Genomic DNA, 54,382 nt, shown 5'->3' with positions numbered 1-54,382 from the left:
GATATCGCTTTCGTCCAGCCGGTTTGGATTGACCAGAGCCGCGGCGCGCGGCAGCTCGGCCGAACACTTGTGGTGGTCGACCACGATCACGTCGACCCCGGCAGCATGGGCCATGGCCAGTGCTTCATGCGCCATGGCACCGCAATCGACGGTGACGATCAGGCTGGAGCCCTGTTCGGCCAGGCGAACGAGCGCCTCGCCGGATGGCCCATATCCCTCAAGCAGCCGGTCCGGAATATAGTAGCCGGCTTCAAGGCCAAGCGCGCGCAGCAGGCGGATCAGCAAGGCCGCACTGGTTGCCCCGTCGACGTCGTAGTCGCCATAGATAGTCAGCCGTTCATCGGTCAGCACGGCCTGGGCAATGCGTTCGGCGGCGGCATCCATGTCACGGAACTGCGATGGGTCTGGCAGGAAGCTGCGCAGCGATGGGTTGCGATGCCGATCGATATCGTCGGGCGCGACCCCGCGTGACAGCAACAGCTGCGCGACGAGATCGTGGTCGAGCGAAACCGTGCCGCCGGTCACATCCATGTTGCCGCCGCGCCAATGCCAGACGCGCCCCGATAGCGAACGGTCGAGGCCAAGGACGGATGTGGTGGGAAGCGCCATGCTGCTTGCGCTAGACCAATGCGCAGGCCGCGCAAAGGGGCAGTGCGCGGTGCGGCGCGATTGACGCCGCGGCGGCAAGCGCCTTGAATGCCGCCATGCGACAAGGAGGCGTCATGCTGTCGATTATCTGGCACAGCCGCACTGGTGCCGCAAAGGCAATGGCCGAGGCGGCCTATGCAGGGGCGGCCGGGCGTGCCCGCCTGCTGGCTGCCGAATCTGTCGAGCCGGCCGATCTGCTTGCAGCGAGCGGCCTGATCTTTGTCTGCCCGGAGAACCTGGCGTCGATGAGCGGTGCGATGAAGGAGATGTTCGACCGCTGTTACTACGCCGTGCTCGGCCAGATCGAAGGCATGGCCTATGCCACGATGATCGCGGCCGGGTCGGACGGACACGGCGCGCAGGCGCAGATCGACCGCATTGTCACCGGCTGGCGGCTGCGCCGGGTCGCGCCGCCGATGATCGTTAATCTGGGCGCGCAGACGCCCGCACAGATTGTCGCACCGAAGCTGGTTCCTGCCGCGGCCCTGTCCGAATGCCGCGATTGCGGGGCAGCAATCGCTGAAGGACTAGCGCTTGGATTATTTTGACCGGGATCGCAAATGGCACCGAAATCGAGCAATTGGCCATGACGGGACTCGACTAAGCTCTTGCAATAGTGTCACACATTAGATTGTCGATTTAGCGGTTTGGGGGGTTAGTCATCGTAGATGCGCGCAACAAATGCGAGGTTGCCGACGGCGCTCTCCTTTCGTTCGTCTTTGCGCAGGGACGGCGTCCGGACGCGGAAGCCATAACCACCGCCGGCGCGGCTGATGCTTCGGTTGGCGGGTTCGGTGTCAGCCATCGTCCGGATCCGGCGGAAGGCTGGCTCGAATTGCTCTCGAGCGGTCTGACCTTCGACTGCGCCGGGCTGGTCCCGGCAGACGGCACCGCCCTGCCTGCCCGCGGGGCGCTGCTCGGTCTCGATGTCGCTCCAGAGGGAGAAGCCGTATCGCTGCGCCCGGGCAATCACATTGCCGAGGGCAAGGGGATGTTGCCGGTGGTGCGCATCATGGCAGCGATCGGCATGCGCTTCGCCGCGCTGCCCGATGTCCGTGCAGTCTGCTGGCAGCCGGCGGGCAGCTGGATGAAGCCTGCCTATTACCGCCAGGTCGTGGGCGACTGGCTGGGCGGCGGGGCGTTCCCGGCGCTGGGTCTCACCTCGCTGCGCCGCGAAAGCAACGGGGCGATGGTCTCACTCGGGCTTGGCCTGCTGATCGGGCAGGAGCTGCGCTTTGAGCCGGAACGCAACATCTCCGCCGGTGCCGTGGCACGCATCTCGGTGCGCCTGATCCATGAACTGATCAGCAACGGGCCACTGAGCGAACCCAAGGAATTCGCCGGAAGCGACGGGGAAACGCTGCTGGCCGTGCCGGTCCGCGGCGGCGAACAACTGCGGGTCATGGTCCGCAAATGACCGGCACGGTTTTCCGGGGGCACTGTTTTGTCTGACCTTACGCGCGGCGGATCCGGCCTGCGTCCGGCCTTGCGGCATGGTCTGCGCCGGCGGATCAGTTTCCGCGCTGTCAATCGCCGCGATGCGCCCGATTACGATCCCGGTCTGCAGCGCCATCACATCCTCCCCCGCCAGATTCTGAGCCAGGCCAGCCTGCGGCCGATGCTCAGCGCGATCGGGCGTGAGCGATTGTGCTTCGAGGACTTTCGCCACAACGGTCTGCTGCTCCCGGCCAATGACGATGCCGCCTTGCGGGTCGGCTTGCCGCTGCACCGCGGCCCGCACCGCAGCTATAACGAGCTGGTGATCGAGCGGGTGGGCCAGATCGAACAGGGCTGGTCCATCACGCGTTTACGCGCGCCCGAAGTGGCGCTTCAGGACACGCTCGACCGGCTCGAACTGCTTCAGCGCGCCTTGCGCCGCCGCCTGATGGATCAGCAGCGCCGGCTGAAGCTCAACCGCCACGATCCGCTGGGCAGCGGCATCGATTTCGCCCTGCTCGACGCGATGACCGACCAGCTGTGGCCGGCAACCGCGCTCGAACCCGCCTAAGCCAGCGTCATCCGCGCCTTGTCGGCCAGTTCGCGCCGGGCCGCATCGTATTCCGCTTCAAGCCGGTCGACCCGGTCAGCCACGCTTTCAACCGCGCTGACGGCGCCGATGCCCTGGCCAGAACCCCAGATGTCTTTCCACGCCTTGGCCTCGGTATTGCCGCCGGAGCCAAAATTCATCGCGCTGGGATCGCTGACCGGCAGATTGTCGGGATCGAGCCCGGCAGCGACGATCGAGGGCCGCAGGTAATTGCCGTGGACCCCGGTGAACAGGTTGGAATAGACGATGTCGTCGGCCCGGCCTTCGACAATCGCGGTCTTGTAGCCTTCGACCGCATTGGCTTCCTTGGTGGCGATCCAGGCGCTGCCGATATAGGCAAAGTCCGCCCCCATCGCCTGCGCGGCAAGCACCGAGCGGCCGCAGGCAATCGCGCCCGACAGCGCGATCAGCCCGTCGAACCACTGGCGGATTTCCTGCATCATCGCGAAGGGTGAGAGCACCCCGGCGTGGCCGCCAGCGCCGGCGGCGACCGGGATCAGCCCGTCGGCACCCTTTTCGATCGCCTTGCGGGCAAAGCGATCATTGATCACGTCATGCAGCACGATCCCGCCCCAGGCGTGGACCGCATTGTTGATGTCTTCACGTGCACCCAGCGAGGTGATGGTCATCGGTACCTGCCACTTGGCGCAGACCTCGATGTCTTCCTCCAGCCGGTTGTTCGACTTGTGGACGATCTGGTTGACCGCATAGGGCGCGGCGGGGCGATCGGGATTGTCGCGGTTGTGCGCCGCCAGTTCCTCGGTGATGCGGTGCAGCCATTCGTCGAGCACGCCCGAGGGCCGCGCGTTGAGCGCCGGAAAGCTGCCGATGATCCCCGCCTTGCACTGCGCGATGACCAGATCCGGGCCGGAAATGATGAACAGCGGAGAGCCGATGACGGGCAGGCGCAGGCGATCGAACGGGGCGGGAAGCGGCATGTGGGTGGTTCATCCTCTGACGGTTTCGGTTTTACTATGAGACTTGATTGCCGCTGTCGAGGGGCTGGAACTTGACAGAGTTCACAGGGTGCATGCCGGGGGAAACCCGGGCGTTACCTTGTGTCAATTTCCGCCGCGCTCGGCCTGAATTGAGTACGGTCAGAAGAGCCCCTCCCCGGCGGGGAGGGGTTGGGGTGGGGGAGCGTGGCCGCCAGGCCGCGCATGAATGCCTGCGTGGAACCCCCATCCCGACCCTTCCCCACCGGGGAAGGGAGTAGAGGCGTTAGGTCCGGCGAAATCACGATAAGTCATGCCGCGCAACGTAACGCGCAGGCGCGATGTAGGAAAATGGCCACCGCAAGAGTCTCACCGATCGGGGCAGAATTGACCTTTGGCAGGCAGGGCGATTGCCTTAGGCTGATCCCATGCACCCCACCGTGATCGCCTTGGCCCGCGACGCCGCGCACCGCTTTTCCAAGCAGCCGTGCCAGCGATTGACCTTGCTGGCCGGGCTGGGGGTGGAGGGCGATGCCCACGCCGGGCGCACCGTCCAGCACTTGTCGCGGATCGCCCGGGATCCCGGCCAGCCCAACCTGCGCCAGGTCCACCTGATCCACGCCGAACTGTTCGATGAACTGGCCACCAAGGGCTTTGCTGTTGCGCCCGGCCAACTGGGCGAGAACATCACCACCCGCGGGATCGACCTGCTCGGCCTCTCCGCCGGCACCCGCCTGCGGCTGGGAGCCGAGGCGGTGATCGAGATTACCGGCCTGCGCAACCCCTGCGTTCAGATCGACAGCCTCGCCAAAGGCCTGATGGCCGCCACGCTGGACAAGGCGGCGGACGGCAGCCTGATCCGCAAGGCCGGGGTGATGGCAGTGGTGGTGACTAGTGGAATGGTTGAAGTGGGCGACGGGATCATGCTGGAAAGCGTGCCGCTGGCGTTTGAGGCACTGGAGGTTGTTTGACTCGACCGCTGACCGCAAAACCGTTCGGCTATCGGCTGCGGTTTGAACTTTCCATTTGACATGCGGCCAATTCAGTAGCATCCTACCGGAATGTCGCATCCCACTCTCGAACTCAAAAAAGCCTATCTTGCGCTGCGGCATGCGCTGGATCGGACTGTGCGTGAATTCAATCTGACCAGTGCGCAATTCGATGTTCTGCAGATCCTGCTCCACAGCGATGGGTTGCCTCACCGTGCGTTGCAGGAGCGGCTGGCAATCGCCTCGCCGACGCTGACCAATATTCTGGACGTTCTCGAGCGGGAAGGGCTGGTTGAGCGCCGGACCGATGGGGCCGATGCAAGGACCAAGACGATCCATATGTCGGCCAAGGCCCGTGTGCTCTGCGCCTCGGATGAGTTTTGCCAGGCTGGTGACCGATTGGTGGGCCGGATGTTCAAAGGCTTCACCGACAGTCAACGGGCAGAGTTCATGCACGCATTGAAACGGGTCGAGCACAATCTCGATACCATAGGTTCATAGCGCCCCCCTTTTTGGTTTATAAGATAGCTTCCTACTGAACGTAGGGCGGCTCGGCTTGTCTCTCTAATTCGGTTTATCGGTAGCTTCCTATTGGAGTTCATGACATGATCTATTTGCTTACTGTTTTGGAATTGGGTGTCGCGGCGATTCTGCTGGCGGGAGCGTTTGCTGTTCTTGTCGCTCGGCGCTCGTTCTTGCTGCCGCCGCCGATTTCGCGGCTGATGAGGATTGTTGTGGCAGTCGCAACTGCGCTGCCGGGTATCGGGATGATCGTCGCGACACTGGTTCCGATTGTGGCCTTTTTCGCCGCGATGCTGGCGGTGGCGGTGGCCGGTACGCTGGCTGGAGCCACCCGGCTTCGGGGTGAGCGGCCGAACTGGATCGCGCTGAGCCTGGTGGTCGTGGGGTCACTCGGTGCAGCAATCCTGCAACCGCTGGGCCTAAGAGTGCTGGCGCTGCCGAAGGCCGACGCGCTGGTCTATCAGCCGATACCGGCGCAGGTTATCAAGACCTATGATGCCGGCGTAGGCTTCGAAAGCGTCAGGGCGGGGCCGATGGGTACGCTCTATCTGGCTGCCAATGCCGGTCTCGATTTCACCGACAGAGAATACTACCGCAAAGCCCAAGGCCAGATCATCGCGCGCCATTCAGATGGCACTGAGCGGATAGTATTCACGACTCCGGTCGGCTCGACCGCGGGGGTAATGGCCATTGCTTCCGATGCGACAATCTACATGACCAGCAACGGCCGCAGCCCCGGAATTTGGCGGATCAGCCCGCAAGGGGAAGCCGCCAAGATCGCAACCATGCCAAGCGGTGCCTGGCCCAATGGGCTCGATTTCGGACCTGATGGCATGCTCTATTCGGCCGATAGCAACCTTGGACTGATCTGGCGGATCGATCCGGTTTCGGGCAAGTTCGACGTCGCCATTCGCAACAAGCGCCTGTCGGCTCGCCCGTTTGTTGCACTCGCGCCGGGTGCAAACGGTCTGCATTTTCGCGGCAGAGACTTGATCGTGACCGTTTCGGATTCGACCGAGATCCTCAAATTCTCCGCAATGCCCAATGGCACCTTTGGCCCCGCCAGCCTTATCGCCCGCGGCATTCCGGGCGATGACTTCGCGGTGGCAAAGGACGGATCGCTGTTCGTTACGACCCATCCTTACAATACCGTAGTTCGGGTCGAACCCAATGGAAGGCGAACCACTGTTGCCGACGCGCGTCAGCAAATTGTCGGTGCTACGGATATCTGCTTCGGCAGTGGCGCTGCTGATCGCGATGTTCTGTATGTCGCGACCGATGGCGGGGCCTTCACGGCTGGCGCCAAGGCGCGGGGCCAGTTGATTGCCCTAACGCCGTATCGGTGAAGCGACTCAACATACGGTGCGGCTCATCGATTTTCGGCAATTGGGGGTCGCATCGTCAGTGCATGTCATAGTTGCATCAGAGCATTAACCCCACGCCGCCCGGTACAGCCCGACAATCTCCTTCGCCTCGGGCACCCTTGGATTGTTCCCCGGACTGCCGCTCGCCAGTGCCTGTTCGGCCATCAGCGGCAGCAGGTCGTCCCAGCGGGCCTTGTCGATGCCGTAGGCCTTGGGGCTGGGCACGGACAGGTCGGCGTTGATCTGGTGCAGCGCCTCGACCAGTCGGCCGACCGCGCTCTGGTCGCTTTCCGCATCGCCTGCCACGCCCATGGTGCGGGCGCAGGCGGCGTAGCGGGGCAGGGCGGCGCGGGCGCTCCAGGCGGTGACCACCGGCATCAGCATGGCGTTGCTGAGGCCGTGGCTGACGTGGAAGTGCGCGCCTATGGGCCGGCTCATCCCGTGGACCAGCGCGACCGAGCTGTTGGAAAAGGCGATCCCGCCGTGCAGCGCGCCGAGCATCAGCGCCTCGCGCGCCGCCCGATTGCCGGGGTCGGCGCAGGCGACGGCCAAGTTGGGCCAGATCAGCCGCATCGCGGTCAGCGCGGCCTGGTCGGCGAAGGGGTTGGCGCGCTTCGAGACATAGGCCTCGATTGCGTGGACCAGGCTGTCGATCCCGGTATCGGCGGTCAGCCGTGCCGGCTTGGTCAGGGTCAGTTCGTAGTCGATCACCGCGATGGTCGGCAGATAGGCGAGGCCGGCGCAGAGCATCTTTTCGTCGGTCGCTTCGTCGGTGATGACGGTGAAGCGGGTCGCTTCGCTGCCGGTCCCGGCGGTGGTCGGCACGGCGACGATCGGCAGCGCCGGGGCGTCCTCCTGGTGCGGGGCCTTGAACGCGCTGACCGGGGCGTCGCGCAGCGCTTTGACTGCGACGATCTTGGCGGTGTCGATCGGGCTGCCGCCGCCCAGGCCGATGACGCAGTCGTGGTTCCCTTCGCGCAGGAAGGCCAGCGCCGCCTCGACCGAGGCGACGGTCGGATCGGGGACCACCCCGGTGAAGCTGCGCGCGGCAATTCCGGCCTGGGCCAGCAAGTGCTCGACCCGCTCGAGCACGCCCGACTGCGCCAGCCACGCGTCGGTCAGGATCAGCGGGCGGCTGAGTCCGAACTGCGCGAGCACATCGGGCAGTTCGGCCAGCACGCCGCCGCCGATGCGCATCGCGCGGGGAAGGTGGATTGCGGCCACGGTCAGGTCAGCAGGTGCTCAAGCCCATAGAACCGCGCCGCCGTTCCGGCATAGAGCGCGCGCTTGTCATCGGCGCTGGCGCCGTGGGTCAGGCGCTTGAAGGCGTTCCACAGCACGGCATAGCTCGCCCCCCATTTGTCGACCGGGTAATTGCTCTCGAACATCGCCCGGCTCGGCCCGAACGCCTCGATGCAGGTTTCGATATAGGGCCGCCACATCGCCGCCAACACTTCGGACGAAAGCCCGGCGGCGGGGCCGTGATCGGGCATCCCGGCGAAGGACATGGCCAGACCGCCCAGCTTGACCGAGACATTGGGGCAAGCGGCTAGATCCTTGATCATCGCCCGCCACACGTCGAAGCGTTCGTGCAGCTTGCCGTGATAGCTGCCCATGCCCAGCGGGGTGCCGCAGTGATCGAGGCAGATCGGCTGATCGGGGAAAGCGCGGGCCAGGCTGAGCACATCGCCGAGCTGCGGTTCGAGCAGCCAGGCATCGAAGGTCAGGCCGCGCTTGCCAAGCTCGGCAAAGCCCTCACGGAAGGTGGCGTCGTGATAGAGCCCCTTGGGCGCGTGGAACGGCGGGCCGAGCACTTCGGGATCGGCGTCCCAGGCGGCGGCGTGGCGGATGCCCTTGAAGCGCGGGCTGGCCGCCATCAGCGCGTCGAGCACCGCGCCCGCCGCGCTGCCCTGGGTCAGGTCGGCGTGGCCGATGATCGCCGCGCACAGCCGCGTGTCGCCATAGAGCCCGCTGGCGCTCTGCGCGGCGACGCCGGCGACATATTCGACCTCGCCCAGAACCTTCAGCGCGTCGCTGGCCCCGGCGCGGTAGAACGCACCGCATTCCATGAACACCGTCCCGATCACGTTATGGCCGCTGGTAGCGTCGGCGTGCAGCTCGTTGAAGGTGTAGTACGGCGACAGTGCGATCGCGGCGAGGAACGGGTGCAGCGGTTCGGGAAAGCCCCCTAGCAGCGGGCGCAGGTCCCACAAGTGGTGGTGCGGATCGATGATCGGCAGTTCGGGCTCGAGGATCGCTTCGCTCATGTCCATTCCTCTCTCGTTTTGTCGTTGTGCTGCGTTGTGCGGGTCTCAGTCGTCGATTTCAACCATCGCGGTGAGCGAGCGGGCGATGCGGGTCAAAGTCGCATCGGCGCTCCAGGTCGGATGGGGGCGCGAGCGGTCGGCCAGCTCGGCCTCGCGCGCGGCAAGGATGGCCCCGAGCGCCGAGCCCATGAACAGCAGCCGCTGGTTGAGCTCCTTGCGCGCGACCCGCGGCATCAACTGGCGCACGTGTTCGAAGCAGCGCTGGTAGCCCGAGTTCCAGCGTCCTTCGAGCGCGTCCATGAAGACCATGCGATGGGCCAGGCCCAGGCCGACGACAAAGCGGTTGTAGCATTCGCCCCATTCGGGCGGATCGGGATCGAGCGAGGTGCGCACCAGGCCCTCGATCACCTCGCCGACCGAGCGCGGGCCGCCCGCGGCCTCGACCGCGTCGAGCCAGGCATTGCGCTGGTCGTCAATCCGCCGCGCCCCGTCGACGATCACCGCGCGGATCAGGTCTTCCTTCGATCCGAAGTAATAGCCGACCACCGCGTGGTTCTTCTGCCCGGCGGCGGCGGCGATCTGCCGCACGGTCACCCCGTCGATCCCGCGCTGGGCGAACAGCCGCAGCGCCACCGCCTTGAGGTGTTCGGCTGCGTCGGATCGCGCGGGCAGGGCAGTGCTGGCCATGGTGCAATTCTTAGTTTGACTTCGCCTTACGTCAATTGCATTATCCAAATGGATAAACAAACGATGTGGAGAAGAGGGTGCAAGGCGACACCGACTTTACCGGCAAGCGCGTGCTTGTCGTCGGCGGATCAAGCGGGATCGGCAACGGCATTGCCCACGGCTTCGCCCAGCGCGGCGCACAGGTCCATGTCTGGGGCACCCGGGCCAGCGCCGTCGATTACGATCCCGCGGACGGATCGGACCTGAGCGGTCTGGGCTACACCTGCGTCGATGTCGGCGATCCCGATGCGATCGCCGCCGCGCCATTGCCGTTCGACTCGCTCGACGTGCTGGTGCTGTGCCAGGGCACGGTGGTCTACAAGCGCGGCGAATTTCAGCGGGCCGGGTGGGATCACGTCATGGCGGTCAACCTCGACAGCCTGATGCACTGCGCCAACCATTTCCGCGACCAGCTGGCGGCGGCCAAAGGCAGCATCGTGATCGTCAGTTCGATCTCCGGGCTCAAGGCCAATGTCGGCAATCCGGCTTATGCTGCATCGAAAGCCGGTGCGATCAGCCTGACCAAGACCCTGGGCCAAGCCTGGGCACCGCTGGGCATCCGGGTCAACGGCCTTGCCCCGGGCCTGGTCGATACCAAGCTGACCAAGGTCACCACCGATCATCCCGACCGGCTCGCCGGCGCCCTGGCGCGCATTCCCGACGGGCGGATGGGCACCCCGGCCGACATGGCCGGCGCCGCGATCTTCCTTGCTTCCCCGCTTGCTTCCTACGTCACCGGGCACACCCTGGTGGTCGATGGCGGCCTCTCCCTTTAGAAAAGGCACCAACATGAACTTCGAACACAGCGACAAGGTCAAGGATCTGCTGGCCAAGGTCAGCGCCTTCATGGACCAGCATATCTACCCGGCCGAGCAGGACTATCACGACTACATCACCGATCCCGCCAACCTGTGGAAGGAATGGCCGGGGATGGAACCGCTCAAGGACAAGGCGCGCGCCGCGGGGCTGTGGAACCTGTTCCTGCCGCACGAATACGGCGCATTCTCGCCGGGGCTGACCAACCTCGAATATGCGCCGATTGCCGAGCTCCTGGGCCGGGTGCCGTGGTCGAGCCAGGTGCTCAACTGTTCGGCCCCCGATACCGGCAACATGGAAGTGCTGGCCAAGTTCGGTTCGCCCGAACAGCAGGAAAAGTGGCTCAAGCCGCTGCTCGATGGCACCATCCGTTCGGCCTATGTAATGACCGAGCCGCAAGTCGCCTCGTCCGACGCGACCAATCTTGAACTGTCGATCACCCCCGACGGCGACGACTACGTCCTCAACGGGCGCAAGTGGTGGATTTCCAACGCGATGCATCCGCGCTGCGACATCTGGATCGTGATGGGCAAGACCGATTTCAACGCCCCGCGCCACGCCCAGCATTCGCAGATCCTGGTCGAGCCGAATACGCCCGGAATCACCATCGTGCGCCACCAGACCGTGTTTGGATCGCACAATTCGCCCGGCGGCGAGAGCGAACTGCGCTTCGATAATGTCCGGGTACCCAAGGGCAACCTGATCCTTGGCGAGGGCCGCGGTTTCGAGATCGCGCAGGGCCGCCTCGGGCCGGGCCGGATCCATCACTGCATGCGCTCGATCGGCCAGGCCCAGCGCGCGCTTGAGATCATGGCGCGCCGCGCTGACAGCCGGGTCGCCTTTGGCAAGAAGCTGGCCGACCAGTCGAGCATTCGCCAGGACATCGCCAAGAGCTTTTGCGAGATCGAAATGTCGCGCCTGCTGACCTTGAAGGCGGCCGACGCGATGGACCGTTATGGCAACAAGGTCGCCAAGGATCTGATCGCCGCGATCAAGGTGGTCGCACCGCAGATGGCGCAGACCGTGTGCGACCGCGCGATCCAGGTCCACGGCGGGATGGGGGTTTCGGACGATACGCCGATCGCCCGGTTCTTCACGCTCAACCGCTTCGTGCGCATCGCCGACGGGCCGGACGAGGTCCACATGAGCCAACTCGGCAAGGCCAAGATCAAGGAATATGTCGCGATGAACGAGCGTTAGGCCATGGCTTCGCTGTTCGATCTGACCGGCAAGGTGGCGCTGGTCACCGGCGGCAACAATGGTATCGGGCTGGGCATGGCCGAAGGGCTGGCCCAGCACGGTGCCGCCGTGGTGATCTGGGGTACCAATGCCCAGCGCAACGCGGAAGCTGCCGAGCGGCTGCGCGCGCATGGCGGCGAAGTACGCCACGCCCAGATCGACGTGTCGGATGAAGCGGCGGTCGCCGCGGGCGTCCAGGCCATCGTCGACGAGTTCGGACGGATCGATCAGGCGATTGCCAATGCCGGGATCTCGATCTCGCGCAAAAGCGTGTTCGACATCACCGAGGACGATTTCCGCCGGATCGAGGCGGTCAATGTCCACGGGGTGCTGTTCACCCTGCGCGAGGCGGCGCGCCACATGATCGCGCGGCATGAAGCCGGCGACGGCGGCGGATCGTTGGTCGGCATCTCCTCGACCTCGGCGATCCACGGGGCGGCGCGCAACGAGCACTATGCCGCGACCAAAGGCGCGGTGGTGACGATGATTCGGGCCATGGCGGTCGAGCTGGCGCGCTATGGCATCACCGCCAATTCGATCCTGCCGGGCTGGACCCGTTCGGGCATGACCGAGCGGCTGCAGGGCTGGGACAGGTTCACCGAGGCGGTGATCGGCCGTGTGCCGACCGGCGACTGGCTCGACGGATCCGACTTTTCGGCAATCGCCGTCTACCTCGCCAGCCGGGGAGCGCGCCATCACACCGGCGACACGATCGTGATCGACGGCGGCTATACCATCTTCTGACGGGAGCGAGGGCATGGGCTGGGTCAAGAGCGGCAACCGGGTCCTGACGGGCGATCAGTTCGATCAGCGCGCGCGCCGTGCAGCTGCGGCAATTTCCGCGCTGGGCGTGGGCAAGGGCGACGGCATTGCGCTCTACTTGCGCAACGACCTGGCCTATTTCGAGGCGGTGTTCGGCGCGGGAATGCTTGGCATCTACCCTGTCCCGGTCAACTGGCACTACACGGTGGACGAGGCCAATTACCTGCTGACCGACAGCGGGGTGAAACTGCTGCTGATCCACGCCGATCTCTATCCGCCGATCAAGGACGCGATTCCCGCTGGGCTGCCGGTGGTGATCGTCGAAACCCCGCCTGAAGTGCGCGAGGCCTATGGTCTGGGACCAGTCCCAAATCCCGCCGGGCTGCCGCTGTGGGCCGACCTGGTCGATGCGGCCGATCCGTGGCCGGGCGAGGCGGGGATCGCGCCCAGTTCGATCATCTACACCTCAGGCACCACCGGGCGGCCCAAGGGTGTGACCCGCCCGGCCTTTACCGAGGAACAGAACCAGGCGGTCAGCGCGATGCTCGCCGGTTCCTATGGCTATGCCGAGGTGCTGGCCGGCACGCGCGATCCGGCGACGATCACCACCGCGGTGATCGGCCCGGTCTATCACTCCGCGCCCAATGCCCATTCGGCCTTCTCGATCCGGGTCGGGGCCAATGTGGTGATCTGCCCGCGCTTCGATGCCGAGGCCCTGCTGGCGCTGATCGAGAAGGAGGGGATCACCCACCTCAACATGGTCCCGATCATGTTCAACCGGCTGCTGCGCCTGCCTGACGAGGTGAAGCGCAAGTACGACCTCTCAAGCCTGCAGTTCGTCACCCACGCCGCCGCGCCGTGCCCGCCGCCGGTCAAGCGGGCGATGATCGACTGGTGGGGGCCGGTGATCTGGGAATATTACGGATCAACCGAGATGGGCAATGTCACCAGCCTGTCGTCGGCGGAATGGCTGGCCCATCCGGGCTCTGTCGGCAAGGTCATGCCCGGGGCGACCGTGCGCGTGGTCGACGATGCGGGGCAGGACGTTCCGGCCGGAACCATCGGCGAGGTGATGGGCCGCAACAGCTACGGCATCGATTTCACTTACCAGAACGCCCCGGAAAAGCGCGCCTCGATGGAAAAGTACGGCCTCGTGACCCCCGGCGACATGGGCTATTTCGACGCCGACGGGTTCCTCTACCTGTGCGACCGGATCAACGACATGATCATCTCGGGCGGGGCGAACATTTACCCGGCCGAGATCGAGGCCGAACTGCACAAGCTGCCCGGCGTGGCCGACTGCGCGGTGTTCGGCATTCCCGACGAGGAATTCGGCGAAAGCGTGATGGCGGTGGTCCAGCCGTCGCCGGGCGCGGTGCTGACTGCTGCGGGGCTTCAGGCCGAACTGCGCAAGGTGCTGACCGGCTACAAGGTGCCGCGCCGGATCGACTTCGCGGACGGTCTGCCGCGCGAGGATTCGGGCAAGATTTTCAAGCGCAAGCTGCGCGAACCCTTCTGGGAAGGGCGCGAGCGGCGAATTTGACAAGGATGCGATGATGAAAGCTCTGCGATACCACGGCGCGCGCGACGTGCGCTTCGAGGCGATGGACGATCCGGTGCCCGAATCGGACCGCGATGCCGTGGTCAAGGTCACCGCCTGTTCGATCTGCGGATCGGACCTGCACATCTACCACGGCCACGGCTTTTCCGAGGACATGGGCTTCTGCGTCGGGCACGAGGCAGTGGGCGAAGTGGTCGAGGTCGGCCGCGCAGTGCAGCGGGTCAAGGTCGGCGACAAGGTCATGCTGCCCGCCGCGGTGGGCTGCGGCGCGTGCCGCTCGTGCCTGGCCGGCAATGTCGCCAACTGCGAGTTCGGGCTGGGTGCCTGCTACGGGCTGTCGGCCAAGCTGCAGGGCTCGCAGGCCGAGGCGGTGCGGGTGCCCGCGGCGGACATGAACGCGGTCAAGGTGCCCGATGGCGTCTCGATGGAACAGGCGCTGATGATGACCGACGCCATGGCCACCGCGTGGTACGGCGCGCGGCGGGCGGATATCCGGCCGGGTTCGTCGGTGGCAGTGATCGGGCTCGGGCCGATCGGGCTGATGGCGGTCGAGAGCGCCTTCGTGATGGGCGCGCACGTGGTCTATGCGATCGACCCGATTGCCGAGCGCCGGGCGATGACCGCGCACACCGGGGCGATCGTGCTCCACCCCGAAGAGGCGCTCGACCGGATCAAGGAAGACACCCGCGGGGCCAAACTCGAATGTGTGGTCGAAGTGGTCGGCAGCGATGCGACGGTTGATCTCGCGCTGCGGCTGGTGGCGCGGCGCGGTACCGTCTCGGTGATCGGGGTGCAGCAAAGCCGCCGCTATGCCTTCCCGCTCGAACGCGCCTTCGCCGCCGGGCTGACCTTCCGCGCCGGAACCTGCTCGGTACCCGAGGAACTGCCCGCGCTGTTCCCGCTGGTCCAGTCGGGCCGACTCAAACCCGAACGCTACATCAGCCACCGCCTGCCACTGAGCGAGGGGGCCGAGGCCTACCGCCTGTTCGAAGCGCGCGAGGCCGGGGCGCTCAAGATGGTGCTGACGCCGGGATAGGGCATGGCCAGCGGATGCGGCGGCTGCTATCCGCACGAGCCTGATGCCGCCTGAGCCCCTCGAACCGCCAGCTTCGCTTGAACGCGCGGCGCTTGCCCGCGCGCTGACCCGTGTCGCCCTGCAGGACCGCGACGCGCTGCAAGAGGTCTATCGCCGCACCTCGCGGAAGCTTTTCGGCATTTGCCTGCGTATCTTCGGCGAACGGGCCGATGCGGAGGACGCGATGCAGGACGTATTTCTGACCATCTGGCACCGCGCCGGCAGCTTCGATCCGGCGCGGGGCAATCCGGTCACCTGGCTCGCCACGCTGACCCGCAACCGCGCGATCGATCTGCTGCGCCGCTCGGGGCGTCGTCCTACTGCACCGCTGGAACTGGCCGATGATGTGGCTGACAGTACGCCCGATGCCGAAGCCGGCCTGATCGCGCAGGATGAGGACGGACGAATCGAACACTGCATCCAGTCCCTGGCGAAAAGCGACGCGGCGATGATCCGCACGGCCTTTTTCGAAGGGACGACCTACGCCGATCTGGCGGAGCGTGCGGCCATGCCGCTCGGCACCGTGAAAAGCCGGATCCGCCGCGCCTTGCTCAAATTGCGGGAGTGCCTGACATGACTGGTCCTGGCATGAGCGACGACGACGACCTGATGGCGGCGGAGCTGGCGCTTGGCCTGGCGGGTGATCCGGCGGCAGCCGCCAGACGCGCTGCGGACCCGGCCTTTGCCGAGCGCGTGGCCTGGTGGGAAATGCACTTTGCCGGGCTGACCTCAACGCTGGGTGCGGAGCCCTCGCCCGATTTGTGGCCGCGAATTGCTGCCCGGTTGCCGCAGAACGACAACCCGCGTGGCGTGCTGCGCTGGAAGCTGATCAGCGGTGGGCTTGCAGTGGTTAGTGCCGTGACCTTGTTCATGCTGGCCCAGCGCCCGCAGATCGAATTGCCACCGGCACCCGCTGCGCCAGCTGTTGCCAGCCTTTCGGGTGAGAAGGGCAGCGCGCTGGCAATCAGCTATGACATGACGACCCGGCGATTGACCGTCGCTCCGGTCCAACTGGATCCCGGCAAGGGCGACGCCGAACTGTGGGTTATCCCTGTGGGATCAAGCGAAGCCGTATCACTTGGCGTGATCGACGCGCACAAGCCGGTAACGCACCAGCTTGCCCCGGCCCAGGCGCGTTTGGTGGCGGCGGGGGCGACCTTTGCAATCTCGCTGGAGCCGGTCGGTGGATCGCCGACAGGACATGCCACCGGGCCGATCGTCGCCAGCGGAAAGTTGGTCGAGACGTAATTTTTTCGTGAGCCATGCATCCGCCGCGCCGGTGGCGACGTAACTTGGCTGCTGGAGCGATTGGACGCCCGGCATCCAAGGAGTATCCCTGATGAAGCTCAAGCTTGCATTCGCCGCGACCGCGCTGTCGCTGATGGTCGCCCCGGCACTTGCCGGAAACATGCACGGCATGCACGGCGGTAACCCGATGGTTGGCGGCGCCGCGATGTATCCCACCAAGAACATCATCGAAAATGCCGTCAATTCGAAGGATCACACCACGCTGGTCGCCGCGGTCAAGGCCGCTGGCCTGGTCGAAACGCTGTCTGGTCCGGGACCGTTCACCGTCTTCGCGCCGACCAATGCTGCCTTCGATCGTCTGCCCGCCGGCACGGTCGACACGCTGCTCAAGCCCGAAAACAAGGGCACGCTGACCGCGGTGCTGACCTATCACGTCGTCGCCGGGCGCGTGACCAGTGGTCAACTGGTCAGCATGATTGCGAAGGGCAAGGGCAAGGCGACGATCACCACGGTCAACGGCGCCAAGCTGACCGCCAAGAAGATGGGCAAGAACATCGTCCTGGTCGATGCCAAGGGCGGTGTTTCGACCGTTACCACGGCCAACGTGATGCAGTCGAACGGTGTGATCCACGTGATCGACCGCGTCCTGCTGCCCTAGCCTGAACGCTCGCGCACGGCCGCACCGTCGCGCGCCGCAACGAGCCCCGTCGGCAGCTCCACCCCCTCCCTGCCGGCGGGGCTCAACCGCAAACGTCAGGCGACACCGTTCGCCGCGCTGAGCACCGCCCGGACGCTGGCAGTCGCCACATCCTCGTCGATGCCGACGCCCCAGATCGTCTTGCCGTCTGCGCCGACGCATTCGACGTAGGCAGCGGCGCGCGCGTCCGATCCGGCGGTCATGGCGTGTTCCGAATAGTCCTTGACCTCAAGCACGACCCCGAAGGCGTCGCGCAGCGTGCCTACCACCGAGCTGATAAGCCCGTTGCCGCGACCCGAGACCGATTGCTCCTTGCCGTCGAGGGCGATCTTGCCGGCGAACAGCCGGGTGCCGTCGGGGGCCTTCGATTCCTCGTAGTCGATCAGCTGGAAATGCTGCGGAGTGTTGAGCTTGTAGGTCCGCTGGAACACCGCCCAGATATCCTCGGCAAACAGTTCGCGGCCCAGCTCGTCGGCCAGCGCCTGGACCTGGGTCGAGAAATGCGCCTGCATCTTCTTGGGCAGCTTGAGCCCCTGGTCCTGTTCGAGCACCCAGGCGAAGCCGCCCTTGCCCGATTGCGAATTGACCCGAATCACCGCTTCGTAACTGCGCCCCAGGTCGGCCGGATCGATCGGCAGGTAAGGCATTTCCCAGACCGGATCGTTCTTCGCCTCCATCGCGGCAAAGCCCTTCTTGATCGCGTCCTGGTGGCTGCCCGAAAACGAGGTGTAGACCAGTTCGCCGACATAGGGATGGCGCGGGTGGATCGGCAGCTGGTTGCAGTATTCAACCGTCTTGGCGATCGCGTCGATGTCGGAGAAATCGAGCTCCGGATCGACGCCCTGGGTGTACATGTTGAGCGCGACGGTAACGAGATCGCAGTTGCCGGTGCGCTCACCATTGCCGAACAGACAGCCTTCGACCCGGTCGCCGCCGGCCATCAGCCCCAGTTCGCAGGCGGCGATGCCGGTGCCGCGATCGTTATGGGTGTGCAGGCTGATCACCACGCTGTCGCGGTTGGGGATCATCCGCCCGAACAGTTCGACCTGGTCGGCATAGATGTTGGGGGTGGCGCATTCGACCGTTGCGGGCAGGTTGAAAATGATCGGCTTGTCCGGGGTCGGCTGCAGCACGTCCATCACCGCGGCGCAGACCTCGACCGAATATTCGACTTCGGCGGTGGAGAAGGTTTCCGGGCTGTATTCGAAGCGCCAGTCGGTGCCGTGATATTTCGCCGCCTGGTCGCGCAGCACCTTCGCCCCTTCGATCGCTATCGCCTTGATCTGGTCCTTGTCCATCCCGAACACGACCTTGCGCCATACCGGCGAGACCGCGTTGTAGAGGTGGACGATGGCGCTGTGGGCGCCTTCCAGGCTGGCAAAGCTGGTCTCGATCAGGTCGCGGCGCGACTGGGTCAGGACCTGGACGATCACGTCATCGGGGATGCGTCCGTCCTTGACCAGGCCAGAGATGAAATCGAAATCGGTTGCGCCCGAGGCGGGGAAGCCGACTTCGATCTCCTTGACTCCGACCTTGAGCAACAGATCGAAGAACCGGCTTTTCTTTTCGGCACCCATCGGATCGATCAGCGCCTGGTTGCCGTCGCGCAGATCGGTGGAAAGCCAGCGCGGCGCCTGCGTGATGGCACGGCTGGGCCACTGCCGGTCGGGCAGGTTGATCGGCGGGAAGGGGCGGTACTTGTCCCCGGGGGTCTTGAGCATGCTCATTACGGTGTCTCGGCTTTGGCTTGTGCGACGGTGAAGGCGGTGTTCACTTTCCCTTGAGCGGCGCTGCGTGCCGATCAGGTCGCACGCCAGCCTACGCCCAAGGGCGGATAAGTCGCAGGGTAAGGCCAAGCGCGAGGGTCATGCCGCAGCCTATGGCGAGGCTGCGGGGCGATGTAAAGGCTGTTTAGGCGGCGCGCGCGGCGGGACGCAGCGACGGCATCAGCCGATCGTAGACCGCATCATGCAGGTCACGCTCGAACTCGATCCCGACCAGCCCGTCCTCGATCCACAGCACTTTCGACGGCATGTATTCCAGCCCGGGCAAGCGCACCAGCACGCGTCCGTCCACTTCGAACGAGATCGCCTCGCGCGCGATCATGCAGCCGACGATCGACAGGTCGAGCACCCGCACTTCGGCGACCATGCCCGATTTCATCCGGCATTTGGCCAGGATGAAGGGCCGTTCCGGCGGGGTTTCCTCGATTTCCATCGTCTGGCCTACTCTGCTGGGCTGTCGTGCTGCACAGGGTATTGCAGAAGGTCCTTGGCAGCACGCTGACAGACCTGGGCAACGCGCGGTAAGCAGGTACGGTTAACCGGCGGGCAGGAATTGCCGGTAGCTGCATTGGCGGCTTGCCCAGCCCGGCTGCAGCGGCAATACAGGTGCGAAACTGCAACCCATCATACCGGAGCCGCCATGAACTTCAGTGCCCGATCCGCAGGTTTCGATGCCGTCCGCCTGGCCCGCATCGATGACCTGATCAAGGACCGCTACCTCGACACCGGAAAGCTCGCCAATGCGCAGGTGCTGGTCGCGCGCGATGGCCAGATCGCGCATTTCTCATCGCAGGGACCGGCGCGCGAAGGCGGCAAATTGCTGGCCGAGGACGCGCTGTTCCGCATCGCCAGCATGACCAAGCCGGTGACCTCGATCGCCTTCATAATGCTGCTGGAAGAAGGCAAGGTCGCGCTGGATACGCCGGTCCACCACGTGCTGCCAGAGTTCAAGGAGCTGGGCGTTTACAACGGCGGCGGGGGCGGGGTGCCATTTCTGACCGGGCCGCTGGGTCGGCCGATGCTGATGCTCGATCTGCTGCGCCACACCTCTGGGCTGACCTACAGCTTCCAGAACCGCGGCAATGTCGATGCGGCCTACCGCGAAGGCAAGATCGAGAACTGGCACGGCAACCTGGACCTCGATGGTTTTGTGGCCGCGCTTGGCAGGATCCCGCTGGAATTTTCACCGGGTGAGGCGTGGAACTATTCGGTGTCGACCGATGTGCTGGGCGCAATTGTCCAGCGGGTTTCGGGCCAGCCGCTCGAGATGTTTTTCCACGACCGGATCTTCGCCCCGCTGGGAATGGTCGACACCTTCTTCACCGTGCCTGCGGACAAGACCGACCGCCTGACCGATTGCTATACCCTGGTCCCGGGGAAGGGCCGCGTGATGTATGACCGCGGCGCGGAAAGCGCGTGGAGCCGGGCGCCCAAACTCGTTTCGGGCGGCGGCGGTCTGGTCTCCACATCGCTCGACTATCACCGATTCTGCCGGATGCTGCTCGATGGCGGCGAACTGGACGGCGTGCGCATTGTCAGCCGCAAGACGATTGATCTGATGACGCTCAATCACCTGCCCGATGGCGGTGACCTGGCCGGCTGGTCGAAATCGCTGTTCAGCGAGGCGGCAATGGCCGGGGTCGGCTTCGGGCTGGGCTTTGCCGTGAACAAGGACGTTGCCAAGACGATGATCCCCGGCTCGGTCGGCGAATTCTATTGGGGCGGGATGTTCTCGACCGCGTTCTTCGTCGATCCGGTCGAGCGGGTAACGATGGTGTTCATGACCCAGCTGTCGCCATCGAGCGCCTATCCGATCCGGCGCGAGCTCAAGACCCTGATCTATTCGGCGCTGCTGTGATGACGGTGAATGCGCTTTACGAGGAGATGGGCCTGACCCGGATCGTCGAGATCGATCCGGCGGGTCGCGCGGTGTTGGAATATGCTGCGAAGCCGGCACAGTGCCATTCCGGCGGGGTGGTGCAGGGCGGCTTTGTCACGGGTTGGATCGACGCGGCCATGGCCCATGCGGCGATTGCGCTGGCGGGCAACGATGTCGTGCCAATGACGCTGGAGCTGAAAGTCAGCTTTTTTGCCTCGGCCCGGCCCGGTCCTGTCTTTGCCGAGGCCTGGGCGGTCAAGCACGGCAAGCGCACCGCCTTTTACGAAGGCCAGCTCAAAGACGGGGCGGGCACCATTCTGGCCAAGGCATCGAGCACATTGGCGATGATCGACCGGGCCAAGGTTGAGGCGGCCTCTGCCGCGGCTACCGCCGCTTAGCCAGTTCCGCCCGGATTTCCGCGCCGTGCTGATCAAGCAGCGGCGGCATCAGCGCGTCGTTGGCACTATCGCCCGCGGAGAAGCGCACCGGCTGCGCCTGTTCGAAATAGGCGCCTTCGCTTGGATGAACCCGCCGCGTGAAAAAGCCGGTTGCCGCAAGGTGCGGGTCGTCGATCACTTCCGACAGGTCGCGGACCGCCTGCGCGGGCAATTGCGCGGCGTCGCAGCGGCGCTGCAGTTCGGCGGTGGTGAACCGGGGCGTCAGTTCGGCGATATGCCGGTACAGCTCGTCCTGGTGGCGGACCCGGCCGCCCTTTTCATTGAAGCGTTCGGCGGTGATGAAGTCCGGATCGTCCAGTATCGCAAAAACCCGGTCCCACGCGTCATAGGTGTACATGACGATCGAGATCGCGCCGTCGCTGGTCGGGAAGGGCTGGCGCACCGGATCGACCTGGCGGGCATAGCCGACTGGGCCGACCGGCGGATCGAAGGTCTGCCCGCCCAGGTGTTCCAGCAGCATGAAACTGGAAAACACCTCGAACATCGGAACCTCGACGTATTGGCCCACGCCGGTCTTCTCCCGCGCATAGAGCGCAGCCAGCGCGCCATAGGTGGCGTGAAGTCCGGCGACCTTGTCGGCGATCAGCGAAGGCAGGTAACGCGGACGCGGATCGCCATCGACCCGCGGCAGCAGCGTCGCCGTGCCGGTCGCGGCCTGGATCACGTCGTCATAGGCCTGGAGATCGGCATAGGGGCCGTCCTGCCCGAAGCCGACGCAATGCACGTAGATCAGCCGCGGATTGAGCGCCTGAACGCTGGCGTAATCGAGGCCGAGCCGTTTCAGCGCATTGCCGCGCACATTGACCACGAACAGATCGGCATCCGCCAATAGCTGGTGCATCACGGCAAGATCGTCCGCCGACTTGAGGTCCAGCGCGATCGAACGCTTGCCGCGATTTACCGCCATGAAGCCGGGCGCCATACCCGGGGTCCCGGCGGCCTGCGCCGACCAGCGGAACGCATCGCCCATGCCCGGGCTCTCGACCTTGATCACCTCGGCGCCAAGATCGGCCAGAATTTGCGTGCAATAGGGGCCGAACACGACACTGGTCAGATCGACAACCTTGACCCCGGCAAGCTGTGGCTGGACCATGCATTTTCCTCTGACTGCTCGCTGCCCACTATCTTTAATCGTGCGATTAACACAATCGCGAAGTTAGGTTAGGCTCCGCACCATGACACAGATTCGCCCCTTCACGCTCAATGTCGCCCAGCCTCACCTCGACGACCTCAAGCAGCGCATCGCCCAGACCCGCTGGGCCGAGCGCGAGACGGTCGAGGACTGGTCACAAGGCGCGCCGCTCGACGCGGTGAAGGATCTGCTCGGCTATTGGCGCAAGGATTATGACTGGCGCCGGTGCGAGGCGCGGCTCAATGCGCTGGGCCAGTTCGTGACCGAGATCGACGGGCTCGATATTCACTTCCTCCACGTACGTTCGCCCCATCCGGAAGCCATGCCGCTGATCATGACGCACGGCTGGCCCGGCTCAGTCATCGAGTTCATGGGCGTGATCGAACAGCTCGCCGATCCGGTGAAGTTCGGCGGCCGTGCCGAAGATGCCTTCCACGTGGTCGCGCCGTCGCTGCCGGGATTCGGCTTTTCCGGCAAGCCGGCGGAGAAGGGCTGGGGGGTGGAGCGAATCGCCCGCGCCTGGGGCGATCTGATGGCCCGTCTGGGATACAGCCGGTGGGTGGCGCAAGGCGGCGACTGGGGCAGCGCAGTGACCACGTCGATCGGGGTGCAGCACTTGCCCGGATGTGTCGGGATTCACCTCAACATGCCGATCGGGCGGCCAACGGCGGAGGACCTGCAAAGCCCGAATGCTGCCGAATTGAAGGCTTTGACCGCCCTCAAGCACTATCAGGACTGGGATTCGGGCTATTCTACCCAGCAGCGCACCCGGCCGCAGACGGTCGGATACGGGCTGGTCGATTCGCCCGTCGGGCTGGCGGCGTGGATTTTCGAGAAGATGTGGGCCTGGACCGACAACCAGGGTTCACCCTACGACGCGCTGAGCCGTGATGCGATTCTGGATAACATCATGCTCTACTGGCTGCCGGCGACGGGCGCCTCTTCGGCGCGGCTTTATTGGGAAAGCTTCGCCAGCTTCGTTCCGCAGGAGATTGCCCTGCCGGTTGCCGTCAGCGCGTACCCCAAGGAAATCCTGCCGACACCCCGCAAGTGGGCGGAACGCAATTACAAGCGGCTGGTCCATTGGGGCGAGATGGAAAAAGGCGGGCACTTTGCCGCGTGGGAACAGCCCGAGGCCTTCGTGAACGAGCTGCGCACCGCCTTTGCGCTGATGCGCTAGGCCTCAGACAGGGCGGCGCAGGATCTTATCCATCGGTCCGCCCCTGGCCAGTTCGTCGACCAGCTTGTCGAGGATGCGGATCTCGCGCATCGTCGGCTCTTCGATCGCTTCGACCCGCACGCCGCAGACCAGGCCTGTTACCAAGTCGCGGTCCGGATTGAGCGCTGGGGCCTGATCGAAAAAGGCCTCGCAATCGATTCCGCTGTCCAGCGCCGCGGCAAGGCTGTCGCCTGCATAGCCGGTGTGCCAGGCGATGACCGCATCGACCTCTGCCTTGCTCCGGCCTTTGCGCTCGACCTTGGCCAGGTAGAGTGGATAGATCCGGGCAAACGGCATCGCGTAAATGCGCGGCTTGGCGTTGGCTTTCACGGCGAACTCCGGGGCAGGAGGCTGAAAGCGCAATCCTGCTCCGGAGCTTGCCTCGGGTCGAGTCAGTTCTTGGCCTGGTCGACCAGCTTGTTCTTGCCGATCCACGGCATCATTGCGCGCAGCGCCGAGCCGGTCTTTTCGATCTGGTGGGCTTCGGCGGCCTTGCGGGCGGCCTTCAGCTCGGGCTGGCCGGCGCGGTTGTCGAGCACGAAGTTCTTGACGAAGCGGCCCGACTGGATGTCGGCCAGCACGCGCTTCATCTCGGCCTTGGTCTCGGCGGTGATGATCCGCGGGCCGGTGGTGATGTCACCGTATTCGGCGGTGTTGCTGATCGAATAACGCATGTTGGCGATGCCGCCTTCATAGAGCAGGTCGACGATCAGCTTGGTTTCGTGAAGGCATTCGAAATAGGCCATTTCGGGGGCGTAGCCAGCCTCGACCAGGGTTTCGAACCCGGCCTGGATCAGGTGGGTGATCCCGCCGCACAGCACCGCCTGCTCGCCGAACAGGTCGGTCTCGCACTCTTCCTTGAAGTTGGTTTCGATGATCCCGCTGCGGCCGCCGCCGACGCCCGAAGCATAGGCCAGCGCGACGTCATGGGCATTGCCGGTGGCGTCCTGATGCACCGCGATCAGGCACGGCACGCCGCCGCCCTTCTGGTACTCACTGCGCACGGTGTGGCCGGGACCCTTGGGCGCGATCATGATCACGTCGATGTCGGCGGGAACCTCGATCAGGCCGAAGTGGATGTTGAGGCCGTGCGCGAAGGCCAGCGCCGCGCCGGGCTTCATGTTGCCCTTGAGATCGTTGTCCCAGATCGCTGCCTGGTGTTCGTCAGGGGCAAGGATCATCAGCACGTCGGCCCACTTGGCGGCGTCGCTGTTGCTCATCACCTGGAACCCGGCGGCTTCGGCCTTCTTGGCGCTGGCCGAACCGGGACGCAGCGCGATCGCCACGTCCTTGACTCCGCTGTCGCGCAGGTTCTGCGCGTGGGCGTGGCCCTGTGAACCATAGCCAACGATGGCGATCTTCTTGCCCGTGACCAGGTTCAGGTCGGCGTCGGCGTCGTAATAGACTTTCATTTCAATCCCTCAGTTCGTCATTCCCGCGAAAGCGGGAACCCATCTCCCGCGCCTTCGTAAATCGCACCCGTCCGTGATGGGTCCCCGCCTTCGCGGGGATGACGGTGGTTGTCTTCTAAATCCCTTCGGCCCCGCGCATCATCCCGACCACCCCGGTGCGGCCGACCTCGACCAGGCCAAGCTCGCGCATCAGCGCGACGAAGCGGTCGATCTTGTCGGGATTGCCGGTCAGCTCGAAAATGAAGCTGCTGGTGGTGGTGTCGATCACCTTGGCCCGGAATACGTCGGCCAGGCGCAGCGCCTCGACCCGCGCCTCGCCCGTGCCGGCGACCTTGACCAGCGCCAGTTCGCGCTCGACATGATCCCCGGCCTCGGTCAGGTCTATGACCTTGTGCACCGGGACGAGGCGGTCGAGCTGGGCGTGGATCTGGTCGATCACCGCGGGCGGGCCGTGGGTGACGATGGTGATCCGGCTGAGCGCGTGGTTTTCGGTTATGTCGGCCACGGTCAGGCTGTCGATGTTATAGCCGCGCGCGGTGAACAGCCCGGCGATCTTGGCCAAGATGCCGGCCTCGTTGTCGACGGTGATGGTCAGGACGTGGCGTTCGGACGCCTCCTTATGGATCTTCATCAAACCAGCGCCTTGGCTTCGTCGTCCATCGATCCGGCGACCTTGTCGCCGTAAAGGATCATCTCGGTGTGCGCCGCGCCGCTGGGGATCATCGGGAAGCAGTTGGCTTCCTTGGCGACCAGGCAATCGACGATCACCGGCCCGTCGTAATCGATCATCGCCTGGATTCCGGCGTCGAGCTGGCTTTCGTTCTCGATGCGGATGCCCTTCCAGCCGTATGCCTCGGCCAGCTTGACGAAATCGGGCAGGCTGTCCGAATACGAATTGGAATAGCGGCTCTCGTAGGTCAGTTCCTGCCACTGGCGGACCATGCCCATCCATTCGTTGTTGAGCACGAAGATCTTGACCGGCAGACGGAACTGCGTGGCGGTGCCCAGCTCCTGGATGTTCATCTGAATCGAGGCGTCGCCGGCGATGTCGATCACCAGGCTGTCGGGATTGCCGAGCTGCGCGCCGATCGCCGCGGGCAGGCCGTAGCCCATCGTACCGAGCCCGCCTGAGGTCAGCCACTTGTTGGGGCCAAAGAAGCGGAAGTACTGCGCCGCCCACATCTGGTGCTGGCCGACTTCGGTGGCGATGATCGGGTCCTTGTCGCGGGTCAGCGCGAACAGCCGTTCGACCGCCAGCTGCGGCATGATCGCCTTGGTGTCGGCGGGATAGGCCAGGCTGTCACGCGCGCGCCAGCCGTTGATCCGCGCCTTCCACTCGGTCAGATCCTGCGCCTTGCGGCTGCCCCAGGCGGTCACCAGCTGGTCGAGCACCATTGCGCAGTCGCCCAGGATCGGCAGGTCGACGTGGACAGTCTTGTTGATCGAGGCGCGGTCGATGTCGATGTGGATCTTGGTCGAATTGGGCGAGAACGCGTCGAGCCGTCCGGTCACCCGGTCGTCGAAGCGCGCGCCGATGCAGACCAACAGGTCGCAGCGGTTCATCGCCATATTGGCTTCGAAAGTGCCGTGCATCCCCAGCATTCCCAGCCAGTCGGCGTGATCGGCGGGGAAGGCACCCAGGCCCATCAGGGTCGAGGTCACCGGCGCACCGCTGAGCTGCTGCAGGGTGCGCAGCAGTTCGGTCGCGCGCGGGCCGGAATTGATCATCCCGCCGCCGGTGTAGAAGATCGGTGCCTTGGCATTGGCCAGCAACTCGATCGCGCGGGCGATATCGCGGTCACTGCCGGTCGAGGGCGGGTTGTAGCGCTGCGGGCGCTGCGGCGGCGCGTCGGTCCAAGTCGCCGAGGCGATCTGCACGTCCTTGGGAATGTCGATGACAACCGGGCCGGGGCGGCCAGTGGTGGCGATCTGGAACGCCTCGTCGATGATCGCTGCCAGCTCGGCCGGGTCCTTCACCAGATAGTTGTGCTTGGTGCAGTGGCGGGTGATGCCGATGGTGTCGGCTTCCTGGAAGGCGTCCGATCCGATCAGCGCGGTCGGGACCTGTCCAGTGATCACCACCAGCGGAATCGAATCCATGAAGGCATCGGCGATTCCGGTGACGGCATTGGTCGCGCCGGGGCCGCTGGTGACCAGCACCACCCCGGGCTTGCCGGTCGAGCGGGCATAGCCTTCGGCGGCGTGGGCCGCGCCGGCTTCGTGGCGCACCAGGATGTGGCGGATCCGGGCATCGTCGAACAGCGCGTCATAGATCGGCAGCACCGCCCCGCCGGGATAGCCGAAGACGAATTCGACCCCCTGCCGCGCCAGGCTTTCGACCAGGATTGATGCGCCGCTGCGCTCTTCGCTCACCGTACTACCTTCCACACTGCATTCGATGTTTGTCAAAGAATGACCCGGCACAGTCAGGCTGCGCCGGGTCTTCCTCTCCAACTCGCACAAAGTCCCGCGAACGGGAAGTGATGACGCCCCTATGAGACAGTTTGTATCGTGTCAAGCCCTAAGTGTGAAACAATGATGCGAAAACATCGTGCAAATTGTAATCAAAATCTTCCAGGCGTGGCCACTCGGGCGGCGGCTGGCGCCGGAACCAGGTGAACTGGCGCTTGGCATAGTTGCGGGTCGCCTGCGCGCCGCGCGCCAACGCCGTGTCATGGTCGATCTCGCCGCGCAGCAGGGCGGCGATCTCGGGCACCCCGATCGCGCGCATCACCGGCAGGTCGGGATCGAGCCCGCGCGCCAGCAGCGCCGCAACCTCGGCCTGCGCGCCGCCATGCAGCATCTGCGCAAAGCGGCGGTCGCAGCGCGCATAGAGCCAGTCGCGCGGGGGCAGCAGGATCGCCGGGTGGAGGCTGACGGCCTGGCTGATCCCGCCAACCTTGTGCTCCTGCCAGTCGGCCATCGCCCGTCCGGTCGAGCGCACCACTTCCAGCGCCCGCGCCACGCGCGTCGCATCGTTGGGGGACAGCGCTGCAGCGCGCGCCGGGTCCTCATGCAGCAGCGCCGCATAGGCTTCGGCGACGGGCAGGGCGCGTACCGCCGCGCGCACCGCCGGGTCGATCGGCGGAACCGGCGCGATCCCGTCAAGCAGCGTGCGGATGTAGAGCCCGGTGCCGCCGACCAGCACCGGCACCGCGCCATCGCCATGGATTGCAGTGATTTCAGCGCGGGCGCTGGCGGCCCAATCGGCTGCCGAACAGGCTTGCGCGCCGTCCCAGGTGCCGAACAGCCGGTGTTCGATCCCGCCCATCTCCTCCAGTGTCGGGCGGGCGCTGAGCACTTCGAGGTCGGCGTAGACCTGCGCGCTGTCGGCATTGATCACCACTGCCTTGCGCCCCGCCTCGGTCAGTGCCTGGGCGAGCCGCACCGCCAGATCGCTCTTGCCGCTGGCGGTCGGCCCTGCAATGAGCGCCAGCGGCGGCCGATGGGCCGAAGTGAAGGATGCAGCAGTGCTCATTGCCCGCGTGATAGCAGAACCGGACCACCTTTCGGCAAGTCTCGACCGCGCAGCGGCCGCGATCGCTGCGGCGGGGATGCAACTGGCGGGGGCCGAGATGCTGTCGTTCTGTGATACGACGCTGCAGCTTGAACTGGTCGGCGGCGATGCTGCCATGCTCGGCACAATCATCGACGAGTGCTTCGGTCCCTGCGACCGGCTGATTGCCGATCACGAGCCGCAGGTGCCGCACCTGTTCGTCTCGGACATGGATTCGACCATGATCGGCCAGGAATGCATCGATGAACTGGCCGACTATGCCGGGATCAAGCCGCAGATCGCCGCGATCACCGAGCGCGCGATGCAGGGCGAGCTCGACTTTTCGGCGGCGCTGCGCGAGCGGGTAATGCTGCTGCAGGGACTGTCGGTCGACGCGATCGCCGATTGTCTGGCGACCCGGATTACCCCGATGGCGGGCGCCCGGACCCTGGTCGCGACGCTAAAGGCGCATGGCTGCCGCACCGTTCTGGTCACCGGGGGCTTTCATCACTTCGCCGATCCGGTCGCCCGGCAGCTCGGCTTCGAACGCGTCGTCGGCAACCGCCTTGCGGTGGAAGAGGAGCGGCTGACCGGCGGACTGGTCGGGGCGATCACCGACAGCACGGTCAAGCAGCAGGTGCTGCGCGCCGAAGCCGCCGAGATTGGCGGGCACGCTGTGTCGCTGGCCACCGGCGACGGGGCCAACGATATCCCGATGCTGGAAGCAGCGACCTATGGCATTGCCTATCGCGCCAAGCCCAAGGCACGTGCGGCGGCCGACGGCACCATCGATCGCGGCGACCTGACCGACGTTTTGCGCCTGCTGGGGATCCCGCGCGACCAATGGGTGCTGGGCTGACCTGTGCGATTGGGTTGCGATGTGCAACTCCCTATTGACAAGACTGTAAGTAGTTCGCATTATCGGGCCATGAACATGCAGACCGCCATTGCTCCCGCCGCGGTGAACTTCGCCGCTGAAGACCTGCCGATGATGCTGCCGGGTCGGCCGAAGATGCGTTACGACCTGCTCAGGGCGTGGCGGCATTTCAAGGAACTGGTCAAGGACAAGGAAGACACCTCGCAGGTGTCCGAGATCTTTCAGGCCCTGCCGTGGCGTGGGATCTATGACGCGGCGCTAAGCTTCCTGAAGACCGAGCGTGCGCAGGAAATCCGCCGCACGGAGCCATCGCTGGTGGCGATCCTCGATGACCATGAAACCTTGCGCAAGACGCCGGCTGGCAGCCTGGGCCACGCCTATTGCGACTTCATGGAACGCGAGGGGCTTTCCGCCCAGGGCCTGGTCGACGAGCTTGACAAGAACCGCCCGGCCGACCTCTATTTCGACGATCAGGTCACCTGGTACTTCAACCGCATGCGCGACACCCACGATCTGCTCCACGTGCTGACCGGTTTCGGCCGCGATGCGCTGGGCGAGCAGTGCGTGCTCGCTTTCACCTACAGCCAGCAGCCCAGCCTGGCCCACCTGTTCCTGGGCTATGCCGGTGCGTTCGAAGTCAAGAAGCACAAGGTGGTCAAGGTTCCGGTGTTCCACGCCGTGCGCGAGGCACAGAAGCTGGGCAAGGCCTGTCCGCGCCTGGTCGAACAGTCGATCCGCGAATTGCTTGCCATGCCGCTCGAAGATGCGCGCGCAAAGCTGAACATCGCCCGTCCGAGCTATTACTGGGACGCCCACGCCAAATGGCGCGCCGCCGGGGTCGACCCCTATGACCTGATGGCACCGGTGCAGCAGGCGGCCTGAACCGCTAAATCCTCTCCATTTTCACGGAGTGCAAATGGGGAGGTGGCAGTCGCTTCGGCGACTGACGGAGGGGTCTCTGCCCTCTCGCCATTTCCCGTCCGTCTCGTCCTGCGGACGATCCGCCTCCCCATTTGTGGCATTCGCCAAAAATGGAGAGGAGCTAATTGCTCAGCGCAGTTCTTTCCTGATCACCAGTTTAAGTCCCGACCAGACATCGTCGACTGCGCAAACCTTGGTGTCGACCAGGCCCAGCGGCAGGGCGAACTCGCGGATGGTGTCCTCGGTGATGTCGCTTGCCACGCCCGAAGCCTGCTTGGGCCAACTTACCCAGATCTGACCGTCTGATGCAATCTGCTGACGTAGCGGCGTAAGCCGCTTTTCGAGCGCCGCGCGGTCAGTCACAAAAAGATGGGCTCCATCGATCCCGTCGGCCGGATTGGCGACAAAGGTCAGTTCCAGCGCATATTCGGCGATCTCGTCGAAGACGTCTTCGGGCATGGCATCGAACCACACCCGCATCCCGTCACGCAGGTTGAGCTTCTTGGCGAGGGGGGTGCCGGAATAGCCTGTCGTCATTGTGTGCTCCAAACGCATTAGTAAGCCGCCCTCAACCCCCGCGCTTGGCCTTATGCTCACCGATCAGCCCGTCGAGCGCGGCGATGCGGTTGCGTTCCGGGGTGCCGATCGGCAGGCCTTTCAACCGGCAGGTCGCCCACAGCTGCTTGCGCTCGCTTTCCAGCGCCTTGAGGTAGAGGTCGGCCATCAGCCTTCCATCCAGTCGCGGAAGAAGCTGTCCCTCGCTTCGCGCAGCGCGGCGAGCGCGATCGGCTTGCCATTGACCACCAACGCGTCTCCGCCGGTCATGCCGATCTTCTCGAAAGGCACCGTGCTGCGATCGAGCGGGCAATCGGCGCGGTACGTGACCAGGTAGCGCGACTGGCTCTCGTTGAAGGCGAAGGGCGTGTCCATCGCGTCGAGCGTGATCCCGATGTTCCCGGCCAGGGCCATTTCCGCCGCCGCGACCAGCAGGCCGCCGTCGCTGATGTCGTGAACCGCCGTAACCAGGCCCTCGGCGATCAGCCGGCGCACGACTTCAGCGTTGAACCGCTCGTCGCCCAGATCGACCTGGGGCGGCTCGCCGTCTTCGCGGCCGTGGATCTCGCGCAGCCACAGCGACTGGCCCAGCTCGGGATAGCTTGGTCCGATCACCGCCAGGCATTCGCCCGCGGTCTTGACCGCGATCGTCGCCATCCTGGCATAGTCGTCCATCAGGCCGACACCGCCGATCGCCGGGGTCGGCAGGATCGCCGAGCCACCGCCAGTGGCCTTGCTTTCGTTATAAAGCGAAACGTTGCCGCTCACGATCGGGTAGTCGAGCGCGCGGCAGGCGTCGCCCATGCCGCGCAGGGCTTCGACGATCTGGGCCATGATCTCGGGCCGCTGGGGGTTAGCGAAGTTGAGGCAGTTGGTGATTGCGAGCGGGGTCGCGCCGACGGCTGACAGGTTGCGATAGGTTTCCGCCACCGCCTGCTTGCCGCCTTCGTAGGGGTCGGCATAACAATAGCGCGGGGTGCAGTCGGTGGTCATGGCCAGCGCCTTGCGGCTGCCGTGGAGCCGCACCACCGCCGCGTCGCCGCCGCCTTTCTGCAGGGTGTCGGCGCCAACCTGGCTGTCGTACTGCTCCCAGATCCAGCGCCGGCTGGCGAGATCGGGGCAGGCCATCAGCTTCAAGAGGTCCGCGCCAATGTCGGTGCTTTCGGGCACGTCGCCCAGCGGCTTGACCGCGGCCCAGGCCTTGTACTCCTCCAGGCTCAGTGCGGGCCGGTCGTAAAGCGGCGCATCCTCGGCCAGCGGGCCAAGCGGAATGTCGCAGACGGTGTCGCCCTGCCAGGTCAGCACCATGTGGCCGGTATCGGTCACTTCGCCGATCACCGCGAAATCCAGCTCCCACTTCTTGAAGATCGCTTCGGCCATCGGCTCCTTGCCGGGCTTGAGCACCATCAGCATCCGCTCCTGGCTCTCGCTCAGCATCATCTCGTACGGCGTCATGCCCTCTTCGCGGCACGGTACCTTGTCCATGTCGAGGATGATCCCGGCCTTGCCGTTGGTCGCCATTTCGACCGAGCTTGAGGTCAGCCCTGCCGCGCCCATGTCCTGGATCGCGACGATCGCGTCGGTCGCCATCAGCTCGAGGCAGGCCTCGATCAGCAGCTTTTCGGTGAAAGGATCGCCGACCTGGACGGTCGGGCGCTTTTCTTCCGAATCCTCGCCGAAGTCGGCGCTGGCCATGGTCGCGCCGTGGATCCCGTCGCGCCCGGTCTTGGAGCCGACATAGACGATCGGATTGCCGATCCCGGTGGCGGCGGAATAGAAGATCTTGTCCTGATCGGCGACGCCCACGGTCATTGCGTTGACCAGGATATTGCCGTCATAGGCAGGATGGAAATTGGTTTCGCCGCCCACGGTCGGGACGCCGACGCAGTTGCCGTAGCCGCCGATCCCGGCGACCACGCCCTTGACCAGGCTCTTCATCTTGGGATGATCGGGCCGGCCGAAGCGCAGCGCGTTGAGGTTGGCGACGGGCCGCGCACCCATGGTGAAGACATCGCGCAGGATCCCGCCGACCCCGGTCGCCGCGCCCTGGTAGGGTTCGATGTAGCTGGGATGGTTGTGGCTCTCCATCTTGAAGATCGCCGCCTGATTGTCGCCGATGTCGATCACCCCGGCGTTCTCGCCCGGGCCGCAGATCACCCACGGGGCTTCGGTCGGCAGCTTCTTGAGGTGGATGCGGCTCGATTTGTAGCTGCAATGCTCCGACCACATCACCGAGAAGATTCCCAGCTCGACCAGGTTGGGCTCGCGCCCCAGGGCGTGGAGGACGCGCTGGTATTCGTCCTCGGACAGCCCGTGTTGGGCGACGATCTCTGCGGTGATTTCGGCCATGCGCGGCCCTTAGCCGGGCCGAGCGCGTCCCGCTAGACCAATCACGCGGCGACGCGCGCGCTTTTCCCCATCCACCATGCGGCAAGCGTGGCCAGGCCATAGGCGAAGAAGGCGAGATAGCTGGTTCCGGCGGTGACTGCGGGTTCGACCGGGCCGAACCAGTTTACCACCTGCAGCGCGAGCAGCACGGCGGCCAGAACCCCGACGCGCACGGGCGAAGGCTTCTGCGCGCGGGCGTAGAGCCACAGTGCGCCAAAGGTGATCCCCAGCTCCAGCGGCATTTCAATCGCCGGGTGGTTCCACAGGCCCAGGCCCAGCTTGGGCGGTCTGCCGGCGAGCGTCAGGTCGGGGACATGCACCAGCAGATCGAGCAGCCAGTGCGACAGGACGACTGCACTGCCGATCAGGGCGGCGATCCGGTCACGGCTCGCCAGCCAGATCGCCGCGCCGAATGCGGCGGCAAAGCCCAGGCTGCCCAGCAGGCTGTGGGTGATGGGCATGTGGTAGAGGTCCATGGGGTTCATCGCGCTGATCCCGGGGGTGACGCGCATGTGCTCAACCCCCAGCAGCAGGAAGCCGAAGAACGCCCAGTCGACCAGCTGCGCCGCGACAAACAGGGTGGTCAGGCCCGGCGTCGTGCGCCGGCTGGCAACCGCGAGGGCGGGGGCCCAGTGGCCGATGAACATCAGGCGAGGCCGAGCTTGCGCACGGCGAAGGCGGCGACGCCGCTGGCCAGCGCGGTCGCAGCGGCACCCCAGGCGATGTCGATCGCACTGACCTCGCCGGACCAGACCTTCATCGTCGCCTGGTTGGTCAGGTCATAGGTGGCATAGCACAGCGCGCCGAGCAGCGCGCCGTTCATGACCGCGTGCGGCACGCCCTGGTCGATCCCCGGACGGACCGCGAACCACACCATGCCCGCGACGTAAAATGCATAGAACACCGCGGCCGGCGCAGCGCGGAACGAAGGGGCAAACAGCTCGCCCAGCGCCGGGCGATAGAGGTTGGGACCGGCCCAGCGCAGCCACAGCGCGTCCAGCGCTCCAAACGTTCCCGCCGAGGCCAGATAGGCTGCTATCCACTTCATCGCATGATCCCCTTTGAACGCAGCTTGACCGCGGCGGGCCGCGCCGTCAATGCTGGCGGCAATGGAAGACACCGCTGCCGATATCGCCGCCCTGAGCTTTGAAGATGCGCTGCGCGCGCTGGAAGAGGTGGTGCGCAAGCTGGAAAGCGGCGAGGTGCCGCTGGACGCCACGATTTCGCTTTACGAGCGGGGCGAAGCGCTGCGCAAGCACTGCCAGGCGCGCCTCGATGCGGCCCAGGCGCGGATCGAAAAGATCGTTGCCGGACCCGATGGCCAGGCCGCTTCGGTCCAGCCGTTCGATTCCGAAAACGGGCACTGAAGCAATGGCGACACTACCCGGTGCCGATCCGCTGCTGACCGATGCCCTTGCCAAGACCGGGCGACAGGTCGACTCCCTGTTCGACGCGCTGCTGCCAGTGCCCGAAGACGGACGGGGCCGCCTGGTTGAGGCGATGCGCCATGCCGCGATCGGCGGGGGGAAGCGGCTGCGTCCGCTGCTCACGGTGGCCAGCGCGGGGCTGTTCGGGGTCCACCCGCACCACGCCCTGCGCGCCGGCACCGCGATCGAGGCGGTCCACGTCTATTCGCTGATCCACGATGATCTGCCGTGCATGGACGATGACGACCTGCGCCGCGGCAAGCCGACCGTGCACAAGGCCTTCGATGAAGCGACGGCGGTGCTGGCCGGCGATGCCTTGCAGGCTTTGGCCTTTGAAATTCTGGCCGATCCCGAAACCAGCGGTGATCCCTTCGTACGCTCCGAACTGATTGCCGTCCTGGCCACGGCCAGCGGCGTGGGCGGCATGGCCGGGGGCCAGATGCTTGACCTAGTGGGCGAGGGGCAGGCCTTCGACCTTCCGGCAATCACCCGGATGCAGCAGCTCAAGACCGGGGCACTGCTGGGCGTCGCGCTGGAAATGGGCGCGGTTCTGGGCAAGGTCCCGCCCGAAGCGCGCACGCCGCTGCGCGGCTATGCCCGCGACATTGGCCTGGCCTTCCAGATCGCCGACGACCTGATCGATCATGCCGGCGACAGCGCGGCTGCGGGCAAGGCCGTGGGCAAGGATGCCGCCGCGGGCAAGCAGACTTTCGTTGCCGTGCTGGGCGAGGCGCGTGCACGCGAACAGGCGCGAATGCTGACCGAACAGGCAATCGGACATTTGTCGGGACACGGCGCAGAAGCCGACCTGCTGCGCGCGGTGGCGCGTTATATCGTGGAGAGGGACCGTTAAATGACCAAGCGGGTGGGGGTCTATCCCGGAACGTTCGATCCGATCACGCTGGGTCACATGGACATCATCAAACGCGGCGCGCGGCTGGTCGACGAACTGGTAATCGGCGTCACCACCAATGCCGCGAAGTCGCCGATGTTCAATGATGACGAGCGCATCGCCATGGTCGAGCGCGAAGTTGCCGGGCTGGACAACTGTAAGGTCCGGGTGGTCGGGTTCAATTCGCTGCTGATGGATTTTGCTGACGCCATGGGCGCTTCGGTCGTGATCCGCGGGATCCGCGGGGTGACCGATTTCGAATACGAGTATCAACTGACCGGCATGAACCGGCAGCTCAACGATCACGTCGAGACCGTGTTCCTGATGGCCGATGTTTCGCTCCAGCCGATCGCCTCGCGCCTGGTCAAGGAAATCGCGATGTACGGCGGCAACATCACCCGCTTTGTCAGTCCGCGCGTCCGCGATGACGTGGTTGGGCGGATTGCCGCCCAGGGATCGCGCCGCGACGGTTGAAACAGGGTTAAACCCCGCACCGTTCATTGCCACGACAGCCGCGCCCGGCTATTCCCCACCGCAACTGCAGTTGGTTATCGAGATTTCCCCCTATGCTTCGTCGTTCCGTCACTGCCCTGGCCCTTGGCCTGTCTCTGGTTTCCGGTCCCGCTTTCGCCGCAAAGGCGCCCAAGGTTCCGGTCACGACCCCGGCCCCGGCGATGAGCGCGGTGGTCGACATGGATCCCGCGCATGAGCCCGACAATATCCTGGCGCTCGACCTGTCGAACGGCGGGCGGGTGCTGATCCGGCTGATGCCCAACTGGGCGCCGAACCATGTCGAGCGGGTCAAGCAACTGACCAAGGAAGGGTTCTACAACGGGCTGATCTTCCACCGCGTGATCGACGGCTTCATGGCGCAGACCGGCGATCCGACCGGCACCGGTCAGGGCGGGTCCAAGCTGCCTGACCTGAAAGCGGAATTCAATTACATGCCGCACATTCGCGGCACCGTGTCGATGGCCCGGACCAATGAGCCGGATACCGCCAATAGCCAGTTCTTCATCGTGTTCTATCCGCGCTTTGCGCTGGATCACCGTTACACCAATTTCGGCCGGGTGATTGCCGGAATGGACGAAGTCGACGCGATCCAGCGGGGCGAGCCGCCGGCAAATCCGACCAAGATCGTCCAGGCTTCGCTGCTGTCCGAAAACAAGCCCAAGCCGGTGATTGCTCCGCCAGCGCCGATTGCCGCGCCGTCGGTCGTCGAGGCTCCGGCGCCAGCCCCGGTCAAGGCGGCTGCGGTCAAGCCTGCGGTCAAGCGCAAGCCCCGGTAATCGCGGCGCGCCATGCGCGTAGACCTGTTCGATTTCGACCTTCCGCCAGAACGGATCGCGCTGCGTCCGGCGCGGCCGCGCGATTCGGCGCGCCTACTGCTGGCCACGGGCACAGAAGCGCTGGAAGACCGGATCGTCTGCGATCTGCCCGCCTTGCTGCGCGCGGGCGATGTGCTGGTCTTCAACGACACCCGGGTCATTCCTGCCCAGCTCGAAGGCCGGCGCGGAGAGGCGCGGATCGGGGCGACGCTGCACAAGCGGGTTGACCTGCGCCGCTGGCAGGCCTTCGTGCGCAATGCCAAGCGGCTGCGCGCGGGCGATGTGATCGACTTTGCCGCCGGGGTTCAGGCTTCGGCCGAGGCGCGCGGCGATGACGGCAGCTGGACCCTGGCCTTTTTGGGTGAAGAGGCGGTCGAGGTGCTACTCCACCGCGCCGGGCAGATGCCGCTGCCGCCCTATATCGCGGGCAAGCGTCCGACCGACGCCCAGGACCAGAGCGACTACCAGACGATGTTCGCCGCGCGCGACGGCGCGGTGGCCGCGCCCACGGCGGCGCTGCATTTCACCCCGGATCTGATCGCCGCACTCGATGCCGCGGGCGTGGCGCGCGAAACGCTGACGCTGCATGTCGGGGCAGGTACCTTCCTGCCGGTCAAGGCCGAGGACACGGCAGATCACCGGATGCATGCCGAATGGGGCACGATCGATGCCGCCACCGCCGATCGGCTCAATGCGGCGCGCGCTGCGGGCGGGCGGATCATCGCGGTAGGCACGACCAGCCTGCGCCTGCTGGAAAGCGCGGCAGGTGACGATGGCGTGGTCCGGCCATTCAGCGGCGACACCGCCATCTTCATAACCCCGGGCTATCGCTTCAAGGCGATCGATGGCCTGATGACCAATTTCCACCTGCCGAAAAGCACGCTGTTCATGCTGGTCAGCGCGCTGATGGGGCTGGAGCGGATGCAAGCGGTTTATGGCCACGCCATCGCCAATGACTACCGCTTCTACAGCTATGGCGATTCATCCTTGCTGCTCCCCTGAGGCAAAGCGTCGAATGGACCTGCCAAGTGCTTGCAGCACAGGGCATTTCACGCCATGCAGAGTGGCTTGTCGACCGGGGGAACCATGCAGAATTTGGCACGATTTGGCGCTTTCATTGCCTTGGCTGCGCTGGCTGACGCTAGCCTGTCAGCGCAGCAACCGCGCGAACCGATCATCGATGTTCACGTGCACGCGCTGAAAGCAGATGATCAGGGGCCGCCGCCACTGGCCATGTGCACCCCGATCGATCCCATGCCGACCTGGGATACGGCCAAGCCGGTCATGCAGAACTTCATCGCGCCATTCAAGCAGCCGGCCTGCAAGGATCCGGTGTGGTCGCCGACCAGCGATGCCGAAGTGATGCGTCGCACGCTGGCGGTAATGGAGCGCCACAATGTCTACGGCGTGGTCAGCGGACGCGCGGCACTGCTATCGGCGTGGAAGAAGGCCGCGCCGCAGCGGGTCATTCCCAGCCTGACACCGGATTTTCCGCTCAAGCCCGGGTTTGAAGATGAATTGCGGCAAGCGAAGGCGGCGGGCGATCTGGCGGTGATCGGTGAGTTGGGTTTCGAGTACGAGGGCGTTTCGGTTGCCGACCCCGCGCTCGAGCCGCTGTGGGCCGCAGCGGAGAAGCAGGATATTCCCGTCGCGATCCATTTCGGGCCAGGGCCGCCGGGCGTGGCCTATATGCCCGGCATGGGCTACCGCGCCCGCTTGTCGAGCCCCTTGCTGCTCGAAGACGTTCTGGTGAAGCATCCCCGGTTGCGCGTGAACGTGATGCATGCGGGTTTTCCGATGCTGGATGACACGCTGGCGCTGCTTTACGCGCATCCGCAGGTCTATCTGGACACCGGGGTCATCGTCTACACCCAGCCGCGGCCCGCGTTTTACCGCTATCTTCAGGCCCTGGTCGAGGCCGGCTTTGGCCAAAGGATCATGTTCGGTTCGGATCAGATGGTCTGGCCGGAAACGATGGAGCGGTCGATCAAGGTCATCGAGGAAGCGCCGTTCCTGACCAGGCAGCAGAAGCGCGACATTCTCTATAACAATGCGGCCCGGTTCCTGAGGCTGGATGCCGAAACCATTGCCCGCCACAAACGGGGCTAGGCGGCAAACAGTGTCCTTGCGTCGATGATCTGATCGATCAGCGCATCATCCCTGGGCAACTGGCCGTCAAGCATCAGCATGGCCAGGCCGTGGACCACGGCCCAAGCCTGGATCATCAGCCGCTGGGCGCCGGCTTCGCTGCCGGTCAGGTGCTGGGCATGGCTACGCAGCATGCGCGCCGCTTCGTTATCGCCGAAAACGGACGGGCCAATCTGGTCGCACTGGCCGAAAGCCAGACGGAACAGCGCCGGGTTGGCCAGCGCCCAGCGAACATAGGCGCGGCCCGTGGCGGCAAAGGCCTCGCTCTCCTGAGCGCCCTTGGCAGCGCGGCGCTGCCACTGCGCCATCTGATCGATCCCGGCCTGGGCCAGTGCCTGCATCAAGGCGTTCTTGTCGGGGAAGTGGCGATAGACCGCCGTGGCTGAAACGCCGACCTGACGGGCCAGCTGGCGCAAGGAAATATCGCTGATGTCGGTGGTTTTCAGTTCTTCCAGCCCCGCTGCGACCAGCGCCGCGCGCAGATCACCGTGGTGATATGACTTCGATGTTGACACTGTTACCATAACCCTTATGTTTACAGCATAAACATTATCCGGAGATTCGCATCATGGCAAGCAGCGTCGAAACCGCCATCCGCTCGGTCGTAACCAAGGGCGTCAATGCAGTCGCCAAGGTCAACCGTTCGCTCCAGGATCAGGGTGAACAGCATCCCTTCCTGACCGGCATTCACGCGCCGCTGCATGAAGAGCGGACGCTGACCGGTTTGAAAGTGACCGGTGCGATCCCGGCAGAGCTTGACGGCCGCTATGTCCGCATCGGCCCGAACCCGTTCAAGCCCGATCCGCGCGGGCATCACTGGTTCATCGGTGATGGCATGGTCCATGGGGTGCGGCTGAAGAACGGCCAGGCCGAATGGTATCGCAACCGCTATATCCGCAGCCAGGTGCTGGAAGCAGCCGGCGGACCCAAGGCCGCGCCCGGGCCGCGCCGCACCCCGCGTGACGGGGTCAACACCAATATCGTCCAGATCGGCGGTCAGATCACTGCGATTGTCGAGGCGGGCTCGTTCCCTGCCGTGCTCAACGGTGACCTGGAAACCGTCGCTTACAGCGACTTCGACGGCACGCTGACCGCGCCGTTCACCGCCCACCCGCACGAAGACCCGCTGACCGGCGAACTGCATGCGATCACCTATGATGCGATGACCCCCGACCGGGTGTGGCACGTCGTGCTTTCGTCCGAAGGCAAGGTCGTGCGCCAGCTCGAGATCCCGGTGCAGCACGGCCCGTCGATTCACGAGTGCACGCTGACGGCCAACTATGTCGTGATCTTCGACTTGCCGGTGACCTTTTCGATGAAGGCGGTCCTGGCCGGACATGGCTTTCCCTATCGCTGGAATCCCGAGCATCGCGCCCGCGTCGGGCTGCTACCGCGGCAAGGCGCTGCGCAGGACATCGTCTGGTGCGATGTCGACCCATGTTATGTCTTCCATGTCGCCAACAGCTTCGAAGACGAAGCCGGCCGCGTCGTAATCGACAGTGCTGTCTATGAAACGATGTTCTCGCAGGGTCCGCAGGGCCCCAACGGCAAGCCGCTTGGTCTTGAACGTTGGTTGGTCGATCCGGCGGCGGGCACGGTCAAGCGTCAGACCATCGATGCCGCGGCGCAGGAATTTCCGCGTCCCGACGAGCGACGCTTCGGCCAGTCCTATCGCTATGCCTGGGCGATCGGCATCCCTGCCGATGGCGATCCAGCCTTTCTCGGCGCGCAGCCGCTCTATCGTCACGATCTGCTTACCGGCGAGCGCCAGGTTCATCACTTCGGCGCAGGAAGAGTGCCGGGCGAGTTCGTCTTCGTGCCGCGCCACGCCGATGCCGCAGAAGGTGATGGCTGGGTGATGGGCTATGTCATCGATCCTGCCGGGGATACGACCGATCTGGTAATTCTTGACGCAGCGGACATAACCAAGCAGCCGCTTGCCTCTGTCCACATTCCGCATCGCATACCGCCGGGCTTCCATGGAAATTGGCTGCCCGATCGCAGCTAAGTTGCGAATAAAAACGTAAATGGCTTGGCAAATGGTCGGCGCGGCGCGACAAGCGGGCCGACCATGCAACCGATTCTCGAAATTAGCGGGCTGACCAAGCGCTATGCCCAGGGCCCGACCGCGCTCGATGCGGTCGATCTGACCATCAACCAGGGCGAGATTTTCGCGCTGCTGGGCCCCAACGGCGCCGGCAAGACCACGCTGATCGGCGCGGTCTGCGGCTTGGTTCGGCCGAGCGGCGGCACGATCCGCGCTTTCGGTATGGACCTGGCCAAGGACTGGCGCGCCGCGCGCGCGCGGATCGGCCTGGTGCCGCAGGAAATGGCCACCGACATGTTCACCAAAGTGAGCGACGCGGTCAGCTATTCGCGCGGGCTGTTCGGGCTGAAGCGCGATCCGGCGCGGATCGAGAGCATCCTCACCTCGCTCAGTCTGTGGGACAAGCGCGACAGCCAGATCCGCCACCTTTCGGGCGGGATGAAGCGCCGCGTGCTGATCGCAAAGGCGCTGGCCCACGATCCCGACCTGCTGTTCCTCGATGAGCCGACCGCCGGGGTCGACGTCGAGCTGCGCCGCGACATGTGGCGCCAGATCGGCGCGATGCGGGCGGCGGGGACGACGATCGTGCTCACCACACATTACATCGAAGAGGCCGAGGAGATGGCGGACCGGGTCGGGATCATCGACAAGGGCAAGCTGCTGCTGGTCGAGGAAAAGCGCGCGCTGATGGCCCGGATGGGCAGCATCGAGGCGAGCTTTGCCCTGGCCGCGCCGATGACCGCGGTGCCGCAAGCGCTCGCCGCCTATCCGCTGGCGCTGTCGGAGGATAGCAAGACCCTGACCTATCGCGGCCACGGCGGCGCGGACGAGGCGCGCGGCGAGGTCGCCCGCCTGGTCGCCGCGCTGGTGCGCGCCGATATCGCATTCACCGCGCTCGACACCCACCAGTCCAGCCTTGAAGACATCTTTGTCGACCTGGTGGAGAACAAGTCATGAGCTTCAACGCCCGCGGCGCCTTCGCCATCTTCGGCTTCGAACTGATGCGCGCCTTCCGCACCTTCTTCCAGTCGATCTTCGCCCCGGTGCTGACCACCTCGCTGTACTTCATCGTCTTCGGCGCAGCGATCGGCGGGCGGATGACCCAGATCGACGGGGTGTCCTACGGCGCCTACATCATCCCCGGGCTGCTGCTGCTGACCCTGCTGGGCGAAACCACCAGCAATGCCAGCTTCGGTATCTACATGCCGCGCTTTACCGGCACGATCTACGAGCTGCTCTCGGCCCCGGTCGGGGTGGCGGAAACGCTGATCGGCTTTGTCGGTGCGGCGGCGGCCAAGTCGCTGATCCTCGCCTCGATCATCCTGGTCACGGCCAGCTTCTTCGTCGATTACCACATCGCCCACCCGCTGCTGGCACTGGTCTATGTCGTGCTGGTCGCCGCGGCCTTTGCCCTGTTCGGCTTCGCCCTGGGGGTCTGGGCCGACGGGTTCGAGAAGCTGGGGATCGTCCCGATGCTGATCCTGCAGCCGCTGACATTCCTCGGTGGCACCTTCTATTCGATCACCATGCTGCCCGATCCGTGGCGGCAGATCGCGCTGGCCAATCCGATCGTCTACCTGGTCAACGGCCTGCGCTGGACCTTCACCGGCAAGAGCGACGTCAACATCTGGGTCAGTTTCGGGCTGACGCTGGGCTTCCTGGCGCTGTGCGCCGGGGTGATCGCGTGGATGTTCAAGACCGGCTGGCGGCTGCGGAGCTGACCCGTGGCCGACCCGCGCACCGTTCTGATCGAAGCCCGGCTGGAACGCTATGCCGAGCAGTTCGGCGATCCGGCATCGGCGGTGCTGGCGCGCTTCTTTGGCCGCTATCCCGATGCCAAGGCCAGTTTCGCGCACCACGCGCCGCATGATCCTGAAAAGCTTGAAACCGAAATGGTCGGGAACACGCTTTATTACCTCATGACCTGGTTCGACAGCCCGGTCGAGGCGCGGATCTATTTCGATACCTCGGTCCCGCAGCACCGTGTGGCGCTGGGCGTCCCGCCCGACTGGTACCGCGCCTTCATCGAAGCCACGCTGGACGAGATCGAGGAGGCGGTTCAGCCGGCCAGTGCGGAAGAGTCAGCCGCCTGGGCCGAAGTCCGCGACGCGCTGGTGGGGCTGGTCGAGCGCAACCGCTTCGTCTAGCGGAGCGGGCATGACTGCCCCGCGTTTCGCTTTTGACATCCACGCCACCGACGGCAAGGCCCGCACCGGAACGATCCGTATGATGCGCGGCGACATCCGCACGCCCGCTTTCATGCCGGTCGGCACTGCCGCCACGGTCAAGGCGATGAAGCCCGAAAGCGTCCGCGCCACCGGGGCCGACATCCTGCTGGGCAATACCTATCACCTGATGCTGCGCCCGGGTGCAGAACGCGTCGCCCGGCTGGGCGGGCTGCACCGATTCATGAACTGGGACCGCCCGATCCTGACCGACAGCGGTGGCTACCAGGTGATGAGCCTGTCCGAGCTGCGCAAGATCACTGAGGAAGGCGTGACCTTCGCCAGCCACCTCGATGGCAGCAAGCACCTGCTCACACCGGAACGCTCGATGGAGATCCAGCGTCTGCTGGGCAGCGATATCGTCATGGCTTTCGATGAATGTCCCCGCGCCGACGCCCCGCGCGAGGTGATCGAGAAATCGATGCAGATGTCGATGCGCTGGGCGGCACGCAGTCGCGCCGGGTTCGACAGCGGGGAGGAACACGCCAGTCGGTCCGCGCTGTTCGGGATACAGCAAGGCGCGCTGGACGAAGCCTTGCGCCGCGAAAGCGCAGAGGCGCTGCGGGCCATTGGCTTCGATGGCTATGCGATCGGCGGATTGGCAGTGGGCGAGGGGCAGGAGGCGATGTTCGCCACGCTCGATTTCGCCCCCGACATGCTGCCCGCCGACCGGCCGCGCTACCTGATGGGGGTGGGCAAGCCCGACGACCTGGTCGGCGCGGTCGAGCGCGGGGTCGACATGTTCGACTGCGTCCTGCCCAGCCGCTCGGGCCGCAACGGCCAGGCCTTTACCTGGACCGGCCCGGTCAACCTGCGCAACGCCCGCCACGCCGAAGACAATGCTCCGCTTGACGAACGTTGCCCGTGCGACGCCTGCACGCATTACGGTCGTGCCTATCTCCATCACTTGCAGAAAAGCGGTGAGATCCTGGGGGCGATGCTGCTGACCGAACACAACCTGACCTTCTATCAGCAACTGATGTCAGGAATGCGCGAGGCGATCGGGGAGGGGCGGTTTGCGGCGTTCGCGGAGGAATTCCGACGCGGCTATTCCTGAAGGCGATACGCCGTTTGGTCATCCTCCGTCGCTCTGCTAGGGGCGCGGCGCAATGTTTACGATCAACGCAGTTACCGTGCGGCTTGGCGGCCGCACCATCATCGATGGCGCCTCGGCGACGATACCCCCCGGCGGACGGATCGGCCTGATCGGGCGCAATGGTGCGGGCAAGTCGACCCTGATGAAAGTGCTGGTCGGCCAGCTCGATCCTGATGACGGCTCCGTCGACATGCCCAAGCGCACCCGGCTCGGCTATATCGCCCAGGAAGCACCGAGCGGCCAGACCACTCCGTTCGAGGCGGTGCTCGCCGCCGATACCGAGCGTGCCGCGCTGCTCGAAGAGGCCGAACACTGCGTCGATCCGCACCGCCTGGGCGATGTCCACGAGCGACTGCTGGCGATCGACGCCTATTCCGCCCCGTCGCGCGCGGCGATTATCCTGACCGGGCTGGGTTTCGACGAAGCCATGCAGGCCCAGCCGCTCGACAGCTTTTCGGGCGGATGGAAAATGCGCGTGGCGCTGGCGGCGCTGCTGTTTTCCGCGCCCGACGTGCTGCTGCTCGACGAACCGTCGAACCACCTCGATCTCGAATCGACGCTGTGGCTGGAAAACTTCCTCAAGAACTATCCCGGCACGCTGCTGGTGATCAGCCATGAACGCGACCTGCTCAACAACGTGGTCGATTCGATCCTGCACCTGCAGGGCGGCAAGTTGACGCTCTATCCCGGCAACTACGATGCTTTCGAAGCGCAGCGGGCCGAGCGCGCGGCGCAGCTGGCTGCGGCCAAGGCCTCGCAGGATGCCCAGCGCGCCCGGCTGCAGGACTACGTCGCGCGCAATTCGGCCCGCGCCTCGACCGCCAAGCAGGCCCAGTCACGTGCCAAGATGCTGGCCAAGATGCAGCCGATCGCCGCCTTGATGGAAGATCCCAGCCTCAGCTTCGATTTCCCCAGCCCGAAGGAAATGCGGCCGCCGCTGATCACGCTCGATCTGGCTGCGGTCGGTTACAACGACAAGCCGATCCTGCAGCGGCTCAACCTGCGGATCGATCCCGATGACCGGATCGCGCTGCTGGGCCGCAACGGCAATGGCAAGACCACGCTGGCGCGGCTGCTCGCGGCGCAGCTGCCCGCCCTTGATGGCTCGATGCGCGCATCAGGGCAGATGACCGTGGGCTATTTCACCCAGTACCAGGTCGAGGAGCTGGCCGGCGGCGATACCCCGCTTGAACATATGACCCGGGCCATGCCCGGCGCCGCCCCCGGCGCTGTGCGCGCGCAGCTGGGCCGATTCGGGTTCTCCGGTAACCGTGCCACCACCAAGGTCGGCTCGCTGTCGGGCGGGGAGCGGGCGCGGCTGGCGCTGGCGCTGATCACCCGCGATGCGCCCAACCTGCTGATCCTGGACGAACCGACCAACCACCTCGACGTCGACGCGCGCGAGGCACTGGTCCAGGCGCTGAACGCCTTCGACGGCGCGGTGATCCTGATCAGCCACGATCGCCACATGGTCGAATTGACCGCCGACCGGCTGGTGCTGGTCGATAACGGCACCGCCGCCGACTATGCCGGATCGATGGAGGACTACATCGACTTCGTGCTGGGGCGGAACCAGCCCAAGGGCGATGCCCGGCCCAAGGCGGAGAAGAAGGACCGCAAGGCAGCCGCCGAGGCACGCGAACTGGCGCGGCAGGCCGCAAAAGCCGTGTCCGATGCCGAAGCGGTGATCGCGCGCTGGCAAAAGCAGCTGTCGGCGATCGACCAGGCCATGTTCGCCCCGGGCGATGCCGCAAAAGATCTGCGCGACCTGACCATGGGCGAACTGTCGCGCCGCCGCGGCGACGTGCTGCGCGAACTGGAACAGGCCGAGCAGCAGTGGCTGAACGCAAGCGAGGCGCTGGAGCAGCAGACGGCTTGAGCTCGCAATTGCCCGACGAAGCACTCGGATGACTGATCAGTTGTGTACGTACTGGATTAGCGGGCGCTCACCGTTACTTGTCAAAATTGCCTATTCCACCGATTTCGCAACAAGTTCCGCCCGTTTTACTTGCCTGGCATGCCATTTCGGCTAGCATTGCGGCTTGCAATACGGGGATGGCGAATATGCGGTTTGGATTGATCGGGGTTTGTCTTGCGACCACCATGCTGAGCGCGCCCGCGCTGGCCCAGACGGCGGCCGCACCGTTCGATGCGGCCAAGGCCTTTGGTTCGCGCGAAGGCGTGCTCGACATCGCGATTTCCCCTGATGGCAAGAAGCTTGCCGTGGTCATCCCGCGACCGGTCGGCGGCGAAGCGGTGACTGTGCTCGATCTTGAAGGCGTGGCCAAGCCGCAACTGGCACTGACTTCGAAGGGCGTAACCGAGCAGATCCAGTCGTGCCACTGGGCAGGCAATACCCGCTTGCTGTGCAGTCTTTGGTTCGTCGACGGCAAGGGCAAGGATACCTATGGCTTCACCCGAAGCGTGGCGCTCAATCCCGACGGCTCCAATGCCAAGGTCATCGGCCTGACCAAGGCGATGAACGCGGTTTATCGCAGCAGTTACGGCGGCGACTTGATCGACCTGAATGGCGGCGGCGAGGGGGTGGTACTTATGGCACGCCAGTTCGTGCCCAACCTGGGGACCGGGACCATCCTGAAGGCCGACAAGGAAGGGCTGGGGGTCGTCCGGATCGACACCAATTCGGGCAAGGAAACCATTGTCGAGCAGCCCAAGCTTACAGTCAGTTCGTTTATCGCCGATGGCCAGGGCAAGGTCCGGATCATCGGGCTGCAGACCCCGGACAGCAATGGCTATGCCGGAAACAAGGTGTTCTACCGCTATCGTCCGGCCGAGGGCGGGGACTGGCGCGATCTTTCGACCGTGACTTACGATCCGGCGGGAACCTACAGCGGCTTCGATCCGGTCGCGGTCGATCCGGCGGCAAATGTCGCCTATGGCTTCGATGAGCGCAACGGCTTCAAGGCGTTGTACAAGGTCCCGCTCGATGGCAGCGGCGCGGCGCCGTCGATCGTGCTGTCCAAGGCGGGGATCGATGTCGACGGATTGCTGCGCATCGGGCGCAACCAGCGCATCGTCGGTGCGACATATGCCACCTTGCACCGCGTCGCCGAATACTCCGATCCGGAACTGGCGCGGCTGTCGCAATCGCTGCGCCGGGCACTGGGGAACAAGACCCAGCTCGGCGTGATCGACGCCAGCGCTGATGAGAGCAAGTTGGTCCTGTTTGCCGGCGGGGACACCGATCCGGGCAAGTATTACCTGTTCGACAAGACCAGCAAGAAGCTCAGCGAATTGCTCGCCCAGCGCCCGTTGCTGAACGGGGCCAAGCTTGGCGCGATGCAGGCGATTACTTTCCCGGCAGCCGATGGCACGGCGATTCCCGCTTATCTCACCCTGCCGCCGGGCAGCGACGGCAAGAACCTGCCGCTGGTGGTCATGCCGCACGGCGGGCCCGAAGCGCGCGACGAATGGGGTTTTGACTGGCTCAGCCAGTTTTTCGCCAGCCGCGGCTATGCGGTGATCCAGCCGCAGTACCGCGGCTCGACCGGGTTCGGTTCGGCCTTCTTTGGTCGCAACGGGTTCCAGGCATGGCGCAAGGCAATTGGCGATATCGACGATGCCGCCCGCTGGGCAATCAAGCAGGGCGTTGCCAGTGCCGACAAGGTGGCGATTGTCGGCTGGTCATATGGCGGCTATGCCGCGCTGCAGTCGCAGGTCGTCGATCCGACGCTGTACAAGGCCGTAGTCGCGATTGCCCCGGTGACCGACCTCGACGTGCTGCGCAATGAATGGATCAACACTACGGCCTACAAGCTGGAAAGCGCGCGGATCGGCACGGGCCCGCATGTCGAGGAAGGTTCGCCAGCGCGGCATGCCGATGTGTTCAGGGCGCCGGTGCTGCTGTTCCACGGCGACCGTGATCAGAACGTCGGCGTCGGCGAATCGCGGCTCATGGCCAGCAAACTCAAGGCCGCCGGAAAGTCAGTCGACTATGTCGAATTCCCGGGCCTCGATCACCAGCTGGACGACAGTGCCGCGCGCAGCCGGATGCTCTCGCAAAGCGACGCCTTCCTGCGCAAGGCACTGGGCTTGCCGCCCGGCTGAGGGGGCAGGGCCGGGCGGCTATTCGGCAAAGCCCACCCAGCGCACGGCTTCGTCCAGGCTCTTGCGCTCAGACACCACGGCATTGGCAGGGAACGTTTCGTCCGGCCAGCCGAGTGCGACGGCCTTCATGATGACCTGATCGTCGGGAATGCCGGCGTGTTCGCGCACTACCGGGCTTTGCATGATGCCCTGGCTGTTGATCACGCAGCCCAGCCCGCGTGACCAGGCAGCGTTGACCAGCGCGGTGGTGACCGCGCCGCAATCGAAGGCGGTGTCGTCGCTGTCGGCGAGTTCCTTGTCATAGGTCACGATCACGCAGACCGGGGCGTCGAACTGGCGGAAGCCGCGCAGTACCCAGTCGAGCCGGGCGTCCTTGTCGTCGCGGGCGATCCCCTGCGCGGCGAACAGCTGCTTGGCCACGCCGACCTGGCGATCGCGGTGGACGCCTGCAAAAGCATGGCCGGTGCGAAATTCACGGCTGTGCGGAACGCCCGCCAGGTTGCGCTCGGTATTGCCCTGGCGGATCCGGTCGAGCGGTTCGCCCGAGATGACGTGGAATTGCCAGGGCTGGGTGTTCATCGATGATGGCGCGCGCATGGCCAGGGCGATCACCTCTTCGATCAGGGCGCGCGGCACCGGCTTGTCGAGATAGCCCCGGATCGAGCGCCGCCCATTGATCACTTCGTCGAATTCCACGCCAGTCCTCCCCGATTCGTTGATCATCGTCTTAACCGATCGATTAAGCCGGGCAATGGTGTCCTTTCGGACCTGCCGCGCGGGGCGCCTGGTGGCCGCATACGAATACCTTGGCGGGGCAGGGTTCAGGTGCGCCGATCAGCCGCTAGGATGCTGACAAACAGCGGGGTGAGGACCGGATCATGCGATTGATTTCACTGTGCGGCGCGGCGCTTCTCGCCTGCGCGGGGCCCGCTCTGGCAAAGCCGCAATTGCCACTGACCGAGGGCGTATCCCAGGTCCGCCACCCGGCGTGGTCGGGCAATGCGACGATCTATGAAGTGAACATCCGCCAGTACACGCCAGAAGGGACCTTCCGCGCGTTCGAGCCGCATTTGCCGCGGCTGCGCAGGATGGGGGTCGACGTGTTGTGGATCATGCCGATCAACCCGATCAGCAAGAAGCTGCGCAAGGGTACGCTGGGCAGTTACTACGCGGTCAGCGACTACGGTGCGATCAATCCCGAATACGGCACGCTGGCCGATTTCAAGCATCTGGTCGATGCTGCGCACAAGCAGGGCTTCAAGGTGATTGTCGACTGGGTCGCCAACCACACCGGCTGGGACAACGTCTGGGTCGAGCAGCACCCCGACTGGTACAAGCGCAATGCCGCGGGCGAACTGGAGGGCTATAACTACACCGACCTCAGCACCGGCAAGAAGGAAGTCTGGGCCGATGTGATCGGGCTGGATTACAGCAAGTCCGCGGTGCGCCAGGGCATGATCGAGGCGATGAGCTACTGGGTTCGCGAAACCGGGATCGACGGTTTCCGCTGCGACGTGGCGTGGACGCTGCCGGTGGCGTTCTGGGACGAAGCGCGGGCCAAGCTCGATGCGATCAAGCCGGTCTTCATGCTGGCCGAAGCCGATACCCCCGAAATGCAGCACCGCGCCTTCGACATGACCTATGACTGGGTGCTCTATCACAAGCTGATCGACGTGGCGCAGGGCAAGGCCAAAGCCGCCGATCTGGGCAAGCTCTACACCGATCCGCCGCGGCGCTATCCGGCCGGGGCCTACCGCATGACCTTCACCAGCAACCATGACGAAAACTCGTGGAACGGCACCGACCGTGAGCTTTACGGCAAGGGCGCCGATGTCATGGCGGTGCTGGCCGCGACGCTGCCGGGGATGCCGCTGGTCTACAGCGGGCAGGAATCGGGCTTCGATCGCCGGCTCAAGTTCTTCGACAAGGACCAGATCGACTGGGGCACCTACAGTCGCGCGGCGTTCTATCGCCGCCTGCTGGCGCTGAAGAAGCGCCATCCGGCGCTGACCAACGCCCAAGTGCCGGGTAATCTGGAACTGATCGACACCGGCAACCCCGCTGTCTTTGCCTTCCGCCGGGTGACCACGGGCGACCGGGTGACCGTGGTGACCAACCTATCGGCGGGGCCGGTGCGGGTAGCCGTGCCCGGCGCAAAGCCGCTGGCACTGCCGGCCTGGGGCTGGTCGATCCGCTGACGGGGCAAGCCCAAACGAAAAGGGCGGCCCCGCGGGACCGCCCTTTCGTGTTCGGTTGGAAACCGGATCAGCGCGAATAGAATTCGACCACCAGGTTCGGTTCCATCTTCACCGGATAAGGCACTTCATCCAGCGTCGGGACGCGGACGAAGGTCGCCTTGTCGGTGCCGTCCTGCGCGACATAATCAGGCACGTCACGCTCGGCCAGGCTCTGCGCTTCGGCGATCAGGGCCATTTCCTTGGCCTTCTTGCCCAGGCTGATGACGTCGCCGGGACGCACGCGGCGGCTGGCGATGTTGCACTTCACGCCGTTGACGTAGATGTGACCGTGCGAAACGACCTGGCGGGCCGAGAAAATGGTCGGGGCGAACTTGCAGCGATAGACCACCATGTCGAGACGCTGTTCGAGCAGGCCGATCAGGTTCTGACCGGTATCGCCCTTCATCTTCGACGCTTCCTGATAGGTGCGCTTGAACTGCTTTTCGGTTACGTCGCCGTAATAGCCCTTGAGCTTCTGCTTGGCGCGCAGCTGGATCCCGAAGTCGGAAATCTTGCTCTTGCGGCGCTGGCCGTGCTGGCCGGGACCGTAGGAGCGGCGGTTTACCGAGCTCTTGGGACGGCCCCAGATGTTCTCGCCCATGCGGCGATCGATTTTATACTTCGACGAATTGCGCTTCGACATGGCGCGTCGTGTCCTTCAATTTGCTGTGCCGGGCAACATGCCCAGCTTCTGGTCCGGAACCGCACCATCCCGCCATTTGCGGAATGCGAGCCAGGCTTCACCGGAGTGCCCGCTCAATTGCGAAGGCGCGCGCATAGCGGCGCCCCGCGTCAGGGTCAAGCAGAAGCGTCTGACTTTAGAAGTCGGCGCCGCCGCCGCCGCGCGAACCGCCCTTGTTCTCCAATGCGCGTGCGCTGTTGCTGTTCATTTCGGCGTCGACCTGCGCCCACAGCTTCTTGGTCATGCACACCCGCTTGGCCATGATGCTGCCGGTAGAAGTGACCTTGCGGCACACTTTTTTCTCCGAATCATCTGCTGCCTGCGCGGCGCTGGCATCGCCGGACTTGGCCGACGCGTCCTTCTGATCGGTCGTCGCTGCGTGGATCGGAGTTGTGAATACAAGTGCACTAACAGCTGCAAGAATAAGAAAACGCACGATAAAGTCTTTCAATCGAATCGGGAATGCTCAATCGCTATGCGGTAACATCCGAAAACGCCAGCCCCTATCGACGAACGTCGGTGCGCGCCAATGCCGACAGCACCCCGCGCATGGTCCGCACTTCAAGGTGGTTCCAGCCGGGTTTGGTGAGCATATTGCGAAGATTGCGGCGGGTCGCGTCGGCGCGGATTTCAGGAAAGAAATAGTCCCTGGGCTCAAGCATGGCTTCAAAGTGCGCGATAAGCCCTTCAAGCTCCTCTTGGGGGGCAGGGGGAAGCAGCTCTTCTTGCGGCGGCTGCGCCAGGTTCTGGCCCTTCGACCATTCATAGGCGCAGAGAATGACCGCCTGAGCCAGGTTGAGCGAGGCGAATTCCGGATTGATCGGAACCGTGACGATCGCGCGGGCCAGGGCAACGTCGTCGGTTTCCAGTCCCGACCGTTCCGGCCCGAAGACCAGCGCTGATCGTCCCGTCGCTGCGTGGATTTCCTGCGCCGCCAGTTCAGGGGTGATCACCGGCTTGGTTACGCCGCGCTTGCGCACGGTCGTCGCATAGACATGCGCGCAGTCGGCAACTGCCTCGGCCAGCGATTCGAACACGCGGGCCTGTTCAAGCACGATATCTGCGCCCGCTGCCGCCGGACCGGCCGAGGGATTGGGCCAGCCATCGCGCGGGGTTACCAGGCGCAGTTCGGTCAGCCCGAAATTGAGCATTGCCCGCGCCGCCTTGCCGATATTCTCGCCCAGCTGCGGGCGGACGAGGACGATGACGGGTTGTGCCTCAGTGCTTGACGACATCGCGCACCGAGCTGGCAAACTCTTCGAAGTCTTTGGCTTCGGTAAAGTCGCGATAGACGCTGGCGAAGCGGATATAGGCAACGGCATCAAGCTGGCGCAGACCGTCCATGACCATTTCGCCGATTGCCCGGCTGGCCACTTCGCTTTCGCCGCGAGTCTCGATCTGGCGCTGAACGCCGGATACCAGCTGGTCGATCCGCTCCTGCGAGATCCCGCGCTTGCGGCAAGCCAGGGTGACCGATTGTTCGATCTTGGCGCGGTCGAACGATTCGCGCGCCTCATCGCTTTTCACCACGGTAATCTCGCGCAGCTGGACGCGCTCGAAAGTGGTGAAGCGCGCACCGCAGCCTTCGCACTGCCGGCGGCGGCGAATCGCGGTATTGTCCTCGGTGGGACGCGAATCCTTCACCTGGCTGTCGTCATGGGCACAAAAAGGGCAACGCATAAGAGTTTAGGGGCGCAACCTCTTGTAGAGCATGAAGCCGGCTCCGGCGACCAGGCCGACCGGCCAGCTCACCACGGGCAGCAAGGCCGCGGCCACGGCACCGACGGCCGCCCCGGTCAGAACCGGCTTGGTCGAGGGATGATGCATCCCTTCCTTGGCCATGCCCACCACTTCGACCTTAGCGTCCTGCAGTAGATCGTCGCTCATGTCTTCAAACCTCCGGATAGATCGGGAAGCGCTTGCACAGCGCTTCAACCTGGTCGCGCACATGTTGCTCGACCTGACCATCGCCATCATCGCCGTTTCGGGCCATGCCGTCCACCACTTGTGCGATCAGCTGACCGATTTGGGTGAACTCGGCCTCGCCAAAGCCGCGGGTGGTGCCCGCCGGTGTGCCGAGGCGAACGCCCGAAGTAATGAAGGGCGAGCGCGAATCGAAGGGAATGCCGTTCTTGTTGCAGGTCAGCCAGGCGCGATCGAGGCCCTTTTCCGCGGCCTTGCCGGTCACATCCTTGGCAGTCAGGTCGACCAGCATCAGGTGGTTGTCGGTGCCGCCCGAAACGATGCGCAGGCCATTGTCCGCCAGGCTGGTCGCCAGCGCGCGGGCATTGGCGACGATCTGCGCGGCATAGGCCTTGAATTCGGGCTGCAGCGCTTCCTGGAAGGCGACCGCCTTGGCGGCGATGACGTGGACCAGCGGGCCGCCCTGCATTCCCGGGAACACCGCCGAGTTGAACTTCTTGGCCAGATCCTCGTCGTTGGTCAGGATCACGCCCGAACGCGGCCCGCGCAGGCTCTTGTGGGTGGTCGTGGTGACGACGTGGGCGTGAGGGAAGGGCGAGGGGTGGGCGCCGCCTGCGACCAGGCCGGAGAAGTGGCTCATGTCGACCATCAGCCATGCGCCGATCTCATCGGCGATCTCGCGGAAGCGCTTGAAGTCCCACACGCGCGAATAGGCGGTGCCGCCGGCGATGATCAGCTTGGGCTTGTGCTCGCGCGCCAGCGCGGCGACCGCGTCCATATCGAGCAGCTCGTCGTCCTTGCGCACGCCGTAGGGGATCGGCTTGAACCATTTGCCGCTCATGTTGACCGGCGAACCGTGGGTCAGGTGCCCGCCCGAATTGAGGTCGAGCCCCATGAAGCTGTCGCCCGGCTGAAGCAGCGCCAGGAACACCGCCTGGTTCATCTGGCTGCCTGAATTGGGCTGGACGTTGGCGAACTGGCAGCCGAACAGCGCCTTGGCCCGTTCGATCGCCAGGCTCTCGACCACGTCGGCATATTCGCAGCCGCCGTAATAGCGCTTGCCCGGATAGCCTTCGGCGTACTTGTTCGTGAACACCGATCCGGTCGCGTCGAGCACGGCGCGGCTGGTGATGTTCTCGCTCGCGATCAGTTCGATCTTGGTTTGCTGGCGGTGCAGTTCACCTTCGATCGCGGCGAAGACCTCGGGATCGGTTTCGCGCAGCGGGGCGGTGAAAAAGCCGGCAGAGCGGATCGCGGGCTTGGCGTCAAGAATGGCGGTCACGGGGCAGCTC

The 54,382-nt window shown here is 65.0% G+C and carries 60 protein-coding genes (1 of these 60 only partly in view); 33 read left to right on the top strand and 27 right to left on the bottom strand.

What is annotated here, in order from left to right; genetic code table 11:
- Positions 1-609: the beginning of a single-stranded-DNA-specific exonuclease RecJ gene (gene recJ, locus ACFFF7_RS08125; protein ID WP_379480869.1), read on the bottom strand. The gene continues 1,179 nt to the left of window position 1, outside the view; only the first 609 of its 1,788 coding nucleotides appear in the window; it begins with the start codon at positions 607-609; its stop codon lies beyond the left edge, outside the window.
- A 113-nt stretch (positions 610-722) separates the two neighbouring features.
- Between recJ and ACFFF7_RS08120 the strand changes: the two genes are divergently transcribed.
- Complete coding sequence (locus ACFFF7_RS08120) at positions 723-1,196, top strand: NAD(P)H-dependent oxidoreductase (RefSeq protein ID WP_379480868.1); 474 nt, start codon at positions 723-725, stop codon at positions 1,194-1,196.
- 107 nt (positions 1,197-1,303) lie between these two features.
- Here the strand turns inward: ACFFF7_RS08120 and ACFFF7_RS08115 are convergent, their stop codons facing one another.
- On the bottom strand, positions 1,304-1,453 hold the full coding sequence (locus tag ACFFF7_RS08115) for a hypothetical protein (protein ID WP_379480867.1): 150 nt from the start codon (positions 1,451-1,453) through the stop codon (positions 1,304-1,306).
- Positions 1,454-1,483: 30 nt separating this feature from the next.
- Here ACFFF7_RS08115 and ACFFF7_RS08110 point away from each other — a divergent pair, with 30 nt between their 5' ends.
- A complete protein-coding gene (locus tag ACFFF7_RS08110) occupies positions 1,484-2,065 on the top strand; it encodes a hypothetical protein (RefSeq protein ID WP_379480866.1) in 582 nt (193 codons plus the stop codon).
- A 27-nt stretch (positions 2,066-2,092) separates the two neighbouring features.
- Positions 2,093-2,656 (top strand): AHH domain-containing protein, encoded by a 564-nt coding sequence (locus ACFFF7_RS08105; protein ID WP_379480865.1) that lies wholly within the window; start codon positions 2,093-2,095, stop codon positions 2,654-2,656.
- Here the strand turns inward: ACFFF7_RS08105 and ACFFF7_RS08100 are convergent.
- A complete protein-coding gene (locus ACFFF7_RS08100; RefSeq protein WP_379480864.1) occupies positions 2,653-3,633 on the bottom strand; it encodes an NAD(P)H-dependent flavin oxidoreductase in 981 nt (326 codons plus the stop codon). The genes ACFFF7_RS08105 and ACFFF7_RS08100 overlap by 4 nt on opposite strands.
- A gap of 425 nt (positions 3,634-4,058) precedes the next feature.
- Here ACFFF7_RS08100 and ACFFF7_RS08095 point away from each other — a divergent pair, with 425 nt between their 5' ends.
- From ACFFF7_RS08095 to ACFFF7_RS08085, 3 genes are all read left to right on the top strand, one after another.
- Positions 4,059-4,601 carry an MOSC domain-containing protein gene (locus tag ACFFF7_RS08095; protein ID WP_379480863.1) on the top strand — a complete coding sequence of 181 codons (543 nt, stop codon included), beginning with the start codon at positions 4,059-4,061 and terminating at the stop codon, positions 4,599-4,601.
- A gap of 90 nt (positions 4,602-4,691) precedes the next feature.
- Positions 4,692-5,120 (top strand): MarR family winged helix-turn-helix transcriptional regulator, encoded by a 429-nt coding sequence (locus tag ACFFF7_RS08090; RefSeq protein WP_379480862.1) that lies wholly within the window; start codon positions 4,692-4,694, stop codon positions 5,118-5,120.
- 104 nt (positions 5,121-5,224) lie between these two features.
- Positions 5,225-6,487 (top strand): SMP-30/gluconolactonase/LRE family protein, encoded by a 1,263-nt coding sequence (locus tag ACFFF7_RS08085; RefSeq protein ID WP_379480861.1) that lies wholly within the window; start codon positions 5,225-5,227, stop codon positions 6,485-6,487.
- 84 nt (positions 6,488-6,571) lie between these two features.
- Here the strand turns inward: ACFFF7_RS08085 and ACFFF7_RS08080 are convergent, their stop codons facing one another.
- From ACFFF7_RS08080 to ACFFF7_RS08070, 3 genes are read right to left on the bottom strand one after another with little or no spacing between them, the layout of a single operon-like run.
- A complete protein-coding gene (locus tag ACFFF7_RS08080) occupies positions 6,572-7,729 on the bottom strand; it encodes an iron-containing alcohol dehydrogenase (RefSeq protein ID WP_379480860.1) in 1,158 nt (385 codons plus the stop codon).
- Positions 7,730-7,731: 2 nt separating this feature from the next.
- A complete protein-coding gene (locus ACFFF7_RS08075; RefSeq protein WP_379480859.1) occupies positions 7,732-8,772 on the bottom strand; it encodes an amidohydrolase family protein in 1,041 nt (346 codons plus the stop codon).
- Between the two features lie 45 nt (positions 8,773-8,817).
- Positions 8,818-9,459 (bottom strand): TetR family transcriptional regulator, encoded by a 642-nt coding sequence (locus ACFFF7_RS08070; RefSeq protein ID WP_379480858.1) that lies wholly within the window; start codon positions 9,457-9,459, stop codon positions 8,818-8,820.
- A gap of 77 nt (positions 9,460-9,536) precedes the next feature.
- Here ACFFF7_RS08070 and ACFFF7_RS08065 point away from each other — a divergent pair, with 77 nt between their 5' ends.
- The 8 genes from ACFFF7_RS08065 to ACFFF7_RS08030 all read left to right on the top strand — a co-directional run bounded on the left by ACFFF7_RS08065 (position 9,537) and on the right by ACFFF7_RS08030 (position 16,857).
- A complete protein-coding gene (locus ACFFF7_RS08065; RefSeq protein WP_379480857.1) occupies positions 9,537-10,274 on the top strand; it encodes an SDR family NAD(P)-dependent oxidoreductase in 738 nt (245 codons plus the stop codon).
- 13 nt (positions 10,275-10,287) lie between these two features.
- Positions 10,288-11,514: an acyl-CoA dehydrogenase family protein gene (locus ACFFF7_RS08060; RefSeq protein ID WP_379480856.1), complete on the top strand. Its 1,227-nt coding sequence runs from the start codon at positions 10,288-10,290 to the stop codon at positions 11,512-11,514.
- Between the two features lie 3 nt (positions 11,515-11,517).
- Complete coding sequence (locus ACFFF7_RS08055; protein ID WP_379480855.1) at positions 11,518-12,297, top strand: SDR family NAD(P)-dependent oxidoreductase; 780 nt, start codon at positions 11,518-11,520, stop codon at positions 12,295-12,297.
- Between the two features lie 13 nt (positions 12,298-12,310).
- Positions 12,311-13,858, top strand: coding sequence for an acyl-CoA synthetase (locus ACFFF7_RS08050; RefSeq protein ID WP_379480854.1), 1,548 nt, complete (start codon positions 12,311-12,313; stop codon positions 13,856-13,858).
- A gap of 13 nt (positions 13,859-13,871) precedes the next feature.
- The gene (locus ACFFF7_RS08045) at positions 13,872-14,912 is read left to right on the top strand and encodes an alcohol dehydrogenase family protein (RefSeq protein WP_379480853.1); all 1,041 of its coding nucleotides are present in this window, start codon (positions 13,872-13,874) and stop codon (positions 14,910-14,912) included.
- A 43-nt stretch (positions 14,913-14,955) separates the two neighbouring features.
- A complete protein-coding gene (locus ACFFF7_RS08040; protein ID WP_379480852.1) occupies positions 14,956-15,528 on the top strand; it encodes a sigma-70 family RNA polymerase sigma factor in 573 nt (190 codons plus the stop codon).
- A gap of 11 nt (positions 15,529-15,539) precedes the next feature.
- A complete protein-coding gene (locus tag ACFFF7_RS08035) occupies positions 15,540-16,199 on the top strand; it encodes an anti-sigma factor (protein WP_379480851.1) in 660 nt (219 codons plus the stop codon).
- A gap of 91 nt (positions 16,200-16,290) precedes the next feature.
- Positions 16,291-16,857 carry a fasciclin domain-containing protein gene (locus ACFFF7_RS08030; RefSeq protein ID WP_379480850.1) on the top strand — a complete coding sequence of 189 codons (567 nt, stop codon included), beginning with the start codon at positions 16,291-16,293 and terminating at the stop codon, positions 16,855-16,857.
- 95 nt (positions 16,858-16,952) lie between these two features.
- Here ACFFF7_RS08030 and leuA read toward each other — a convergent pair whose 3' ends face one another.
- Positions 16,953-18,623, bottom strand: a complete 1,671-nt coding sequence (leuA, locus tag ACFFF7_RS08025; protein ID WP_379480849.1) for a 2-isopropylmalate synthase — start codon at positions 18,621-18,623, stop codon at positions 16,953-16,955.
- 184 nt (positions 18,624-18,807) lie between these two features.
- Positions 18,808-19,113: a PilZ domain-containing protein gene (locus ACFFF7_RS08020; protein ID WP_379480848.1), complete on the bottom strand. Its 306-nt coding sequence runs from the start codon at positions 19,111-19,113 to the stop codon at positions 18,808-18,810.
- Positions 19,114-19,320: 207 nt separating this feature from the next.
- Here ACFFF7_RS08020 and ACFFF7_RS08015 point away from each other — a divergent pair, with 207 nt between their 5' ends.
- A complete protein-coding gene (locus ACFFF7_RS08015) occupies positions 19,321-20,538 on the top strand; it encodes a serine hydrolase domain-containing protein (RefSeq protein ID WP_379480847.1) in 1,218 nt (405 codons plus the stop codon).
- The gene (locus ACFFF7_RS08010) at positions 20,538-20,957 is read left to right on the top strand and encodes a PaaI family thioesterase (RefSeq protein ID WP_379480846.1); all 420 of its coding nucleotides are present in this window, start codon (positions 20,538-20,540) and stop codon (positions 20,955-20,957) included. Before ACFFF7_RS08015 ends, ACFFF7_RS08010 begins: the two co-directional genes overlap by 1 nt.
- On the opposite strand, the gene ACFFF7_RS08005 is transcribed toward ACFFF7_RS08010, so the two are convergent.
- Positions 20,944-22,110, bottom strand: a complete 1,167-nt coding sequence (locus ACFFF7_RS08005; RefSeq protein ID WP_379480845.1) for a CaiB/BaiF CoA transferase family protein — start codon at positions 22,108-22,110, stop codon at positions 20,944-20,946. The genes ACFFF7_RS08010 and ACFFF7_RS08005 overlap by 14 nt on opposite strands.
- 82 nt (positions 22,111-22,192) lie before the next feature.
- On the opposite strand from ACFFF7_RS08005, the gene ACFFF7_RS08000 reads away from it, so the two are divergent.
- On the top strand, positions 22,193-23,329 hold the full coding sequence (locus ACFFF7_RS08000) for an epoxide hydrolase family protein (protein WP_379480844.1): 1,137 nt from the start codon (positions 22,193-22,195) through the stop codon (positions 23,327-23,329).
- Positions 23,330-23,332: 3 nt separating this feature from the next.
- Here the strand turns inward: ACFFF7_RS08000 and ACFFF7_RS07995 are convergent, their stop codons facing one another.
- The 5 genes from ACFFF7_RS07995 to miaA form a co-directional block, all read right to left on the bottom strand.
- Positions 23,333-23,698, bottom strand: coding sequence for a DUF2200 domain-containing protein (locus ACFFF7_RS07995; protein ID WP_379480843.1), 366 nt, complete (start codon positions 23,696-23,698; stop codon positions 23,333-23,335).
- Positions 23,699-23,760: 62 nt separating this feature from the next.
- Positions 23,761-24,780: a ketol-acid reductoisomerase gene (gene ilvC, locus ACFFF7_RS07990; RefSeq protein WP_379480842.1), complete on the bottom strand. Its 1,020-nt coding sequence runs from the start codon at positions 24,778-24,780 to the stop codon at positions 23,761-23,763.
- 115 nt (positions 24,781-24,895) lie between these two features.
- Positions 24,896-25,411 carry an acetolactate synthase small subunit gene (gene ilvN / locus ACFFF7_RS07985; RefSeq protein ID WP_379480841.1) on the bottom strand — a complete coding sequence of 172 codons (516 nt, stop codon included), beginning with the start codon at positions 25,409-25,411 and terminating at the stop codon, positions 24,896-24,898.
- A complete protein-coding gene (gene ilvB, locus ACFFF7_RS07980; RefSeq protein WP_379480840.1) occupies positions 25,411-27,153 on the bottom strand; it encodes a biosynthetic-type acetolactate synthase large subunit in 1,743 nt (580 codons plus the stop codon). Before ilvB ends, ilvN begins: the two co-directional genes overlap by 1 nt.
- A gap of 148 nt (positions 27,154-27,301) precedes the next feature.
- Positions 27,302-28,258 (bottom strand): tRNA (adenosine(37)-N6)-dimethylallyltransferase MiaA, encoded by a 957-nt coding sequence (miaA, locus tag ACFFF7_RS07975; protein ID WP_379480839.1) that lies wholly within the window; start codon positions 28,256-28,258, stop codon positions 27,302-27,304.
- Between miaA and serB the strand changes: the two genes are divergently transcribed.
- Together serB and ACFFF7_RS07965 are read left to right on the top strand one after the other, a co-directional pair.
- Positions 28,251-29,135 carry a phosphoserine phosphatase SerB gene (gene serB / locus ACFFF7_RS07970; protein WP_379480838.1) on the top strand — a complete coding sequence of 295 codons (885 nt, stop codon included), beginning with the start codon at positions 28,251-28,253 and terminating at the stop codon, positions 29,133-29,135. The genes miaA and serB overlap by 8 nt on opposite strands.
- A 69-nt stretch (positions 29,136-29,204) precedes the next feature.
- The gene (locus tag ACFFF7_RS07965) at positions 29,205-30,035 is read left to right on the top strand and encodes a Coq4 family protein (RefSeq protein WP_379480837.1); all 831 of its coding nucleotides are present in this window, start codon (positions 29,205-29,207) and stop codon (positions 30,033-30,035) included.
- Between the two features lie 168 nt (positions 30,036-30,203).
- On the opposite strand, the gene ACFFF7_RS07960 is transcribed toward ACFFF7_RS07965, so the two are convergent.
- Genes ACFFF7_RS07960 through ACFFF7_RS07940 form a run of 5 tightly spaced genes read right to left on the bottom strand, consistent with a single transcriptional unit; the run spans position 30,204 to position 34,065 of the window.
- Positions 30,204-30,611 (bottom strand): DUF3052 family protein, encoded by a 408-nt coding sequence (locus tag ACFFF7_RS07960; protein ID WP_379480836.1) that lies wholly within the window; start codon positions 30,609-30,611, stop codon positions 30,204-30,206.
- A 31-nt stretch (positions 30,612-30,642) separates the two neighbouring features.
- Positions 30,643-30,798, bottom strand: coding sequence for a hypothetical protein (locus ACFFF7_RS07955; RefSeq protein ID WP_379480835.1), 156 nt, complete (start codon positions 30,796-30,798; stop codon positions 30,643-30,645).
- Entirely contained in the window at positions 30,798-32,978 is a 2,181-nt protein-coding gene (purL, locus tag ACFFF7_RS07950) for a phosphoribosylformylglycinamidine synthase subunit PurL (protein WP_379480834.1), read from the bottom strand. Before purL ends, ACFFF7_RS07955 begins: the two co-directional genes overlap by 1 nt.
- Positions 32,979-33,019: 41 nt before the next feature.
- Positions 33,020-33,664 carry a hypothetical protein gene (locus tag ACFFF7_RS07945; RefSeq protein ID WP_379480833.1) on the bottom strand — a complete coding sequence of 215 codons (645 nt, stop codon included), beginning with the start codon at positions 33,662-33,664 and terminating at the stop codon, positions 33,020-33,022.
- The gene (locus tag ACFFF7_RS07940) at positions 33,664-34,065 is read right to left on the bottom strand and encodes a DUF2177 family protein (RefSeq protein WP_379480832.1); all 402 of its coding nucleotides are present in this window, start codon (positions 34,063-34,065) and stop codon (positions 33,664-33,666) included. The genes ACFFF7_RS07945 and ACFFF7_RS07940 overlap by 1 nt, the downstream gene beginning before the upstream one ends.
- 61 nt (positions 34,066-34,126) lie before the next feature.
- Between ACFFF7_RS07940 and ACFFF7_RS07935 the strand changes: the two genes are divergently transcribed.
- The 6 genes from ACFFF7_RS07935 (at position 34,127) to ACFFF7_RS07910 (ending at position 38,773) form a co-directional block, all read left to right on the top strand.
- Complete coding sequence (locus ACFFF7_RS07935; protein ID WP_379480831.1) at positions 34,127-34,384, top strand: exodeoxyribonuclease VII small subunit; 258 nt, start codon at positions 34,127-34,129, stop codon at positions 34,382-34,384.
- Positions 34,385-34,388: 4 nt separating this feature from the next.
- Positions 34,389-35,297 (top strand): polyprenyl synthetase family protein, encoded by a 909-nt coding sequence (locus tag ACFFF7_RS07930; RefSeq protein ID WP_379480830.1) that lies wholly within the window; start codon positions 34,389-34,391, stop codon positions 35,295-35,297.
- Complete coding sequence (gene coaD / locus ACFFF7_RS07925) at positions 35,298-35,810, top strand: pantetheine-phosphate adenylyltransferase (protein WP_379480829.1); 513 nt, start codon at positions 35,298-35,300, stop codon at positions 35,808-35,810.
- A gap of 92 nt (positions 35,811-35,902) precedes the next feature.
- Complete coding sequence (locus tag ACFFF7_RS07920) at positions 35,903-36,625, top strand: peptidylprolyl isomerase (protein ID WP_379480828.1); 723 nt, start codon at positions 35,903-35,905, stop codon at positions 36,623-36,625.
- A gap of 12 nt (positions 36,626-36,637) precedes the next feature.
- Positions 36,638-37,666 carry a tRNA preQ1(34) S-adenosylmethionine ribosyltransferase-isomerase QueA gene (gene queA, locus ACFFF7_RS07915; protein ID WP_379480827.1) on the top strand — a complete coding sequence of 343 codons (1,029 nt, stop codon included), beginning with the start codon at positions 36,638-36,640 and terminating at the stop codon, positions 37,664-37,666.
- An 84-nt stretch (positions 37,667-37,750) separates the two neighbouring features.
- Positions 37,751-38,773: an amidohydrolase family protein gene (locus tag ACFFF7_RS07910; RefSeq protein ID WP_379480826.1), complete on the top strand. Its 1,023-nt coding sequence runs from the start codon at positions 37,751-37,753 to the stop codon at positions 38,771-38,773.
- Here the strand turns inward: ACFFF7_RS07910 and ACFFF7_RS07905 are convergent.
- Complete coding sequence (locus tag ACFFF7_RS07905; protein ID WP_379480825.1) at positions 38,770-39,336, bottom strand: TetR/AcrR family transcriptional regulator; 567 nt, start codon at positions 39,334-39,336, stop codon at positions 38,770-38,772. The two genes, ACFFF7_RS07910 and ACFFF7_RS07905, sit on opposite strands and share 4 nt — an antisense overlap.
- A gap of 44 nt (positions 39,337-39,380) precedes the next feature.
- Between ACFFF7_RS07905 and ACFFF7_RS07900 the strand changes: the two genes are divergently transcribed.
- From ACFFF7_RS07900 to ACFFF7_RS07870, 7 genes are all read left to right on the top strand, one after another.
- Positions 39,381-40,820 carry an 8'-apo-carotenoid 13,14-cleaving dioxygenase gene (locus ACFFF7_RS07900; RefSeq protein WP_379480824.1) on the top strand — a complete coding sequence of 480 codons (1,440 nt, stop codon included), beginning with the start codon at positions 39,381-39,383 and terminating at the stop codon, positions 40,818-40,820.
- Between the two features lie 63 nt (positions 40,821-40,883).
- Positions 40,884-41,816: an ABC transporter ATP-binding protein gene (locus tag ACFFF7_RS07895; protein ID WP_379480823.1), complete on the top strand. Its 933-nt coding sequence runs from the start codon at positions 40,884-40,886 to the stop codon at positions 41,814-41,816.
- Positions 41,813-42,580 (top strand): ABC transporter permease, encoded by a 768-nt coding sequence (locus ACFFF7_RS07890; RefSeq protein WP_379480822.1) that lies wholly within the window; start codon positions 41,813-41,815, stop codon positions 42,578-42,580. The genes ACFFF7_RS07895 and ACFFF7_RS07890 overlap by 4 nt, the downstream gene beginning before the upstream one ends.
- A 3-nt stretch (positions 42,581-42,583) precedes the next feature.
- Complete coding sequence (locus tag ACFFF7_RS07885) at positions 42,584-43,006, top strand: globin domain-containing protein (protein ID WP_379480821.1); 423 nt, start codon at positions 42,584-42,586, stop codon at positions 43,004-43,006.
- A 10-nt stretch (positions 43,007-43,016) separates the two neighbouring features.
- The gene (gene tgt, locus ACFFF7_RS07880) at positions 43,017-44,141 is read left to right on the top strand and encodes a tRNA guanosine(34) transglycosylase Tgt (RefSeq protein WP_379480820.1); all 1,125 of its coding nucleotides are present in this window, start codon (positions 43,017-43,019) and stop codon (positions 44,139-44,141) included.
- Positions 44,142-44,193: 52 nt separating this feature from the next.
- Entirely contained in the window at positions 44,194-46,059 is a 1,866-nt protein-coding gene (locus ACFFF7_RS07875) for an ABC-F family ATP-binding cassette domain-containing protein (RefSeq protein ID WP_379480819.1), read from the top strand.
- A 197-nt stretch (positions 46,060-46,256) separates the two neighbouring features.
- Positions 46,257-48,248 (top strand): alpha/beta hydrolase family protein, encoded by a 1,992-nt coding sequence (locus ACFFF7_RS07870; protein ID WP_379480818.1) that lies wholly within the window; start codon positions 46,257-46,259, stop codon positions 48,246-48,248.
- A gap of 18 nt (positions 48,249-48,266) precedes the next feature.
- Here the strand turns inward: ACFFF7_RS07870 and ACFFF7_RS07865 are convergent, their stop codons facing one another.
- A complete protein-coding gene (locus tag ACFFF7_RS07865; RefSeq protein WP_379480817.1) occupies positions 48,267-48,971 on the bottom strand; it encodes a nitroreductase in 705 nt (234 codons plus the stop codon).
- A 155-nt stretch (positions 48,972-49,126) separates the two neighbouring features.
- Between ACFFF7_RS07865 and ACFFF7_RS07860 the strand changes: the two genes are divergently transcribed.
- Positions 49,127-50,446, top strand: coding sequence for an alpha-amylase family glycosyl hydrolase (locus tag ACFFF7_RS07860; RefSeq protein WP_379480816.1), 1,320 nt, complete (start codon positions 49,127-49,129; stop codon positions 50,444-50,446).
- Between the two features lie 67 nt (positions 50,447-50,513).
- Here the strand turns inward: ACFFF7_RS07860 and rpsD are convergent, their stop codons facing one another.
- The 6 genes from rpsD to glyA form a co-directional block, all read right to left on the bottom strand.
- Positions 50,514-51,128, bottom strand: a complete 615-nt coding sequence (gene rpsD / locus ACFFF7_RS07855) for a 30S ribosomal protein S4 (RefSeq protein WP_379480815.1) — start codon at positions 51,126-51,128, stop codon at positions 50,514-50,516.
- A 175-nt stretch (positions 51,129-51,303) separates the two neighbouring features.
- Positions 51,304-51,618 (bottom strand): hypothetical protein, encoded by a 315-nt coding sequence (locus ACFFF7_RS07850; protein ID WP_379480814.1) that lies wholly within the window; start codon positions 51,616-51,618, stop codon positions 51,304-51,306.
- 52 nt (positions 51,619-51,670) lie between these two features.
- On the bottom strand, positions 51,671-52,402 hold the full coding sequence (locus ACFFF7_RS07845; RefSeq protein WP_379480813.1) for an RNA methyltransferase: 732 nt from the start codon (positions 52,400-52,402) through the stop codon (positions 51,671-51,673).
- Positions 52,386-52,847 carry a transcriptional regulator NrdR gene (nrdR, locus tag ACFFF7_RS07840; RefSeq protein WP_379480812.1) on the bottom strand — a complete coding sequence of 154 codons (462 nt, stop codon included), beginning with the start codon at positions 52,845-52,847 and terminating at the stop codon, positions 52,386-52,388. The genes ACFFF7_RS07845 and nrdR overlap by 17 nt, the downstream gene beginning before the upstream one ends.
- 6 nt (positions 52,848-52,853) lie before the next feature.
- Positions 52,854-53,054, bottom strand: coding sequence for a hypothetical protein (locus ACFFF7_RS07835; protein ID WP_379480811.1), 201 nt, complete (start codon positions 53,052-53,054; stop codon positions 52,854-52,856).
- 4 nt (positions 53,055-53,058) lie between these two features.
- The gene (glyA, locus tag ACFFF7_RS07830) at positions 53,059-54,363 is read right to left on the bottom strand and encodes a serine hydroxymethyltransferase (protein ID WP_379480945.1); all 1,305 of its coding nucleotides are present in this window, start codon (positions 54,361-54,363) and stop codon (positions 53,059-53,061) included.
- Positions 54,364-54,382: the final 19 nt, after the last annotated feature.

The organism is Novosphingobium aquiterrae, assembly GCF_042434435.1.
Classification (GTDB): Bacteria; Pseudomonadota; Alphaproteobacteria; order Sphingomonadales; family Sphingomonadaceae; genus Novosphingobium; species Novosphingobium aquiterrae.
This window is presented reverse-complemented; position numbering and strand designations above follow the sequence as displayed.

What these genes read in the sequence shown, in the direction of transcription:
- ACFFF7_RS08120 (WP_379480868.1), top strand. Translation starts at nt 723, where the DNA reads ATGCTGTCGATTATCTGGCACAGCCGCACTGGTGCCGCAAAGGCAATG.
- ACFFF7_RS08115 (WP_379480867.1), bottom strand. Translation starts at nt 1,453, where the DNA reads ATGGCTGACACCGAACCCGCCAACCGAAGCATCAGCCGCGCCGGCGGT.
- ACFFF7_RS08100 (WP_379480864.1), bottom strand. Translation starts at nt 3,633, where the DNA reads ATGCCGCTTCCCGCCCCGTTCGATCGCCTGCGCCTGCCCGTCATCGGC.
- ACFFF7_RS08095 (WP_379480863.1), top strand. Translation starts at nt 4,059, where the DNA reads ATGCACCCCACCGTGATCGCCTTGGCCCGCGACGCCGCGCACCGCTTT.
- ACFFF7_RS08090 (WP_379480862.1), top strand. Translation starts at nt 4,692, where the DNA reads ATGTCGCATCCCACTCTCGAACTCAAAAAAGCCTATCTTGCGCTGCGG.
- ACFFF7_RS08085 (WP_379480861.1), top strand. Translation starts at nt 5,225, where the DNA reads ATGATCTATTTGCTTACTGTTTTGGAATTGGGTGTCGCGGCGATTCTG.
- ACFFF7_RS08075 (WP_379480859.1), bottom strand. Translation starts at nt 8,772, where the DNA reads ATGAGCGAAGCGATCCTCGAGCCCGAACTGCCGATCATCGATCCGCAC.
- ACFFF7_RS08070 (WP_379480858.1), bottom strand. Translation starts at nt 9,459, where the DNA reads ATGGCCAGCACTGCCCTGCCCGCGCGATCCGACGCAGCCGAACACCTC.
- ACFFF7_RS08060 (WP_379480856.1), top strand. Translation starts at nt 10,288, where the DNA reads ATGAACTTCGAACACAGCGACAAGGTCAAGGATCTGCTGGCCAAGGTC.
- ACFFF7_RS08055 (WP_379480855.1), top strand. Translation starts at nt 11,518, where the DNA reads ATGGCTTCGCTGTTCGATCTGACCGGCAAGGTGGCGCTGGTCACCGGC.
- ACFFF7_RS08050 (WP_379480854.1), top strand. Translation starts at nt 12,311, where the DNA reads ATGGGCTGGGTCAAGAGCGGCAACCGGGTCCTGACGGGCGATCAGTTC.
- ACFFF7_RS08045 (WP_379480853.1), top strand. Translation starts at nt 13,872, where the DNA reads ATGAAAGCTCTGCGATACCACGGCGCGCGCGACGTGCGCTTCGAGGCG.
- ACFFF7_RS08040 (WP_379480852.1), top strand. Translation starts at nt 14,956, where the DNA reads ATGCCGCCTGAGCCCCTCGAACCGCCAGCTTCGCTTGAACGCGCGGCG.
- ACFFF7_RS08035 (WP_379480851.1), top strand. Translation starts at nt 15,540, where the DNA reads ATGAGCGACGACGACGACCTGATGGCGGCGGAGCTGGCGCTTGGCCTG.
- ACFFF7_RS08030 (WP_379480850.1), top strand. Translation starts at nt 16,291, where the DNA reads ATGAAGCTCAAGCTTGCATTCGCCGCGACCGCGCTGTCGCTGATGGTC.
- leuA (WP_379480849.1), bottom strand. Translation starts at nt 18,623, where the DNA reads ATGAGCATGCTCAAGACCCCCGGGGACAAGTACCGCCCCTTCCCGCCG.
- ACFFF7_RS08020 (WP_379480848.1), bottom strand. Translation starts at nt 19,113, where the DNA reads ATGGAAATCGAGGAAACCCCGCCGGAACGGCCCTTCATCCTGGCCAAA.
- ACFFF7_RS08015 (WP_379480847.1), top strand. Translation starts at nt 19,321, where the DNA reads ATGAACTTCAGTGCCCGATCCGCAGGTTTCGATGCCGTCCGCCTGGCC.
- ACFFF7_RS08010 (WP_379480846.1), top strand. Translation starts at nt 20,538, where the DNA reads ATGACGGTGAATGCGCTTTACGAGGAGATGGGCCTGACCCGGATCGTC.
- ACFFF7_RS08005 (WP_379480845.1), bottom strand. Translation starts at nt 22,110, where the DNA reads ATGGTCCAGCCACAGCTTGCCGGGGTCAAGGTTGTCGATCTGACCAGT.
- ACFFF7_RS08000 (WP_379480844.1), top strand. Translation starts at nt 22,193, where the DNA reads ATGACACAGATTCGCCCCTTCACGCTCAATGTCGCCCAGCCTCACCTC.
- ilvC (WP_379480842.1), bottom strand. Translation starts at nt 24,780, where the DNA reads ATGAAAGTCTATTACGACGCCGACGCCGACCTGAACCTGGTCACGGGC.
- ilvN (WP_379480841.1), bottom strand. Translation starts at nt 25,411, where the DNA reads ATGAAGATCCATAAGGAGGCGTCCGAACGCCACGTCCTGACCATCACC.
- miaA (WP_379480839.1), bottom strand. Translation starts at nt 28,258, where the DNA reads ATGAGCACTGCTGCATCCTTCACTTCGGCCCATCGGCCGCCGCTGGCG.
- ACFFF7_RS07965 (WP_379480837.1), top strand. Translation starts at nt 29,205, where the DNA reads ATGAACATGCAGACCGCCATTGCTCCCGCCGCGGTGAACTTCGCCGCT.
- ACFFF7_RS07960 (WP_379480836.1), bottom strand. Translation starts at nt 30,611, where the DNA reads ATGACGACAGGCTATTCCGGCACCCCCCTCGCCAAGAAGCTCAACCTG.
- ACFFF7_RS07955 (WP_379480835.1), bottom strand. Translation starts at nt 30,798, where the DNA reads ATGGCCGACCTCTACCTCAAGGCGCTGGAAAGCGAGCGCAAGCAGCTG.
- purL (WP_379480834.1), bottom strand. Translation starts at nt 32,978, where the DNA reads ATGGCCGAAATCACCGCAGAGATCGTCGCCCAACACGGGCTGTCCGAG.
- ACFFF7_RS07945 (WP_379480833.1), bottom strand. Translation starts at nt 33,664, where the DNA reads ATGTTCATCGGCCACTGGGCCCCCGCCCTCGCGGTTGCCAGCCGGCGC.
- ACFFF7_RS07940 (WP_379480832.1), bottom strand. Translation starts at nt 34,065, where the DNA reads ATGAAGTGGATAGCAGCCTATCTGGCCTCGGCGGGAACGTTTGGAGCG.
- ACFFF7_RS07935 (WP_379480831.1), top strand. Translation starts at nt 34,127, where the DNA reads ATGGAAGACACCGCTGCCGATATCGCCGCCCTGAGCTTTGAAGATGCG.
- ACFFF7_RS07930 (WP_379480830.1), top strand. Translation starts at nt 34,389, where the DNA reads ATGGCGACACTACCCGGTGCCGATCCGCTGCTGACCGATGCCCTTGCC.
- coaD (WP_379480829.1), top strand. Translation starts at nt 35,298, where the DNA reads ATGACCAAGCGGGTGGGGGTCTATCCCGGAACGTTCGATCCGATCACG.
- ACFFF7_RS07920 (WP_379480828.1), top strand. Translation starts at nt 35,903, where the DNA reads ATGCTTCGTCGTTCCGTCACTGCCCTGGCCCTTGGCCTGTCTCTGGTT.
- queA (WP_379480827.1), top strand. Translation starts at nt 36,638, where the DNA reads ATGCGCGTAGACCTGTTCGATTTCGACCTTCCGCCAGAACGGATCGCG.
- ACFFF7_RS07910 (WP_379480826.1), top strand. Translation starts at nt 37,751, where the DNA reads ATGCAGAATTTGGCACGATTTGGCGCTTTCATTGCCTTGGCTGCGCTG.
- ACFFF7_RS07905 (WP_379480825.1), bottom strand. Translation starts at nt 39,336, where the DNA reads ATGGTAACAGTGTCAACATCGAAGTCATATCACCACGGTGATCTGCGC.
- ACFFF7_RS07900 (WP_379480824.1), top strand. Translation starts at nt 39,381, where the DNA reads ATGGCAAGCAGCGTCGAAACCGCCATCCGCTCGGTCGTAACCAAGGGC.
- ACFFF7_RS07895 (WP_379480823.1), top strand. Translation starts at nt 40,884, where the DNA reads ATGCAACCGATTCTCGAAATTAGCGGGCTGACCAAGCGCTATGCCCAG.
- ACFFF7_RS07890 (WP_379480822.1), top strand. Translation starts at nt 41,813, where the DNA reads ATGAGCTTCAACGCCCGCGGCGCCTTCGCCATCTTCGGCTTCGAACTG.
- tgt (WP_379480820.1), top strand. Translation starts at nt 43,017, where the DNA reads ATGACTGCCCCGCGTTTCGCTTTTGACATCCACGCCACCGACGGCAAG.
- ACFFF7_RS07875 (WP_379480819.1), top strand. Translation starts at nt 44,194, where the DNA reads ATGTTTACGATCAACGCAGTTACCGTGCGGCTTGGCGGCCGCACCATC.
- ACFFF7_RS07865 (WP_379480817.1), bottom strand. Translation starts at nt 48,971, where the DNA reads ATGATCAACGAATCGGGGAGGACTGGCGTGGAATTCGACGAAGTGATC.
- ACFFF7_RS07860 (WP_379480816.1), top strand. Translation starts at nt 49,127, where the DNA reads ATGCGATTGATTTCACTGTGCGGCGCGGCGCTTCTCGCCTGCGCGGGG.
- rpsD (WP_379480815.1), bottom strand. Translation starts at nt 51,128, where the DNA reads ATGTCGAAGCGCAATTCGTCGAAGTATAAAATCGATCGCCGCATGGGC.
- ACFFF7_RS07845 (WP_379480813.1), bottom strand. Translation starts at nt 52,402, where the DNA reads ATGTCGTCAAGCACTGAGGCACAACCCGTCATCGTCCTCGTCCGCCCG.
- nrdR (WP_379480812.1), bottom strand. Translation starts at nt 52,847, where the DNA reads ATGCGTTGCCCTTTTTGTGCCCATGACGACAGCCAGGTGAAGGATTCG.
- ACFFF7_RS07835 (WP_379480811.1), bottom strand. Translation starts at nt 53,054, where the DNA reads ATGAGCGACGATCTACTGCAGGACGCTAAGGTCGAAGTGGTGGGCATG.